The 57671-nt window shown below is 63.4% G+C and carries 52 protein-coding genes (1 of these 52 running past the window's edge); 33 read left to right on the forward strand and 19 right to left on the reverse strand.

Annotation, left to right across the window (positions count from 1 at the left end):
- The coding region (locus QZ564_RS09470) for a TetR/AcrR family transcriptional regulator (protein WP_297108391.1) at positions 1-391 on the reverse strand (391 nt) is incomplete at its 3' end.
- Between the two features lie 161 nt (positions 392-552).
- On the opposite strand from QZ564_RS09470, the gene ilvA reads away from it, so the two are divergent.
- The 10 genes from ilvA to QZ564_RS09520 all read left to right on the forward strand — a co-directional run bounded on the left by ilvA (position 553) and on the right by QZ564_RS09520 (position 9680).
- The gene (ilvA, locus tag QZ564_RS09475; protein ID WP_297108394.1) at positions 553-2073 is read left to right on the forward strand and encodes a threonine ammonia-lyase, biosynthetic; all 1521 of its coding nucleotides are present in this window, start codon (positions 553-555) and stop codon (positions 2071-2073) included.
- A gap of 178 nt (positions 2074-2251) precedes the next feature.
- The gene (locus QZ564_RS09480; protein WP_297108396.1) at positions 2252-3469 is read left to right on the forward strand and encodes a hypothetical protein; all 1218 of its coding nucleotides are present in this window, start codon (positions 2252-2254) and stop codon (positions 3467-3469) included.
- A 75-nt stretch (positions 3470-3544) separates the two neighbouring features.
- The gene (locus QZ564_RS09485) at positions 3545-4246 is read left to right on the forward strand and encodes a pyrimidine 5'-nucleotidase (protein ID WP_297108399.1); all 702 of its coding nucleotides are present in this window, start codon (positions 3545-3547) and stop codon (positions 4244-4246) included.
- 82 nt (positions 4247-4328) lie between these two features.
- A complete protein-coding gene (locus tag QZ564_RS09490) occupies positions 4329-6206 on the forward strand; it encodes an ABC transporter ATP-binding protein (protein WP_297108402.1) in 1878 nt (625 codons plus the stop codon).
- Between the two features lie 58 nt (positions 6207-6264).
- On the forward strand, positions 6265-6618 hold the full coding sequence (locus QZ564_RS09495) for a metalloregulator ArsR/SmtB family transcription factor (protein ID WP_297108406.1): 354 nt from the start codon (positions 6265-6267) through the stop codon (positions 6616-6618).
- Positions 6615-7151 (forward strand): arsenate reductase ArsC, encoded by a 537-nt coding sequence (locus QZ564_RS09500; RefSeq protein WP_297108409.1) that lies wholly within the window; start codon positions 6615-6617, stop codon positions 7149-7151. The genes QZ564_RS09495 and QZ564_RS09500 overlap by 4 nt, the downstream gene beginning before the upstream one ends.
- Positions 7144-7815: an MIP/aquaporin family protein gene (locus tag QZ564_RS09505; protein ID WP_297108413.1), complete on the forward strand. Its 672-nt coding sequence runs from the start codon at positions 7144-7146 to the stop codon at positions 7813-7815. Before QZ564_RS09500 ends, QZ564_RS09505 begins: the two co-directional genes overlap by 8 nt.
- Complete coding sequence (gene arsC / locus QZ564_RS09510) at positions 7812-8231, forward strand: arsenate reductase (glutaredoxin) (protein WP_297108417.1); 420 nt, start codon at positions 7812-7814, stop codon at positions 8229-8231. The genes QZ564_RS09505 and arsC overlap by 4 nt, the downstream gene beginning before the upstream one ends.
- A 57-nt stretch (positions 8232-8288) precedes the next feature.
- On the forward strand, positions 8289-8612 hold the full coding sequence (locus QZ564_RS09515; RefSeq protein ID WP_297108420.1) for a metalloregulator ArsR/SmtB family transcription factor: 324 nt from the start codon (positions 8289-8291) through the stop codon (positions 8610-8612).
- Between the two features lie 117 nt (positions 8613-8729).
- Positions 8730-9680, forward strand: coding sequence for a cation diffusion facilitator family transporter (locus tag QZ564_RS09520; RefSeq protein WP_297108423.1), 951 nt, complete (start codon positions 8730-8732; stop codon positions 9678-9680).
- Here QZ564_RS09520 and QZ564_RS09525 read toward each other — a convergent pair.
- Positions 9677-10423: an SDR family NAD(P)-dependent oxidoreductase gene (locus QZ564_RS09525; protein ID WP_297108427.1), complete on the reverse strand. Its 747-nt coding sequence runs from the start codon at positions 10421-10423 to the stop codon at positions 9677-9679. The genes QZ564_RS09520 and QZ564_RS09525 overlap by 4 nt on opposite strands.
- Positions 10410-11636, reverse strand: a complete 1227-nt coding sequence (locus tag QZ564_RS09530) for a TIGR03862 family flavoprotein (RefSeq protein WP_297108549.1) — start codon at positions 11634-11636, stop codon at positions 10410-10412. The genes QZ564_RS09525 and QZ564_RS09530 overlap by 14 nt, the downstream gene beginning before the upstream one ends.
- Before the next feature lie 136 nt (positions 11637-11772).
- Between QZ564_RS09530 and QZ564_RS09535 the strand changes: the two genes are divergently transcribed.
- From QZ564_RS09535 to QZ564_RS09585, 11 genes are all read left to right on the forward strand, one after another.
- The gene (locus QZ564_RS09535) at positions 11773-12822 is read left to right on the forward strand and encodes an HD domain-containing phosphohydrolase (RefSeq protein WP_297108430.1); all 1050 of its coding nucleotides are present in this window, start codon (positions 11773-11775) and stop codon (positions 12820-12822) included.
- Positions 12823-13298: 476 nt separating this feature from the next.
- Positions 13299-13628, forward strand: a complete 330-nt coding sequence (locus QZ564_RS09540) for an STAS domain-containing protein (protein ID WP_297108433.1) — start codon at positions 13299-13301, stop codon at positions 13626-13628.
- Positions 13629-13630: 2 nt separating this feature from the next.
- A complete protein-coding gene (locus tag QZ564_RS09545; RefSeq protein WP_297108435.1) occupies positions 13631-13999 on the forward strand; it encodes a response regulator in 369 nt (122 codons plus the stop codon).
- Entirely contained in the window at positions 13996-16077 is a 2082-nt protein-coding gene (locus QZ564_RS09550; protein ID WP_297108438.1) for a chemotaxis protein CheA, read from the forward strand. The genes QZ564_RS09545 and QZ564_RS09550 overlap by 4 nt, the downstream gene beginning before the upstream one ends.
- A complete protein-coding gene (locus QZ564_RS09555) occupies positions 16074-16583 on the forward strand; it encodes a chemotaxis protein CheW (RefSeq protein ID WP_297108441.1) in 510 nt (169 codons plus the stop codon). Before QZ564_RS09550 ends, QZ564_RS09555 begins: the two co-directional genes overlap by 4 nt.
- The gene (locus QZ564_RS09560) at positions 16580-18679 is read left to right on the forward strand and encodes a methyl-accepting chemotaxis protein (protein WP_297108445.1); all 2100 of its coding nucleotides are present in this window, start codon (positions 16580-16582) and stop codon (positions 18677-18679) included. The genes QZ564_RS09555 and QZ564_RS09560 overlap by 4 nt, the downstream gene beginning before the upstream one ends.
- Before the next feature lie 70 nt (positions 18680-18749).
- Positions 18750-20594, forward strand: coding sequence for a methyl-accepting chemotaxis protein (locus QZ564_RS09565; RefSeq protein WP_297108448.1), 1845 nt, complete (start codon positions 18750-18752; stop codon positions 20592-20594).
- 9 nt (positions 20595-20603) lie between these two features.
- Positions 20604-21065 carry a chemotaxis protein CheW gene (locus QZ564_RS09570; RefSeq protein ID WP_297108451.1) on the forward strand — a complete coding sequence of 154 codons (462 nt, stop codon included), beginning with the start codon at positions 20604-20606 and terminating at the stop codon, positions 21063-21065.
- Positions 21066-21173: 108 nt separating this feature from the next.
- Positions 21174-21992 (forward strand): CheR family methyltransferase, encoded by an 819-nt coding sequence (locus QZ564_RS09575; protein ID WP_297108553.1) that lies wholly within the window; start codon positions 21174-21176, stop codon positions 21990-21992.
- 9 nt (positions 21993-22001) lie between these two features.
- Positions 22002-23132, forward strand: a complete 1131-nt coding sequence (locus tag QZ564_RS09580) for a chemotaxis response regulator protein-glutamate methylesterase (protein WP_297108454.1) — start codon at positions 22002-22004, stop codon at positions 23130-23132.
- On the forward strand, positions 23129-24859 hold the full coding sequence (locus QZ564_RS09585) for a hypothetical protein (RefSeq protein ID WP_297108457.1): 1731 nt from the start codon (positions 23129-23131) through the stop codon (positions 24857-24859). The genes QZ564_RS09580 and QZ564_RS09585 overlap by 4 nt, the downstream gene beginning before the upstream one ends.
- Before the next feature lie 21 nt (positions 24860-24880).
- On the opposite strand, the gene QZ564_RS09590 is transcribed toward QZ564_RS09585, so the two are convergent.
- The 7 genes from QZ564_RS09590 to QZ564_RS09620 form a co-directional block, all read right to left on the reverse strand.
- Positions 24881-25891, reverse strand: a complete 1011-nt coding sequence (locus QZ564_RS09590; protein ID WP_297108460.1) for a zinc-binding alcohol dehydrogenase family protein — start codon at positions 25889-25891, stop codon at positions 24881-24883.
- Positions 25892-25919: 28 nt separating this feature from the next.
- Positions 25920-28166 carry a glycoside hydrolase family 95 protein gene (locus QZ564_RS09595; protein ID WP_297108463.1) on the reverse strand — a complete coding sequence of 749 codons (2247 nt, stop codon included), beginning with the start codon at positions 28164-28166 and terminating at the stop codon, positions 25920-25922.
- Between the two features lie 40 nt (positions 28167-28206).
- Positions 28207-29229 (reverse strand): LacI family DNA-binding transcriptional regulator, encoded by a 1023-nt coding sequence (locus tag QZ564_RS09600; protein WP_297108467.1) that lies wholly within the window; start codon positions 29227-29229, stop codon positions 28207-28209.
- A 30-nt stretch (positions 29230-29259) separates the two neighbouring features.
- Complete coding sequence (locus QZ564_RS09605; RefSeq protein ID WP_297108470.1) at positions 29260-31278, reverse strand: alpha-amylase family protein; 2019 nt, start codon at positions 31276-31278, stop codon at positions 29260-29262.
- A 251-nt stretch (positions 31279-31529) separates the two neighbouring features.
- Positions 31530-32618, reverse strand: a complete 1089-nt coding sequence (gene ugpC, locus QZ564_RS09610) for a sn-glycerol-3-phosphate ABC transporter ATP-binding protein UgpC (RefSeq protein WP_297108474.1) — start codon at positions 32616-32618, stop codon at positions 31530-31532.
- Positions 32619-32649: 31 nt separating this feature from the next.
- The gene (locus tag QZ564_RS09615) at positions 32650-33294 is read right to left on the reverse strand and encodes a ThuA domain-containing protein (protein WP_297108477.1); all 645 of its coding nucleotides are present in this window, start codon (positions 33292-33294) and stop codon (positions 32650-32652) included.
- Positions 33291-34523: an ROK family transcriptional regulator gene (locus QZ564_RS09620; protein WP_297108480.1), complete on the reverse strand. Its 1233-nt coding sequence runs from the start codon at positions 34521-34523 to the stop codon at positions 33291-33293. The genes QZ564_RS09615 and QZ564_RS09620 overlap by 4 nt, the downstream gene beginning before the upstream one ends.
- A gap of 315 nt (positions 34524-34838) precedes the next feature.
- Here QZ564_RS09620 and QZ564_RS09625 point away from each other — a divergent pair, with 315 nt between their 5' ends.
- The 3 genes from QZ564_RS09625 (at position 34839) to QZ564_RS09635 (ending at position 37972) form a co-directional block, all read left to right on the forward strand.
- Positions 34839-36095, forward strand: coding sequence for an extracellular solute-binding protein (locus tag QZ564_RS09625; protein WP_297108483.1), 1257 nt, complete (start codon positions 34839-34841; stop codon positions 36093-36095).
- Between the two features lie 102 nt (positions 36096-36197).
- Complete coding sequence (locus QZ564_RS09630; RefSeq protein ID WP_297108486.1) at positions 36198-37130, forward strand: sugar ABC transporter permease; 933 nt, start codon at positions 36198-36200, stop codon at positions 37128-37130.
- Positions 37130-37972 (forward strand): carbohydrate ABC transporter permease, encoded by an 843-nt coding sequence (locus QZ564_RS09635; RefSeq protein WP_297108489.1) that lies wholly within the window; start codon positions 37130-37132, stop codon positions 37970-37972. Before QZ564_RS09630 ends, QZ564_RS09635 begins: the two co-directional genes overlap by 1 nt.
- 26 nt (positions 37973-37998) lie before the next feature.
- Here QZ564_RS09635 and ugpC (QZ564_RS09640) read toward each other — a convergent pair whose 3' ends face one another.
- The 6 genes from ugpC (QZ564_RS09640) to QZ564_RS09665 all read right to left on the reverse strand — a co-directional run bounded on the left by ugpC (QZ564_RS09640) (position 37999) and on the right by QZ564_RS09665 (position 44408).
- Positions 37999-39063 (reverse strand): sn-glycerol-3-phosphate ABC transporter ATP-binding protein UgpC, encoded by a 1065-nt coding sequence (gene ugpC / locus QZ564_RS09640; RefSeq protein ID WP_297108490.1) that lies wholly within the window; start codon positions 39061-39063, stop codon positions 37999-38001.
- A 14-nt stretch (positions 39064-39077) separates the two neighbouring features.
- On the reverse strand, positions 39078-39911 hold the full coding sequence (locus QZ564_RS09645) for a carbohydrate ABC transporter permease (protein ID WP_297108493.1): 834 nt from the start codon (positions 39909-39911) through the stop codon (positions 39078-39080).
- Positions 39908-40843, reverse strand: a complete 936-nt coding sequence (locus QZ564_RS09650; RefSeq protein ID WP_297108496.1) for a sugar ABC transporter permease — start codon at positions 40841-40843, stop codon at positions 39908-39910. Before QZ564_RS09650 ends, QZ564_RS09645 begins: the two co-directional genes overlap by 4 nt.
- Positions 40844-40883: 40 nt before the next feature.
- Positions 40884-42188, reverse strand: a complete 1305-nt coding sequence (locus QZ564_RS09655; protein ID WP_297108498.1) for an extracellular solute-binding protein — start codon at positions 42186-42188, stop codon at positions 40884-40886.
- 109 nt (positions 42189-42297) lie between these two features.
- Positions 42298-43455, reverse strand: coding sequence for a serine hydrolase domain-containing protein (locus QZ564_RS09660; protein WP_297108501.1), 1158 nt, complete (start codon positions 43453-43455; stop codon positions 42298-42300).
- Positions 43452-44408 carry a hypothetical protein gene (locus QZ564_RS09665; protein ID WP_297108504.1) on the reverse strand — a complete coding sequence of 319 codons (957 nt, stop codon included), beginning with the start codon at positions 44406-44408 and terminating at the stop codon, positions 43452-43454. Before QZ564_RS09665 ends, QZ564_RS09660 begins: the two co-directional genes overlap by 4 nt.
- A gap of 157 nt (positions 44409-44565) precedes the next feature.
- Here QZ564_RS09665 and QZ564_RS09670 point away from each other — a divergent pair, with 157 nt between their 5' ends.
- Positions 44566-45591 carry a LacI family DNA-binding transcriptional regulator gene (locus tag QZ564_RS09670; protein ID WP_297108507.1) on the forward strand — a complete coding sequence of 342 codons (1026 nt, stop codon included), beginning with the start codon at positions 44566-44568 and terminating at the stop codon, positions 45589-45591.
- A gap of 6 nt (positions 45592-45597) precedes the next feature.
- Here QZ564_RS09670 and QZ564_RS09675 read toward each other — a convergent pair whose 3' ends face one another.
- Entirely contained in the window at positions 45598-47352 is a 1755-nt protein-coding gene (locus QZ564_RS09675; protein ID WP_297108509.1) for a sigma-54-dependent Fis family transcriptional regulator, read from the reverse strand.
- A 420-nt stretch (positions 47353-47772) separates the two neighbouring features.
- Between QZ564_RS09675 and QZ564_RS09680 the strand changes: the two genes are divergently transcribed.
- The 8 genes from QZ564_RS09680 (at position 47773) to QZ564_RS09715 (ending at position 55750) form a co-directional block, all read left to right on the forward strand.
- Complete coding sequence (locus QZ564_RS09680; RefSeq protein ID WP_297108512.1) at positions 47773-49245, forward strand: benzaldehyde dehydrogenase; 1473 nt, start codon at positions 47773-47775, stop codon at positions 49243-49245.
- 23 nt (positions 49246-49268) lie between these two features.
- The gene (locus QZ564_RS09685) at positions 49269-50036 is read left to right on the forward strand and encodes a coniferyl-alcohol dehydrogenase (RefSeq protein WP_297108517.1); all 768 of its coding nucleotides are present in this window, start codon (positions 49269-49271) and stop codon (positions 50034-50036) included.
- Between the two features lie 9 nt (positions 50037-50045).
- Positions 50046-50933: an alpha/beta hydrolase gene (locus QZ564_RS09690; protein ID WP_297108519.1), complete on the forward strand. Its 888-nt coding sequence runs from the start codon at positions 50046-50048 to the stop codon at positions 50931-50933.
- Between the two features lie 67 nt (positions 50934-51000).
- Positions 51001-52332: an ABC transporter substrate-binding protein gene (locus QZ564_RS09695; RefSeq protein WP_297108524.1), complete on the forward strand. Its 1332-nt coding sequence runs from the start codon at positions 51001-51003 to the stop codon at positions 52330-52332.
- A gap of 2 nt (positions 52333-52334) precedes the next feature.
- Positions 52335-53081, forward strand: coding sequence for an ATP-binding cassette domain-containing protein (locus tag QZ564_RS09700; RefSeq protein ID WP_297108527.1), 747 nt, complete (start codon positions 52335-52337; stop codon positions 53079-53081).
- Complete coding sequence (locus tag QZ564_RS09705; protein WP_297108530.1) at positions 53078-53803, forward strand: ABC transporter ATP-binding protein; 726 nt, start codon at positions 53078-53080, stop codon at positions 53801-53803. Before QZ564_RS09700 ends, QZ564_RS09705 begins: the two co-directional genes overlap by 4 nt.
- Positions 53796-54746 carry a branched-chain amino acid ABC transporter permease gene (locus tag QZ564_RS09710; protein ID WP_297108533.1) on the forward strand — a complete coding sequence of 317 codons (951 nt, stop codon included), beginning with the start codon at positions 53796-53798 and terminating at the stop codon, positions 54744-54746. Before QZ564_RS09705 ends, QZ564_RS09710 begins: the two co-directional genes overlap by 8 nt.
- Positions 54743-55750: a branched-chain amino acid ABC transporter permease gene (locus QZ564_RS09715; RefSeq protein ID WP_297108536.1), complete on the forward strand. Its 1008-nt coding sequence runs from the start codon at positions 54743-54745 to the stop codon at positions 55748-55750. Before QZ564_RS09710 ends, QZ564_RS09715 begins: the two co-directional genes overlap by 4 nt.
- A gap of 30 nt (positions 55751-55780) precedes the next feature.
- Here the strand turns inward: QZ564_RS09715 and QZ564_RS09720 are convergent, their stop codons facing one another.
- Both QZ564_RS09720 and QZ564_RS09725 read right to left on the reverse strand, forming a co-directional pair.
- Positions 55781-56464: a flagellar hook assembly protein FlgD gene (locus tag QZ564_RS09720; RefSeq protein WP_297108539.1), complete on the reverse strand. Its 684-nt coding sequence runs from the start codon at positions 56462-56464 to the stop codon at positions 55781-55783.
- Positions 56465-56476: 12 nt separating this feature from the next.
- Positions 56477-57671, reverse strand: partial view of a flagellar hook-length control protein FliK gene (locus QZ564_RS09725; RefSeq protein ID WP_297108542.1) — the 3' portion only. 461 nt of this gene lie beyond the right edge of the window; only the last 1195 of its 1656 coding nucleotides appear in the window; the start codon falls outside the window, past its right edge; it ends in the stop codon at positions 56477-56479.

The raw sequence follows: 57671 nt of genomic DNA on the forward strand, positions 1-57671 counted from the left end.
TGGCGGCAATCGCAGGGTCGCGGCGCGAGCGTTCGATGAGTTCGGCCATGATGCTGAGCCGTTCCGGCGCCTCGAACAGGGATTCGATGACGTCCTCGATCTCCATGCGCAGCAATTCCAGCCCGGTGCATCCCTCACGCGATCGCCGCATGCCCTGGTCGCGGAACTCCTCCTTCAGACTATGAGCAACCAGCGCCACCAGCGCTTCCTTGCTGGGAACGTGATAATGGAGCGTGGCGATGTTGATCCCGACCCGGGCGGCGATGTCGCGCGTCCGCAGGCCTTCGAGACCCCGTTCGACAATAAGCGCCCGCGCCGCTCGCGCGATGGCAAGCCGGCGTTCATCACCACTTTCCCGTTTCGGACAATCCGCACGCATGGGAGCCTGCATATACCTACTCCAGAAGCTAATCAATCACTTGATTGATATATTGCTGATCTGCGCCTCGGGCAGCTTCCGGCACACCCCACCCATGCTTTCCCACGCCGCCAGATTGACAATTCCGGCCAGGAGGCGTCCTTCACGTCTCACAACGCCGATCGGGACCTGCCATGACCGACTATGTCCGCAAAATCCTGACCTCTTCGGTCTACGAGGTCGCCGAACAGACCCCTCTCGAGAGAATGGAACTGCTCTCGGCCCGGCTTGGCCGCATCATTCTGGCCAAGCGCGAAGATCTGCAGCCAGTCTTTTCCTTCAAGATCCGCGGGGCACATAACCGTATCGTGCACCTCACGGCTGAAGAGCGCGCCCGCGGGGTGATTTGTGCCTCGGCCGGCAACCACGCCCAAGGCGTGGCATTGTCGGCAACGCGACTCGGCATCCGTGCGGTCATTGTCATGCCCACCACCACACCTGCCATCAAGGTCAATGCCGTCAAGCGACTGGGCGGGGAAGTGGTGCTGTTCGGCGAAGGCTTCGATGCGGCCCGCGCCCACGCCGTGGCGTTGGCGGACAAGGATGGCCTGGTGTTCGTGCACCCCTTCGACGACCCGGACGTCATTGCCGGGCAGGGCACGGTGGGGCTCGAAATCATGCGGCAGCATCCCGAGCCGATCGGGGCGATCTACATTCCTGTCGGGGGTGGTGGCCTTGCCGCAGGCATCGCCAGCTTCGTCAAGTTCCTGCGTCCCGAAATTCGCGTCATTGGCGTCGAACCGGACGACGCGGCCAGCATGAAGGCCGCCATCGCGGCGGGAAGGCCGGTGCCACTCGATCAGGTCGGCCTGTTCGCCGATGGCGTTGCCGTGCGCCAGGTGGGTGATGAAACCTTCCGGATCTGCCGGGACCTTCTTGATGATATCGTCACCGTCTCGGCAGACGAAATCTGCGCCGCCATCAAGGACATTTTCGACGACCACCGCGCCATCACCGAGCCGGCAGGCGCCCTGGCGCTGGCCGGATTGCGACGCGACATCGAGGCAGGCAACGCGCCCCCCGAGGGGGCACTGATTGCCATCAACTCCGGCGCCAATGTCAATTTTGATCGCCTGCGCCATGTCGCCGAGCGGGCTGAGATCGGCGAGCGGGCCGAGGCTCTTCTGGCTGTCACCATTCCGGAGCGGCCGGGGAGCTATCGGGCGTTCATCCGACTTGTTGGCAATCGCGCCATCACCGAGTTCAACTACCGCTATCGCGCCGGCGACAAGGCGCGCATCTTCGTTGGCGTGAAGCTATCGCGCGGCGATGCGGAAAAGCGCGAAATCATCGACCTGCTGCAGGCCAATGATCTGTCTGTCACCGACCTGACCGACAATGAGGTCGCCAAGCTTCATGTCCGCCACATGGTGGGTGGCCGGGCCGCGGGCCTTACGGACGAAAAGGTCTTCCGCTTCGAATTTCCCGAGCGGCCGGGCGCATTGCTGCAATTCCTCGAGGGGCTGAACGATGCGTGGAACATTTCGCTGTTCCACTATCGCAATCACGGCTCCGACTATGGGCGGGTGCTGGTGGGCGTACAGGTGCCGCCCGAGACCAGTGACGACTTCTTCGCCCATATCGATGCCGTCGGCTTTCCCTATTGGGATGAAACCGAGAACCCTGCCTATCGGCAATTTCTGCATTCGGACTGAAACCGGGCGTGGCCCGACATTAGTTTGAAATAAACCGCATCTATAGCGGACCGACCTATTTCCGCCATCACACCATTGCATTTGCGTGTGCAAGGGGCACATTGTCGAGCAAGCGCGCGGGGCCAGCTGTGCCACCTGCGCGCAAGTCATTTCGAGGGACACAAACACGATGATCAGAATGATCAAGACCACCGGCCTGATGACCGCCACCGGACTTGCCGCCTTTGCGTTCGCGCAGCCGGCCATGGCGCTGGACGCCCAGACTTTCGTTGACCGCGTCGCGACCGTCTACAAGGCCATGGGCTACGACATGAGCTTTGGTGAAGCAACCGCTTCTGGCGATACCATCACCGTCGATGGCGTGACGGTGACCATGACCGGCATGGACCCGATGGCCCTTGATACTGAGCTGACATTCTCCGGCGTGGTGGAGAATGAGGACGGCAGCTATTTCGCCGACAGCCTGACCGTTCCTGACGTCGATGTGGATTTCGGCGACGAACATGCCGGTCACCTGACCCTTGTCGACATCGTCGCCGAAGATCTCTGGCTCCCGCCGGAGGGCCAGACCAGCGCCGAGGTGCTGGTGCAGGTGGTTGGCCGCATGGCGACCGGGCCGCTGACCGTCACCCGCGATGGCGTCGAGGTCATCAAGATCGACAGCATGGAAGCGACGTCCGAATTCGCCTATGACGCCGACGATGCGCTCGAATCCATCCATTCGACCGTTTCTATTGCCAATATCTGGGCCGATCTCAGCACCGTTGGCGAAGAGGAACCGGAAGCCGGCGCGGTGATCGCCGCCCTTGGTCTGACCAATATCAGCGGCAACGTCACCCAGACCGTGGATTGGACCATGGCCGACGGCCGCATGGCCTTTGAGCAATTCCTGATCGATTTTGCCGATATCGGCGCGCTCCAGTTCACCGCCGACATTTCCGGCTTCACCCTGGAGACGCTCGACAAGCTCTATGCAATGCAGGCGAGCGACCTCGACCCGACCAGCGAAGAGGCCCAGGCCCAGCAGATGATGGCCGGCATGGAGATTGCCCAGAACCTGACGATCTCCGGCATGTCGCTGCGTTATGACGATGCCGGTCTGGCACCCAAGCTGCTCGACATGTTCGCCGCCCAGTCCGGCGCCGATCGCGCCAGCTTCGTGGAAGGCCTCAAGGCCATGGTCCCGGCCATGGTCGCCGAAAGCGGCGTGCCCGCCCTCAATGATGTCGTCGTGCCGCCGGTGACCGACTTCCTCGACAATCCGCAGAGCCTGGAAGTGGCCGTCAAGCCGCCCTCCCCGACCTCTGTGCTGGTGATCGCCGCCGCTGCCGCCAACCCGGCCGGCCTGATCCAGGCCCTGGGACTGACGGTGACGGCCAATACCAAGACCAAGTGATCGTGATGCGGGGCCTTCGGGCCCCGCAGTTTTCCCGCTGATGAAGCCTTCACCCTTTTGTGCCATTATAGGCCAATGACCGCATTAGCCCGCCCCCGCCAGAGCCTCGACCACGTTACCGACTGGGTCTTCGACCTCGACAACACGCTCTATCCACGGGAATGCAATCTGTTCGCGCAGATCGATACGCTCATCACCCATTATGTGATGGAGGTGACCCGGCTCGATTTCGACGCGGCAAGGGCTCTGCAGAAGGACTACTATCGGGACTTCGGCACCACGCTGAACGGTCTGATGCATCGGCATGAGATCGACCCGGACCACTTTCTCTCGACCGTGCACGCCATCGACTATTCGCCCGTCGATCCGCATCCCGATCTGGTCGAGGCCATTGCCGCCCTGCCCGGCCGGAAGTTCATCCTCACCAATGGCGACACCGGCCATGCGCGCGCCGTTCTGAAACGGTTGGGCGGGGACCATTTGTTCGAACATGTACACGACATCCGCGCCATGACCTTCGTGCCCAAGCCGCACCGGCAGGCCTATGATGGGTTTTTCGCCCTGCATGGGATCGACCCGACCCGCGCCATCATGTTCGACGATCTGGAAAAGAACCTGGTCGTGCCGCACGAGCAGGGCATGGCGACCGTTCAGGTGGTAGCGGCCGAAGGCTTTGTCCACGAACAGGTGGAAGCCTGGGAATTGGGCCGCACCACGGAACCGCATGTGCATCACGTCACCGGCGACCTGGCGGGCTTCCTGCGCAACCTGCCCTGAGACAGACACACTGTCCAAAAGGCAATGCAGGCAATCATTTGTCCCTATTCCCGCTGACGCGGGAACTGGCTAGATTGCCCTCATGACCGACCTGCCCGGGCGCCGACCGCCGCCCATTCCCGACAGCAGCCCGACAATCCGCGACCAGCTCGACAATCTCGCGCATCTGGGGCGGCTGATCGCGCAAATCTGGCGCACCAGCAAGGGACTGACCACGGCCAGCCTCGTGCTGCGCCTCTTGGCGGCCCTGCAACCGGTCGCCGTGCTCTATGCCGCCAAGCTGATCGTCGACGAGGTGGTTCGGCTCTCGGCCATCACGCCGCCCGGCCCCGGTATTCTCGACTGGTGGAACGCGGGGCTCCTCAACGCGATTCTCGGTTATCTGCTGCTCGAACTGGCGCTGGTGCTGGCCAATGACATCATCGCCCGCGCGACGGGCCTCGTCGATTCGGTACTGTCCGAACTCCATTCCAACCAGGTCAGCGTCGAGTTGATGCAGCATGCCGCCCGGCTGGATCTGGCCCATTTCGAAAGCGCCGAGTATCAGGATCGGCTGGAGCGCGCGCGCCGCCAGGCCGCCGGACGCAATGCGCTCTTGAGCCAGATCTTCGGGCAGGCACAGGATATCCTGACTGTCATTACCCTGGCGGCGGGCCTCTTCCTCTACGCCCCCTGGCTGATCCTGCTGCTGCCGCTGAGCTTCATCCCCTCGGTCTGGGGCGAGGCGCGATTCAATTCCCTGGCCTATATGCTCAGCCGCTGGCGCACCCCGGAGCGGCGCGAACTCGAATATCTGCGCCATATCGGGGCCAGCGCCGAGACCGCCAAGGAGGTCAAGCTCTTCGGGCTGGGCGACTATCTCGTCACCCGTTTCAAGAAGCTTGCCCAGCAGATTTTCATCGAGAACCGCCGCGTCGCCACGCTGCGCGCCGGCTGGGGCGCGGTCTTTGCCGCCATTGCGAGCCTGGCCTATTACGCCGCCTATGGCTACATCGTCTGGCGCACCATCACCGGCGCCTTCACCCTGGGCGACCTGGCCTTTCTCTCCGGCTCGTTCTTGCGGCTCAATGGTCTGTTCCAGCGCATCCTGCTCGGCTTCACGGCCATTGCCGGGCAATCCATGTATCTGGACGATCTGTTTTCCTTCTTCGAGATTGAGCCGACCGTTCTGCCCCCGGCCAATCCCAAGGTCTTTCCGGCGCCGATCCGAAACGGCATCGTCTTTGACAATGTCGGGTTCAAATATCCCGAGACCGACAATTGGGTGGTGCGCAATCTCTCCTTCACCCTGCCGGCCGGGGAGACCCTGGCGCTGGTGGGCGAGAACGGCGCTGGCAAGACCACCATCGCCAAGCTTTTGACCCGCCTCTACGACCCCAGCGAAGGACGCATCACCATTGATGGCGTCGACCTCAGGGATATGGCGCCCAATGACATTCATGCCCATGTCGGCGTGATCTTCCAGGATTTCATCCGCTACAGCTTCACCGCCCGCGACAATATCGGGGTGGGCCGCATCGAGGCACGCGAGGACCAGATGCGCATCGACACCGCCGCCGAGCAGAGCCTGGCCGACGGGGTCATAGCCAAACTGCCCAAGGGCTATGACCAGCAATTGGGGCGGTTGTTCCGCCAGGGCCGCGACCTCTCGGGCGGTGAATGGCAGAAAGTGGCCATTGCCCGCGCCTATATGCGTGACGCGGAACTCATCATTCTGGACGAGCCCACCGCCGCGCTCGACGCCAAGGCCGAGGCCGACGTTTTTGCCCGCTTCAAGGGGCTGGCGGCCGGCAAGACCGCCGTCATTATCTCCCACCGCTTCTCCACCGTGCGCATGGCCGACCGCATCCTGGTGCTCGACAATGGCGCCATTCTCGAAGCCGGCACGCATGAGCAATTGGTAGCGCTCAAGGGCCGCTATGCGGAACTCTTCGAGCTGCAGGCGGCAGGGTATCGGTAGGGCGGTACGCCCCCTCACCGTCTTGCAACTGTCACAATATATCGATAAATCTCGATATATGGATGATACAGCAATCATAGAGGCTCTCGCCGCCCTCGCCCAGCCGACGCGCCTGGCGGCCTTCCGGCTGGTGGTCGAGCACGAGCCCGACGGCCTGGCGGCCGGCGAAATCGCGCGCCGGCTCGACGTGCCACAAAACACCATGTCGACCCATTTGTCGCAGCTGGCCCGCGCCGGCCTGCTGGTGGCCGACAAGCACGGGCGCACCATCATCTATCGCGCCCAGATCGACCACATGCGTGAGGTGATGGGCTATCTCGTCAATGATTGCTGCGGCGGCCGCCCTGAACTCTGCACGCCGCTGATTGAAGACATCACCCCCTGCTGCGTTCCCGAGGAGGTTCGCCAATGACCGACGACCAGACTGACCGCGTCTACAATGTGCTCTTCCTGTGCACCGGCAATTCTGCCCGCTCCGTTCTGGGCGAGGCGATCATGAACGCTGTTCCCGGCGGCAAGTTCCGCGCCTTTTCGGCCGGCAGCCAGCCAAAGGGTGAGGTCAATCCGCTGACCCTGCATACGCTCAAGGAAATGGGCCTGCCCACCGAGGGCTATCGCTCCAAATCCTGGGATGAATTTGCCACCCCCGACGCGCCCAAGCTCGATTTCGTCTTTACCGTCTGCGACGACGCGGCCGGCGAAACCTGTCCCTTTTGGCCCGGCCAGCCCATGACCGCGCATTGGGGCGTTGCCGATCCGGCCGCCGTCGAGGGCAGCGAATTGGACAAGGTCAATGCCTTCCGCGACGCTGCCAATTATCTGCGCCGCCGCATCGAGGTCTTCACCGCCTTGCCGCTGGCCACCATCGACAAGATGTCGCTCGAGACCAAGCTCAAGGACATCGGCAAGCTCGAAGGCGCCACTGACAAGGCCACCAATGACTGATCGCCTGCGCAAGCTCACCGCCGAGGCTCTCGGCACCGGCATCCTTGTCGCCACCGTGGTCGGATCTGGCATCATGGCGCAGCGCCTGACCGGCGATATCGCCTTGGCGCTCTGGGCCAACACGGCGGCGACTGGCGCCATTCTCGTGGTGCTGATCGGCCTGTTCGGGCCGATCTCCGGAGCCCATTTCAACCCGGCCGTGACCCTGGTCATGGCCCTCAAGCGCCAATTGAGTGCTGCCGATGCCGGGCTCTATGTCGTCGCGCAGATCTGCGGCGCCATGCTGGGCACTCTTCTGGCACACCTGATGTTCGACCTGCCGCTGGTCTCGGCCTATGCCGACCCGCGCAATGGCGCCAGCCAATGGCTGAGCGAGGCCGTCGCCACATTCGGTTTGCTGCTGACCATCCTGGTGTCGCTCAAACACTCTGCCGGGCAGATTGCCCTGCGCGTCGGCCTCTACATCACCGCCGGTTACTGGTTTACCGCTTCGACCTCCTACGCCAATCCCGCCGTCACCATCGGCCGGGCGCTGACCGCAAGCTTTTCTGGTATCGGTCCCGCCGACGTGCCAGGCTTCATCATCGCCCAGATCATCGGTGCGCTTGCGGCCATGGGTCTTGCGGCCTGGCTGTTGCGCTATCCTTCGGAGCATTCAGCATGAGCGTCACCATCTACCACAACCCCGATTGCGGCACATCGCGCAATACCCTGGCCATGATCCGCGGGGTCGGCATTGAACCGAACGTCATCCTCTATCTCGAAAACCCGCCCGATCGCACCCGACTGGTCGACCTGATTAGCCGCGCCGGTCTTTCGGTCCGCGACGCCATCCGCGTCAAGGATACCCCCTATTTCGAGCTGGGCCTCGATAATCAGGACCTTTCCGACGCCGAGTTGATCGAGGCCATGCTGGCCGACCCCATCCTGATCAACCGGCCATTTGTCGAAACCGCCCATGGCGTGCGCCTCTGCCGCCCCTCCGAAGTGGTGCTCGACATCCTGCCTGAGGCACTGGGCATTCCCTTCACCAAGGAAGACGGCGAAGTGGTAATCGACGCCGATGGCAATCGCGTCTGACTGGTCAGCCACGCCGAAGCGCCCTAACTATTGGCGACCAAGCCAATGGGAAACGCCGTGCCCCTGCCAGAAGACCACCATTTGACCGTCATCGCCGAGACCTACCGCCTGCTCGGCGACCCGACGCGGCTCAAGGTGGTTCTCACCTGTCTTGAAGGCCCCATCGCGGTTGGCGACATCGCCAGGGCAACCGGCGCCAGCCAATCCCTGGTCAGCCACCATCTTCGCCTGCTCCGCGCAGCGCGTCTGGTGCGCGGCACGCGTCGCAACAAACAGGTCTTCTACGAGGTCGAAGACCACCACATCGCAAGCATGCTCACCGACATGCTCGCCCACGCCGCAGAAGAGCATGAGCCGGACGAGGACGATATCCGCGGCTGACCGCTAACCCTGCGCCGCCGGAACCTTCAAACCAGAGCGCCGTTGGCGGATAGAAAGCATATTGACATCAACATATATGAATGTATGTTCATATGTACATTAAATTGAGGAATGCGCGTGCCAGAGCATCAGCACAGTCATGACCACGGCGACCACGGACATGACCATGCCGGGCACAACCACGCGCCCAAGGTCAGTTCAGGCAATGAGCGGGCCGTGCTGATCGGCCTGTGCCTCACCGGGGGCTTCATGGTGGCCGAAGTCATCGGCGGCTATCTCTCCGGCTCGCTGGCGCTGATTGCCGATGCGGGGCACATGTTGACCGATACCGTGGCGCTATTTCTGGCCTGGCTGGGGTTTCGTCTCGGACGGCGACCACCCGATGCCCGCCGCAGCTTCGGCTATTCACGCCTGGAGGTGCTGGCCGGGATGATCAATGCACTGGCGCTCTTCGCCCTGGTCGGCTGGATTGGCTATGAGGCCGTCAATCGCTTCCTTGCCCCCGAAGAGGTGCTGGCCGGCCCCATGCTGGTGGTGGCTGTGCTCGGCCTGGTCGTAAACCTGATCGTCTTCCGCATTCTCTCCGGCGCCGATGCCGATCACGTCAATATCAAGGGCGCCCTCCTGCATGTGCTGGGCGATCTGCTCGGCTCGGTCGGCGCCATCGCCGCGGCCATTGTCATCTGGCTGACCGGCTGGATGCCCATCGACCCCATTCTGTCCGTGGTGGTGAGCCTGCTGATCCTCAAAAGCGCCTGGGCCCTGCTGACCCGCACCTTCAACATCCTGATGGAAGGCGCGCCCGATGGCGTGGACATTGACGACCTGCAGGCCGATTTGCGCTCCGCCGTCCCCGGCCTCGGCAAGGTCGGGCATCTCCATGTCTGGTCGCTCTCATCCGGGCAGGCCATGGCAACGCTCGAGATCGCCTTGGCGCCGGGGGCTGATCCCGCTGCCGTCTCCACGGCCGTCAAGCAACGGCTTCAGGAGGAACACGATATTGGCCATGCCACTGTCGAGATCGACTGGAGCGGCAGAGGTGCCCAATGTCCGGCGGCGCAGCCCTAATAGGTTGCCCTTCCGCCCGAGAGGTCGAACACGCTGGCAGTGGTGAAGCTGTTTTCGCGGCTGACCAGCCAGGCCACCATGGACGCCGCTTCCTCGACCTCCAGGAACCGCCCGCGCGGAATGCGGGAAAGCATATAGGTGATGAACTCGTCGCTCAGCGTATCAAGGATACGCGTCTTGGCGGTCGCCGGCGTTATGGCATTGACGGCAATGTCGTAGCTCGCCAGCTCCTTGCCCAGCGACTTGGTCATGCCGATGACCCCGGCCTTGGCCGCCGCATAGGCGGAGGCGGTCGGATTGCCCTCCTTGCCGGCAATCGAGGCGATATTGACGATGCGCCCGTAATTGCGCGCCTTCATGCCCGGCACCACTACGCGGTTCACATAGAAGGTGCCATTGAGGTTGACGTCGATCACGCGCCGCCAGTCTTCCGGATCATAGACGTCCAGCGTCGCATTGGTGCCGGCAATGCCCGCCGAATGCACCAGGATCGACACCGGGCCAAGCTCGGCTTCCGTCGCGGCATGGGCCTGTTCCAGCCCCGCCAGATCGGTGACATCCACGCTTTGCTCGGTTACGCCCTCGCCCAAGATTGTGACCGCCTTGTCGAGCATCTCGGCGTCGCGATCCCACAGGCAGATCCGGGCGCCTGAGGCCAGGAGCCGGCTGGCAATGGCAAGCCCCAATCCCTGGGCCCCGCCGGTGATCACGGCCACCTGTCCCACCAGGTCAATTCTGTTCATCTCTCCCTCCGGGCACGAATTTTGCCGCCGCCAACCCCGCTGCCCGGCCGGTCGCAAAGCAGGCCGTCAGCAAATAGCCGCCGGTCGGCGCCTCCCAATCCAACATTTCGCCTGCAACAAAGACGCCCGGCAAGGCCTTGAGCATGAAATGCTCGTCGACACCGTCCCACGCCACGCCGCCGGCCACCGAAATCGCCTCGGCGATCGGCCGGGGCCGTTGCACCGCCAGCGGCACCGATTTGATCGCCGCTGCCAGCGCCTCCGGCTCCAGGCTCACGACATTTGGCAGGCACTCCCGCAACAGCGCCAGCTTAACGCCATCCAACCCCGCGCCCTTGCGCAGCCGATTGGCGAAGCTGGCCTTTGCCGGTTGCCGGGCCAGGTCCCGTGCCAGTCGTTCCGCAGTGCGGCCCGGCACCAGATCGAGTTCAATCACGGCCTGGCCCGTGGTTTCGAGACTGTCGCGCAGCGCGGCGGCATGGGCATAGACAAGGCTGCCCTCGACACCCCATCGCGTCACGACAAACTCGCCGCTATGGGCGCCCGCGGCGCTGCGCGCCACGACGGATTTGACCGGTTGTCCGGCAAAGCGCTCCACCATCACATCCGACCAGTCCACCTCGAAACCGCAATTGGCGGGTCGGAACGGCGAAACTGGCACGCCGGCATCGACCAGCCATGGCACCCAGGCGGCATCCGAACCCAGTCTCGGCCAGCTGGCGCCACCCAGGGCCAGCACCACGGCGTCGAACCGCTCCACGACGCGTCCTTCGGGCGTATCGAAGACGAGGGACCTGCCTTCAAATCCTTGCCAGCGATGACGCGTCAGAATCGTCACGCCCAGGCCGTCCAGCCGGCCCAGCCAGGCCCGCAGCAAGGGTGAGGCCTTCATCACACTGGGAAACACCCGCCCCGACGAGCCCACAAAGGTTTCAACAGCCAGGCCGGCGCACCACTCCCGCACCGCCGCTGCCGGAAAGACGTCGAGCGCCTGCTGGAGCCGGCCCCGCGACAGACCATAGCGGGCATCAAAAGCAGCCTTGTCCTCGGCATGGGTGATGTTGAGGCCCGACTTACCGGCCATCAGGAGCTTGCGCCCGACGCTGGGCAGGGCCTCATAGACGCTGACGCGAGCGCCCTGCATCGCGGCCATCTCGGCTGCCATCAATCCTGCGGGTCCGCCCCCAATCACTGCAATCCGGTTCACGGATATCCCCACACGGTGCCGCTCGTCGTCAGCACACTGCTAACCAATCGCGCAAGCCATTGCCACGACCCAATTGTTGTTAAGCTTCATCTAATGGCGCCGCACCTATCCTTCCTGCAATTCAGGCGGGGGCCAGAAGCAAATGCGATTGCTGATCGTCGATGACAGCCGGTCCAGTCTTGCGCTGATCGGCAGCATCGTCAAAGAAGCGGTGATGGGCGAGGTTGAGCTATGCCTTAACCCGTTGCAGGCGCTCGAATGGTGCCAGACCCAGCAATATGACCTGATCATCGTCGACCACATCATGCCCGAAATGGATGGGGTGGCCTTCACCGCCGCCCTGCGCTCGCGCCCATCCTACCGCATTGTCCCGGTGGTCATGGTGACCTCCGACCATGACAAATCCGTGCGCATCGAGGCCATCAAGGCGGGGGCCACCGACTTCCTGCACAAACCCTTCGACCCCATCGAGCTGCAGGCCCGCGTCGCCAATCTCCTGGCGCTGCGCCAGGCCCAGGTGGAACTGGCCGATCGTGCCCAATGGCTGACCCGCGAGGTAGAGCGAGCCACCGCCCACCTGCTGGCGCGCGAAGAGGAGATTATCTACCGCCTCGCCCGGGCCATCGAATATCGCGACGGTGATACCGGCGAGCATGTCTCGCGCGTCGCCATGATCAGCCAGTTGATCGGTGAAGGTATCGGCCTGCCGCCCGAGCGCTGCCGCATGATCTATCTGGCGGCTCCCCTGCACGATATCGGCAAGATCGGCATTGCCGATGCCATTTTGTCCAAACCCGGCCGCCTCACCGACGAAGAAATGGCCATCATGCGCGAGCATGTCACCATTGGCGCACGCATTCTGGAACGCGGCGGCTCCGACCTCATCCGGGTCGCCGAACTGATCGCCCAGAGCCACCATGAAAAGTGGGACGGTACTGGCTATCCAGACCGGCTGTCTGGCAACGACATCCCCGTAGAAGCGCGGATCGTCGCCATCGCAGACGTCTTCGACGCCCTGTGCTCGGAACGTCCCTACAAGCCGGCCTGGCCCATCGAAAAGGCCTATGCCGAGATCATCCGCTGCAGCGGCACGCATTTTGATCCGCAATGCGTCGCGGCCTTCCGCACCAAATGGCCCGAGATCAGCGCCATCATGCAGCCGGATGAACCCGTGCAAGCCGTCGGCTTCTAATACTTCGACTCTGCGGTCGACCGCGCGCATAGCCATTGCGGCCCCGCGCCCCCGGCGCAACCAGAGTTCAACCGCCCGCCAACGCCACCGGACAAGTGAATCAATCTCCGCATGTGGCGATTGTCTTGTGAATCGACTCTGAGTCAAACGGCTTCGATTCAAATCGACTCAGCGACGCATTCAGTCGATTCTCAGCGAAAGAGTACATCTGGCTTTGTTAATACGGTTACTTCAGAAAGTAATACTTTGTATCGGTGTTCAAATTTTTCAGAACAGTGAAAACAGTAACCATCGGTTAAGCCAAGCCTGTAAGTATACCTATAAGCCGGATGGGAATACGGCGAGCAGATTGGCAATAGTAATAGCATAGCGGAACCAGCGACGTCCCAATCCACTTCGCCTACCGACTTCCCCCTTAGTCCTTTGCGGTAGAGAGACAGAATGTCATCAACTTCAAGCTTCGTCCGGTCATGGCCATGACCGAAGAACCTATCCACACGCTCGTATTGTCGGGCGACGCAGGCATCAAGTCCGCCCAGGACGTAGCGACGACCCTGCGCGAGGCCATCGAAAACCACGCCCGGATTGCCGTCGACACGCAGACCATGTCGGCAGCCGATGTCACGACCGTACAGACCTTGCTGTCGGCAGCCACGGCGGCCGCCGCTCGGGGTGGACAATTGGCCATGCTTGCCCCTCTGGGCCCGCCGCTGACGGCGGTGCTGGAGCAGGCCGGTTTCCTCGCCCCGGACCAGACGCATGCGAGCTTCTGGGCGCCCATTTCAGAACAGCCAGCAGGACACTGAGCATGACCAAGACCATTCTGACGATCGACGACAGCGCCTCCATCCGCCAGATGGTCGCCATGACCCTGACCGGCGCCGGTCTGGATGTGCTCGAGGCCGGCAACGGCCAGGAAGGCTATGAGGTCGCGACCGCCAATACGGTCCATGCCGTGCTGACCGACCTCAATATGCCCGTGCTCAACGGCATCGAGTTCATCAAGAAATATCGCCAGCACCCCTCTTCCAAGGGCATCCCGATCATTCTTTTGACCACCGAGTCCGACGAGGACCTGAAGCGCCAGGCCAAGGAAGCTGGCGCCACCGGCTGGATCGTCAAGCCCTTCAAGCAGGACCAATTGCTGGCCATCATCAAGAAGGTGACGGGCGCATGAACATATCCGATCCGACCGAAACCTTTCGCCAGGAGGCGCGCGAGCTGCTCGAACAGCTCGAGGCCGGACTGCTCGACCTCGAGCAGGACCCCGCCAATGCCGACCTGATCAACTCCACTTTTCGCGCCCTGCATACCATCAAGGGCTCGGGCGCCATGTTCGGCTTCACCGCGGTGGCCGAATTCGTGCACGAGTTCGAAACCACCTTCGACCAGGTGCGCAAGGGACAGACCGCCGCCAATGCTGCCCTGATCGGCGTGGCCCTGGATGCCAAGGACCATATCCACCGGCTGATCGAGTCTCCTGAGGACGACATCGGCGGCGGCGAAGACATCCTGGCCAATCTGCGCGCCGCCATCGCCGGCGAAGGCAATGCAAGCAAGGCGCCGGCAAAGGGCAAGGCCAAGACCGAAAAGCCCAAGGAGAAACCGGCAGAGGTCAAAACGACAACTGTCTGGCGGCTTGAGTTCTACTTGCCCTCCGACGCGCTCATCTACGGCACCAATCCGGTGCTGCTGCTGGAGGAGCTGGCTGAAATCGGGCCGGTCAAGATAACCGCGCTTACGGGTCGCATTCCCGATCTTGCAACGCTCGACCCCGAGACACCCCATATCGGTTGGCGCGTCGATATCGAAGCCGCCGACCCCACAGCGGCAATTGATGACGTGTTCCTGTTCCTGCGCGACAATATGGAACTGACGCTCACGCGGCTGGATGAGAGCACCGCAGCCCCGGCCGAGCCCGCCACAGATGCGGACGCCGATCCTCAACCCAACGCGGCGGAAGCATCAGCGCCCGCGCCAGTCGAACCCGAGCCCAGCGCCGGCATTCTCGCGGCTCAGTCCCCGACCCCCAAGCCCAAGCCGGCTGCCGGGGCCGACACCGCCGACCGGGCCGCAGCCTCCTCCCTGCGTGTCCCGGCCGAGCGGCTGGACGAGCTGATGGACCGCGTCGGCGAATTGGTGATCGCCCAGGCGCGACTGAGCCAGATTGCCGGTTTGAGTTCGGACACCGCGCTCAAGACTGTCGCCGAGGAACTTGAACGGCTGTCCTCGGGGCTGCGCGATACCACAATGGGCATCCGCATGGTGCCCATCGGCACCCTGTTCAGCCGCTTCCGGCGCCTCGTGCATGATCTGTCCGGCGAACTGGGCAAGCCCATCGAGTTCATTACCTCGGGCGAAGACACCGAGCTGGACAAGACCATGATCGAGCGCCTGGCCGATCCGCTCGTGCATCTCATCCGCAACTCGGTCGACCATGGCCTGGAAAGCGCCGAGAAACGCGTCGCGGCCGGCAAGCCAGCCAAGGGCATCGTGCGCCTCTCCGCCGTCTATTCCGGCGCGGAAGTGGCCATCTCGGTCAGTGACGATGGAGCTGGCCTCAACATCGCTCGCATTCGCGCCAAGGCCGAAGAAAATGGGCTCATAACGCCCGACGCCAAGCTGACAGACCAGGAACTGCATCACCTGATCTTCGCGCCTGGCTTCTCCACCGCCAAGGAAGTGACCTCCCTTTCCGGCCGTGGGGTAGGCATGGACGTGGTCAAGCGAACCATCGACGGGTTGCGTGGCACCATCGATGTAACCAGCAAGCCCGGCGAGGGCTCGACCATGACCCTCCGCCTGCCCCTGACCCTGGCCATCATCGACGGCATGCTCGTGCGGGTTGGCAATGGGCGCTACACCATTCCGCTGGCCGCAGTGGAAGAATGCGTGGAGCTTCCAGAGGGCATTGAGGCCCACGCCAAGGGCCGCAACTTCCTCGATATTCGCGGGGCCCTGGTGCCCTACCTCAGGCTGCGCGAAGTCTTTGGCACCACTGCCGAACCCGAACCGCACCAGAAGGTGGTGATCGTCTCCTCCGGCGAAGGCCGGGTGGGCCTGGTGGTCGACCAGATCATCGGCAACAACCAGACGGTCATCAAGCAGCTATCCAAACTGCATTCGGGCATCAAGTCCTTCTCGGGCGCCACAATCCTGGGTGACGGCTCCGTCGCGCTGATCCTGGACACCGCCCATCTGGTGGCTGCCGGCCAATCCTATGTCGATCGCAACATCACCGGGAGGGCCGCATGAGCGACGCCCAGGATCACCAGCCAGCGTCGATGACGGCGCTGACCATTCGACTCGACGATGAACTCTTCGCCGTAGAGGCGGGACGGGTGCGCGAAATTCTCGACCTCGTTCCCATCACCGAAGTGCCCAATGCGCCCGATTTCGTGGGAGGGCTGATCAATGTGCGCGGCCGCGTCGTGCCCCTGGCCGATCTGCGCGTCATGTTCGGCATGAACCGGCCCGAGCCGGACGAGGACACGCGCATCGTCGTGATGGAAGTCGATATGGATGGCGAGCCCACCATTGCCGGCATCCTCGCCGACAAGGTGCATGATGTCACCGACATCGAAGCAGCCTCCATCGAGGAGGCCCCCAAGGTCGGCATGCGCTGGCGCCCCGAATTCATCAGGGGCATCGGCAAGCGCAATGGCGGCTTCATCATCATTCCCAATATGGAACGCATTTTCGAAACACCGGGCGCAAGAACCGCGCCCGCAGCATCTTCAGAAGAAAGGTCTGCATTGTGAGACTGACTATTAAAACCAAGCTGGCGGCCGTCTTCGGCGTTGTCGTCGCGCTGTCTGCGGGGAGCATGTTCATCGCCCTGCAGAACCTGGGCACGATCAACCACGAGCTCGAGGCCATTGTTGAGGTGCGCTCGGCCAATTTGATCCGCTCGGCCCAGATGCAGACCAGCCTGGAAAGCCTGGGATCGCGCGTGCGTGCCCAGATCATCTCCAAGGACGCGGCGGAAAAGGAAAGCTACGTCGCAAAGCTCCGCGAAGACTATGACGAGATGGTCGAAGGGCATGCCTTCCTTGATGCCAACGCCCAGGATCCTGCGGTCCGCGAGCAACTGCCGGACTTCATCGTCAAGGTGAACGAGCTTTACGCCGCCGTGCTGCGAGGCCAGGAACATACCCTCAAGAACTCCGACGCCACTGCCCTTGCCATCAGCCGCAGCGAAGGCAGCGGTTCGCTCGGCGTGTTCGAGGAAACCATGGCCAATCTGCGCGCTTCCTTGCAGCGCAAGGTCGATGCCGGCGATCTCTCGGCCTTCCCCGCCTACCAGGCGGCAACCGAGATGTTCCTGACCGGTACCGACATGTTCCGCCAGCAGCGCAACGTCCTGCTCGCGGCCTCGCAGGATCGGGAACTGCAGGAAAAGTGGTATGCAGACTATCTGACCGGCGTTGCCGCCAATGCCGAGCGCCTGCCGGAACTGCAGCGCACCATGCCGGTCTCGGACACCTCGCTCTACAACGCGGCCCGCGCCGCTTATGACGACATGGTTGCGGCCATGGACAAGGCCGTCGCCGTGTCGATGGAGAACGGCGACTATTTCGCGCTTCAGGAAATGGGCACGGTCAATACCCTGCGTCGTGAGGCCAATGACATCCTCCAGATGATCATCGACCGCAACGAAGCGATCATGGACGAAGCCAAGGTTCAGGCCGAGGCGCTGTACCAGAATTCGATGATGCTGCTGATCGGCCTGCTCATCGGATCCGCGCTCATTGCGCTGGTTGCTGCCACCTGGATCGTCATGACCATCTCCCGCGCCCTCTCCAGCGCCGTCCGGCTGGCCGACGAAGTGGCCGGTGGCAATCTCTCGGCCACGGCCCAGGTCAAGGGCGACGATGAAGTCACCGACCTCATCAAGACCCTCAACGCCATGACCGCCAAGCTGCGTGAAGTGGTGACCGAAGTGACCGCCGCCACCCGCAATGTCGCCGCTGGCAGCCAGGAAATGTCGGCCACTGCCGAACAGCTGAGCCAAGGCGCCACCGAACAGGCCTCCTCGACCGAAGAAGCCTCCGCCTCGATGGAAGAGATGGCCGCCACCATCAAGCAGTCTGCTGACAATGCCAGCCAGACCGAGAAGATCGCCCGCCAGTCTGCTGCCGACGCGATTGCCTCGGGCGAGGCCGTCAACAACGCCGTCTCGGCCATGCAGACCATCGCCGAAAAGATCATGGTGGTGCAGGAAATCGCCCGCCAGACCGATCTGCTCGCCCTCAACGCTGCAGTGGAAGCCGCCCGGGCTGGCGAACATGGCCGCGGCTTTGCCGTTGTGGCTTCCGAAGTGCGCAAGCTGGCCGAACGCAGCCAGGCTGCCGCCGCCGAGATTTCGACCCTTTCGGGCACCACGGTCAAGGCCGCCCAGTCGGCCGGGGAAATGCTCGGCAAGCTGGTACCCGACATCCAGCGCACCGCCGAACTGGTGGAGGAAATCTCCGCCGGCTCGCGGGAGCAGAATGCCGGTGCCGCCCAGATCAACACCGCCATTCAGCAGCTCGACAAGGTGACCCAGCAGAACACCTCGGCTGCCGAGGAGATGTCGGCCACCTCCGAGGAGCTGGCCAGCCAGGCCGAACAGCTCCAGGCCGCCATCAGCTACTTCCGCATCGATGCCTCGAGCCTCTCCATGCCCGCCAATGAAACGGCCGGCCAGCCGGACCTCAAGTCCCAAATTCTGGCTCGGGCGCCGCATATGGCACCCAAGCCGGGCAAACCCGGCAAGTCCAAGAGCCGGGTCGGCTCAAATGGCGGCTTTGACCTCGATATGGGCGATGCCGGCGACGATCTCGACGAAGACTTCACCCGCCGCGGAGCTGCCTGAGCCCTGCACCGCACCCCACAGCCGGTCGCCATGAAGGCGGCCGGCTTCCCCAAACCAGAAGGTTGATACAATGAGCACTCGCGTACGCCGTCCGCTATTCCGCTCTATTGCGGCCAAGATCCTCGCCATTCAATTGGCGTCCAGCATCGCCATCGCCGGCATTGTCGGCGGCGTCGGCTATTTTGGCATGAGCAGCATGGCTGACTCCATGACCTCCATCTACGACGACCGCGTCGTTCCCCTGGAGCAGCTCAAGCAGATCTCGGACGCCTATGCCATCAAGGTGGTCGATACGGCGTACAAGCTCAAAGATGGCTCGATCGACTGGAGCCAGGCAGCGCTGAACGTCCAGAGTGCCACAGAATCAATCGACGAACACTGGAACGAGTTTCTGGGCACGCACCTCACCGCGCGCGAAACCGAAATCGTGGAATCGGTGAAAGCCACCATGGTCGGCGCCGACGCGGCGGTCGAGGACCTCAATGCCATCCTCCGGACACGCAACGCCACCGCCCTGGACCAGTTCATCGCCACCGCCATGTTCCCGGCGATCGACCCCACAACCGAGGCGCTGTCCGAACTTACGCACTACCAGCTCGAAGCGGCTCAGCAATTGCGCAGCGAGGGTGCCGCGCTGTTCAACACCCTCAACTGGCTGATCATCGGCACCAGCATTCTGGTCACCGCCATCGCCATCGGCGTGGTGGTGCTGGTGACCAATGGCATCAAGCGCAACCTGGCCTCGGCCATCAACCTCGCCAATTCCGTGGCGCTGGGAGACGTCAACGCCACCGCAACCGTGACATCGGCCGATGAGGTCAAGGACCTCGTTGATGCACTCAACGCCATGACCGCCAATCTGCGCGCCACCGCCACCATTGCCGACCAGATCGCCGATGGCGATCTGACCGTGCATGTCGAGCCGCTATCGGACAAGGACATGCTGGGCATCGCGCTTCAGCGCATGGTGGTCAAGCTCAGCGAAGTGGTTGGCGATGCCATTGCCGCAGCCCGCAACGTCGCCGGCGGCTCCCAGGAAATGTCGGCCACCGCCGAACAGCTGAGCCAGGGCGCCACCGAACAAGCCTCCTCTACCGAAGAAGCCTCCGCCTCGATGGAAGAGATGGCCGCCACCATCAAGCAGTCGGCCGACAATGCTTCGCAGACCGAAAAGATCGCCCGCCAGTCTGCTGCCGACGCGATTGCCTCCGGCGAGGCCGTCAACAACGCCGTCGAAGCCATGCAGACCATCGCCGAAAAGATCATGGTGGTGCAGGAAATCGCCCGCCAGACCGACCTGCTCGCCCTCAACGCTGCGGTGGAAGCCGCCCGGGCCGGCGAACATGGCCGCGGCTTTGCCGTTGTGGCTTCCGAAGTGCGCAAGCTGGCCGAACGCAGCCAGGCTGCCGCCGCCGAGATTTCGACCCTTTCGGGCACCACGGTCAAGGCCGCCCAGTCGGCCGGGGAAATGCTCGGCAAGCTGGTACCCGACATCCAGCGCACCGCCGAACTGGTGGAAGAAATCTCCGCCGGCTCCCGGGAACAGAATGCCGGTGCCGCCCAGATCAACACGGCCATTCAGCAGCTCGACAAGGTGACCCAGCAGAATACCTCGGCGGCAGAACAGATGTCGGCTACCTCCGAGGAACTCGCCAGCCAGGCCGAACAGCTCCAGGCCGCCATCAGCTACTTCCGCATCAACGGCGACAAGGCCCGCCAGCCCACAGCCCCGGCAGCCCCTGCCCCAGACCTCCGGGAGGCCGTTTTGGCCAAGGCACCACACATGAAGAAAAGCAAGCCCGCCCGCGCTCGTACCGCCAAGGAAAATAGTGGTGGTGGCGGCGGTTTCGACATCGCCCTGGACGAGGGGCCGGATGAACTGGACGCCGACTTCACGCGCCGCGGAGCGGCATAGGAACACGCTATGGCTGAGCTGAACCAATATGTCACTTTGGGTGTCGCCGACGAACTGTTCGCGGCGCCCGTCACCAAGGTGCAGGAAATCCTGGACATGCGGCCCATCGCCCGCCTGCCCAGGGCACCCGGCAATCTTCTGGGCATGATCGATGTGCGGGGCGAAGGGGTGCCGGTGCTCGACCTGCGCCAGACCCTCGGGATCGAGCCGGCGCCTGACACCGAGAACACGCGCATCGTGGTGCTTTCGGTCTCCGGGCCGGATGGCCTCCTGACCGTGGGCCTGAGGGCCGATCGGGTCTTTGAGGTCACGGTGCTCGATAGCGAGACCCTTGATCCGCCGCCCAGCGTCAGCGCGAGCTGGAGCGGTCACTGCATCCAGGGCATCGGGCGCCGCAATGGCCGCTTCGTTACCGTACTCGATCTCGACCGGCTGCTGGCCGACGCAGCCCATCTGGGCCACGCCGCCTGATACCGCACCCGGCCGGAATTGCCCGGCCAGTGTCCATGCCTGGGAGTTTCCCCTTTGTCTGCCTTTGCGACCACCGCCTCGACCGACGATCATGACGACCACCTGGATATGCGCGATTTCCAGCGCATCGCCACGCTGATCGGCAAGGAAGTCGGCATCCGTCTGCCGCCCGCCAAACGGCTGATGGTGGAAGGCCGGCTCCGCCGGCGGCTAAGGCACCTGCAGCTGGAAACCTTTGCCGACTACGGCGACTACCTGTTCCGCAAGGACGGACTCGAACGGGAACTGCCCTTCCTGATCAACGCCGTGACCACCAACAAGACCGACTTTTTCCGCGAGCCCGAGCATTTCGAATGCATGGAGAAGGTGCTGGTGCCGCAATTGTTGTCCCAGCGCGGCGAGCGCGCGCCAATTCTCAAGGTTTGGAGCGCGGCCAGCTCCACCGGCGCCGAGGCCTACACCATTGCCATGGTGCTGGCCGACATGATTGCGGCGAAGCGCAATTTCCGCTTCGCCGTATTGGGCACAGACATTTCCACCGATGTGTTGGAAACCGGCCGCCGGGCGGTCTACCCCGCAGAGCTCGTCGCCCCGGTGCCGCCGGGCATGCAGTCGCGCTATCTCATGCATGCGCGCCGGCCCTCTGCCCGTCCCGAAGTGCGCATCGTGCCCGAATTGCGCCGTACGGTCCGCTTCGAGCGGCTGAACCTGATGGACCCCGCCTATCCCTTTGATCGGGATGTCGACATCATCTTCCTGCGCAATGTGCTCATCTATTTCGACAAACAGGACCAGGCCGCCGTCATCACCCGGCTGGTCGGCCACTTGCGTCCCGGCGGTTATCTTCTTCTTGGGCATTCTGAGTCCATGATCGGCACGTCGATCACCATGCGTCAGATCGCACCTGCCGTATTTCAGAAGGTCTGAGGCCTGACCATGCGTTCGAAAATCCGCGTCCTGATCGTCGATGACAGCGCGTCGGTCCGCACCACCCTGTCCGATATCATTTCGGCCGACCCCGAGCTGGAGGTCATGGCGACTGCCGCCGATCCCTATGTCGCCGTGGAGCGCATTCGCCAGGAAGTGCCCGATGTCATCTTTCTCGACATCGAGCTGCCGCGCATGGATGGCATCACCTTTCTCAAGAAGATCATGGCGCAGCGCCCCATCCCGGTGGTGATCTGTTCAAGTCTGGCCCAGGACGGGTCCGACGCCTTCATGCAGGCGCTTGAGGCTGGCGCCGTCGATGTGGTCGCCAAGCCCAGGGTCGACACGGCCCAGTTCCTGCAGGAATCGCGCATGCGCATCTGCGACGCTGCCAAGGCCGCCGCCCATGCCAAGATGGGGGGCATTGCCAAGGCTTCGCCGGCCCTGCGGGTTCCCGCGCCGGACGTCAAGGTCGAGGCCAAGCTGACCGCCGACGCGGTTATTCCACCAATCTCCGAAGCGCGCCGTCAAACCCTCATCGCTCGCCTGCCCGCTACAGATCCGATCGTGGCGATCGGCGCCTCCACGGGGGGGACTGAGGCCCTGCGTGAAGTGCTCGAGGCGCTGCCGGCGGGCTGCCCGCCCATTCTGATCGTCCAGCACATGCCGGAGAAATTCACCACCGCCTTCGCCCGCAGGTTGGACATGAGCTGCGCTGTTGAAGTCAAGGAGGCCCAGGATGGCGACTTGGTGCAGCGCGGCAAGGTGCTGATCGCCCCCGGCAATCTGCACATGCTGCTGGTCCGCAATGGGCCACGCTACACTGTCAGGATTGAAGAAGGGCCGCATGTCTCGCGCCACCGGCCCTCGGTCGATGTGCTGTTCCGTTCCACCGCCCAGGCCGCAGGCCGAAACGCCATGGGCATCCTGTTGACCGGCATGGGTGACGATGGCGCGCGTGGTCTGCTCGAAATGCGCCAGATGGGCAGCCCGACCATCGCCCAGGACGAAGCCAGCTGCGTCGTGTTCGGCATGCCGAAAGAGGCGATCCAGCGCGGTGCGGCCGGCAAGATACTGCCTCTGTCCAAAGTCGCCGCTGAAATCCTCGCACATGGCGCTGCAACCGGAGCAAGCAAGTGACCCGTTCCGCCGATACCAAGGCCATCCGCCGGCTCGCCGATGACCTGGCGGGTCCCCGTCAGAATATCGAGACGGCCTTCGTCTCCGTCGGCGCGCGCCTGACCGAAGGGGCCGCCCTGCTCAATACGCTGGGCAAGCTGTTTGAGGCCTTGCCCGAGGCGCTAGGCGGCCCGCAGGCCGCAGAGGCCAGCGCGCATTTGAACGCTGTGGCCAAGCGGGCCCAGGCGCTGGCGGACACCTTCGCGCAGGAAAAGGCCGATCTGGCCAGGCTGGTGGACGTGGTGGGCGCCGCCAATGCGCCAATCGCCGACCTTAAGCGGGCCGTCAAAATGATGGGGATCGTTTCGGTCAATGCGCGGGTTACCGCCGCGGGCATTGTCGGGGACAGCGACGATTTCGACGTCTTCACCACCGATATTGCGACCCTCTCCGACTCGGCCAGCCGGACCATCCAGGACTTTGCCCAGGTCTACCGCCAGCTCACCACGGAAGTGGATCGCGCGGCCAGCCAGCGGGCCCGCTTCGAAGGCGCCCATGCCAACACCTTGACCCATCTGGGGCACAGTCTCGCCGATACCCTGTCCGCCCTGGACCAGCAGCGCGCCGCCGCCCTGGAGAGCAGTGCCGAAACCGGCCGAGTGTCCCGCCAGATCGTCGGCCGCATCGGCAGCGCTGTGATGTCGCTTCAGGTCGGGGATGCGACCCGCCAGCGCATCGAACATGTCGAACAGGCCCTGGCGACGCTTGCCGATCTGCTCGATGGTCAGGAAGCCTTTGGGCAGACGTTGCCCGCTGACCTGTACGGCTCGGCCACCGCAGCCCTTGCCGACCTGCAGCAGCGGCAGATCGCCAACACGGCAGAAAGCTTCTCTCATGATGTGGAGCAGGCCGAAGCGGACCTTTCCGCCCTGGCCTCGGATGCCGGCAGCATCATGGCGCGCGCCCGCGATTTCCAGGGCGGGGAGGCCGGCAAGAGCTCTGCCATCACCAGCCTCAGCACCCAATTGCGGGCCGCCGTCACCATTCTGGCCGATTTCGAGACCGAGCGCGCCAAGCTTGAGGCGGTGGCGGGGGCCGTGAAGGAAACGGTCGGCAGGCTGCTCCAGCATGTCGAAGCCGTACAGGAGATCGAGGCCAATATGCGCCTGGTCAGCCTCAATGCCGCCGTGCGCTGCGCCCAGCTTGGACCACGCGGGGCCTCATTGACAGTGATTGCCACGCAATTGCGCGAGCTGACCACAGAGACCGTTATCGCCGCCGAAGCCGCCATGGCGCGGCTCGATGAATCCTCGGCCCTTGCCGGATCATTCGGCAGGGCCTCGGATCAGGGCGCCGGGCAGATCGGGGAATTGGAGGTCCAGGCCAATCTGGCCCTCGATATTCTGGCCAAGCTGGACGACAGCCTGGGCGCCGCGCTCAAGCGTCTCAACACCGACGGCCCCAAGGTTATCGGCTTGCTCAAGGACGCCGCCCGGGGTCTTGCCGGCCAGTCGGCCATGGCCGAAACGCTGGCCGACATCGCTATCGTCGTGGCCGCCCTCAGCGCCGATCCGCAGCCGGAACCCTTGCCCCAGGAACTGAGCCTGATCCTCGCCAGTCTGCGCAAGGCCTACACCATGGAGGCCGAGCGGCAGATCCACGATAGACTGTTTCCCGCTGCCGCAAGCGTCCCCAGCGCTGTCGAACAGGAAGAGGCAGAGGACGACCTTGCCGCCTTCATGCTCTGAGCGGATCGTTGCCAATGGGTCCTAGATTTCGATCATCGCCTTGACGACCCGGCTCCTGTCCTTGGCCCATAGCGGCAGGTCGGTGACGGCCGCTGCCATGGTGGTGCGGTGGGTGATCCAGTCTTCGGCTCTCACATGCCCCGCCTTGATGGCGGCAATGACCTGTTCGAAATCGGCATCGATGGCATTGCGGCTGCCCAGCAAGGTCATCTCCTTGCGATGGAAATCGGCATCGACAAAGGTGATGTCACCCTTGACCACGCTCACCAGGCAATAGCGCCCACCATGGGCCACGAAGCGGAATCCCGCCTCGATGGACGCCCGGCTTCCCGTAGCGTCGAACACCGCGTCGAAGCCCTCACTCGTCTCCGCATCGAGAGCACCAATCTCGGAGGCGAGCATCATGCGGCATTCCGGAATGAGCTTCTGTGCCATGTCGAGCCGTGCCTGATCCCGATCGGTCAGCGTCACCGCCGCCCCGGTCAGGGCTGCAAATCGGGCAACACCCAGGCCGATGGGTCCGGCCCCGACCACCAGCACAGTGTCCTCCTGGCCGACCCCGGAACGACGAACGGCATGGGCCCCGATGGCGAGGAATTCCACCATGGCGCATTCGTCGGCCGACAGACCTTGCGAGGGCACGAGATTGCGCGCAGGCATCACCAGTTCCTTGGCCATGCCGCCATCCCGGTGTACGCCCAGCACCCCGATGCGCGTGCAGCAATTGGGCTTGCCCTTGCGGCAGGCAACACAACTGCCGCAGGCCACATAGGGATTGACCACATAGGTCTCGCCAATCGCGATGCCGCTGTCTGCAGGCGCCTTCAGAACCTTGACAGCCAGTTCGTGCCCCATCACCCGGGGATAGCTGAGGAAGGGCTGATTGCCTTCGAAGATGTGGTAGTCGGTCCCGCAAATACCTGAGCGGAGCGGCGCAACCAGTACGTCATCGGGCCCGGGCGTGAGCCGGGCACGTTCCTCAATGGCGATATGGCCAGGCTCTGTGACGACCAGGGCTGAAACGGTATTCATGGGGTTCACTTTCATCGCGGCGGGCGAACTAACATGTTACCGATACTTCTTCATGGGCCTCGACTGCAAGTGTTTGACTCCCCTGCCCCCAATGAACAGTGACGGTCTGGGCGCGCGAAGAGCGCAATTTGACCTGCACGGGCCGGCCATTGCGCCAGGTGAAATCGAGTTCCAACCCGCCCCGAACCCGCACGCCCGCAAGCGCGCCTTGCGGCCAGGCGGAAGGCAGAGCCGGCAGCAAAGTGACCTCGCTGGGCCGCGACTGCACCAACATTTCCAGAATGCCTGCCGCGCCGCCGAAATTGCCATCGATCTGGAATGGCGGATGCGCGTCGAACAGGTTGGGATAGCTGCGCTTGGGGTGCAGAAGCAGGGCCAGCACATCATGGGCATGATCGCCGTCCCTGAGCCGTGCCCACAGATTGATGCGCCAGCCGATGCCCCATCCGGTCGCATCATCGCCACGGATTTCCAGCGATTTGCGTGCCGCTGCCATCAGGTCCGGGGTATCGGTACCGATCTGCAGGCTGGGATAGAGCCCGTAGAGGTGGGAGACATGCCGGTGATGGATCTCCGGGACATCCATGTCCCAGTCTTCCATCCACTCTTGTAGCTGCCCTGCCCTGCCGATCCGGTCCGGCAACAATCGTGCCCGCGCCGCCTTCGCCTCGGATGTCAGCATTCCCTCCACCCCCAACCGGGTGCAAACCCCGGCATAGGCGTCGAACAGATCACGCAGGATCTGGTTGTCCATGGTCGGCCCGGCACAGAGTGCTGCGCCATGCGGATGAATATTCTCCGGGGAAATGGACGGTACCGTGACCAGATGGTCGCTATCGGGCAGTGGCTGGAGGATGTCGAGAATGAACTGCACCGATCCTTCGATCAGCGGCAGGAGGCGGCGCAGCAGCGGCTCGGGATAGCCGGCATAGGCCGCGTGATCGAACAATTGCGCGCATAGCCAGGCACCGCCGGTCGGCCACAGGCCCCATTCGGCGCCATCGACCGGCCCGGAGGCGCGCCAGAGATCGGTATTGTGGTGCAGCACCCAACCACGTGCGCCATAATGCGCCTTGGCCATCTCGGCACCGGTGACACTTAGATCTTCCACAAGCGAGATCAGGGGCTCGAAGCATTCGGCCAGATTGGCTGGGTCGGGCAGCCAATAGTTCATCTCGAGATTGATGTTGGAGGTATATTTGCTGCCCCAGGGCGGCCGTGTTTCCCGGTTCCAGATGCCCTGCAGGTTCGCCGGCTGCCCGCCCGGTCGGCTGGACGACAGCATCAAATAGCGGCCATATTGCAAGTATAGCGCCGCCAGCGCCGGGTCCCCGCCATCTGCGAAACGGGCAATACGCTCATTGGTCGGCAAGTCGTCCCGCCCCTCGCCCAGATCGATCCCAAGGCGGCCGAACTGGCGCTGGTGCCGGGCGACGTGATCCGCCCTGAGCTGAGCGTAGTCCTTGCCAGCGATGGCGTCCCGCCGCGCCGCCAATAGCGCCTCGGGGTCCCCCGACACATCATCGAAGCGGCGGAAGGATGTGGCGGCATCAACGATCAGCGTTGCAGCCGCCGCACCCTCAACAACAAGCCGCCGCCCGCGCCGCTTTGCGACACCACCTTCGACACGCAGTTCCACACCGATTCCGAGTGTCAGCCGTCCCTCAATGCCGTTGAGACCGGAATTGGTGCCGAAATAATGCAGTCTGGCGGCATCGCCCTCCCGCCAATTGCCCGGCTGCGGACTATCGAGCCAGACCTCAAAGGTCAGCGCCTCGTGTCGATTGGCGCTGAGCCGGGTAACCAGCACATCGTCCGCGGCGGACGCAAAGCTTTCCCGTTGTACAATGGCAGCGTTCTCGCCCAGACCCCAGCCGAGCAGGCTATAGCTCGTGGTTGCCACGGCCTCGGCCAGGTTCAGGCTGCGCCTGTATGTGCCGGGCGTTGCCTCGTGCCGGAACTCGATGAACAGATTACCTGCCGGCTGATAGGTCATCTGCGTCAAGGGGACGGCCATCGCCGTCTGGTCGGCCAGCGCCTGCGCCTCGGCATAGCGGCCGGCCAGGATCAGTTCCCGCACCTTGGGCAGGTTGGGCAGTGCCTGGCGATTGATGGGCTGATAGGGCCCGCCGCTCCATAGCGTGGCCTCGTTGAACTGTATTTCCTCCCGGCCGACGCCTCCAAAGACCATTGCCCCCAACCGGCCATTACCCACCGGCAAGGCCTCGGTCCATTCCGTCGCAGCACTGCGGTACCACAATTCAAGATTCTTCATTCAATTGGACTTTCAGGATGGTCAGCTTGTTGCAAAATGCTCAGGTCCTGGGATTTCCAGCAGAACCCCTCAACGTGATATTGGCGTCGATGCGCAAGGTTCGCCTTCCGGCCGGCAATCCCATTTCCAGGCGATCGAGCAGGGTCGAGGCGATGGTATCGGCAAGCTGCTCAAGGGGCTGGCCTGCGGCGGTGATGCCGGCGGGGTGGATTGTCCAGGCCGGCACATCGTCGAAACTGACCAGCGACAGATCGCCCGGCACGTCGAGCTTCTGCTCGCGCAACCAGCGCAAGGCCCCCATGGTCATGTTGTAATTGGCGCTGAACACCGCCGTTGGCGGCTCGGGCAGGGCCAAAAGGTCGCGCATGGCGGCATAGCCTCCCGCTTCCGTCCAGTAGCCGGCACGGACATACTCTTCCCGCCGCGGCAGGCGCTGCACCTCAAGCGCATCCTGATAGCCCATGAGGCGTTCCCTGCCGGCGGAATCCTCGTCACGACCGGCAATGGTGGCAACGCGGCTATGCCCCAGTTCCGCCAGATAGGAGACCAGCCGCTCACTGGACCCACGATTATTGGTGAAGACACGGTCTGCCGAGAGGCCGGGAATGTCATTGTCGTAGAGCACCACAGACAGGCCATCGGCGACGTGGCGCTCCAGTATCGGAGCGGCGACGGCAAGCCCATCCATGACCACGGCTTCCACCCTGTGGCCAGCGAAGAACTCGAGGCCCTCCGCAATGGTGCGCTCTTCCTGGTCATGGCAGAAACACATCACGGCCAATCCCCGCGGACGCAGCCGCCGGCCGAGTTGGTCGAGCAGTCCGGCATGGAACTCGGTCAGAGCCGGCACCATCATGCCCACCACCTGCGCGCTCTGGCGCTTCATCGACACCGCCACCAGGTTGCGCCGATAGCCGAGCTCGCTGATAGCCTGTTCGATAGCCAGCCGGTTCGCAGTGCGGATGGACAGGCCATTGAGATAGCGCGACACGGTCCCGATGGCGACGCCCGCTGCCTCGGCAACATCGGTGATCGTGGGCTGTCGCTTGTTCGTCTCGCTCATGTCCCCAACCTCGCCTGCACCATCAGCCGGCTAGTCCGTCTCGAAAACGATCGCTGCATGGATATGCAGTCTGTCGAGGGTGACGCCATAGAGACCCTCTCCCCGCTCGTTCACCTCCAGCGCCGCGCCGGACAGGGCATCGTAGGCGCGCGACGGCCGAGAGGGGAGAACCACTTCTGTCGTGACCGGTCCGATCGCCGGGATGTCCTCGATCATCTCCATGACCCGGCTCCCCTCGCCATGCGGCACATGTTTGCCGCGGACCTGGGGTGGACCATAAAGCAGGTGCAGGATGTAGCGCCCCTTTTCGGCCTGATGGGTCAGGCTGGCGCGCCCGGACGAAGGCAGGTCCGTGGTCAGCACCGGCCTTGGGAGCAACCGGTTGAGCAGCCCCCGCACAAGGTGCCGATAGAGCGGCTGACCCATGCGGTGGTAGGTCGAGAAAATGGGAAAGGCGATATAGCCCACCTTTCCCTTGAGCGTTACCGCGGGTCCCAGGGTCTCTGCATCGGGGTTGTCGGGCGCGTGCTGATGCGAGCAGAAATGCGCATAGCTCCGGTTGAAATAGGGCGGCACAATCTCGGCCAGCACCTCCGCCCCGTCGACCCGGAGCTTCAGGCCGCGCCCATAGACGACGAACGGCGTCCTGGTCAGGCCTGCATCAAAATTCGGCCCGGCAAGGACATAGGTGGGCTCGTATTCGACTTCATTCTCGATGCGGATACCGGCAGGCACGGACATTTCCCCGTCCTCTCCCCTGCCGGAATTACCTGAGAGCAACAGGCCGCCGCCGCTGTTGAGGAACGCCTGCAGGCGCGCCGCCAGCGCAGCATCGACTGGTATGTCATCCGGCAGGATGATCACCTGATAGCGCGAGAAATCCGCGCCGCCGTCGATGACATCAAACGGCAGGTGCATTTCCAGCAGCATCTGTGCTGCCCCGTCATCGGCGGCCACATTGTGATCACCCTGGGCATTGAAATATTCAGACGACAGGATGGCGATCTGCGAGACCTGTTTTGCGCCCACCAGATAGGGCTCCAGCCTGGCAATGCGGGCATAGGCGGGGGCAATTGACGCATAGGTATCGGGATTGATCGCGCCATTGGGGTGCAACTGGTCGCCCACCAGGCATTTGGAGCCCAGCGCCGCCATCTGCGCCGCCTCGTACGCCAGCGCATGCGGATGCTTGAATCCGCCAAATTCTCCCCAGGAGGTGTGGAACTTGCCGGTGTGGGCAACATAGTCGAGCCCGAGCGTCGCCGCATAACGTGCAGACACGGGGAAGTGGTCATATCCCCAGCCGCCGGTCGGCAGGCTTTCCAGTTCGAGGTGGCTATAGGGCGCAAAACGCTCGCGGCCCTGTTTGTGGATATGCCCGCAATTATAGAATATCCGCAGCCCCGGAAACTCGGCATGGAGCGCGGCGCTCATCTCGTTGCGGAACGTCGCATTCACCCGCTCGTCATTGCGCAGCCGGTCCGCGGGCCGCTCCGGATCGAGGCCCGCTCCGGCCATGGACTCAAGACAGGCCTGGCAGACGCAATCGGTGGCCAGAACGATATCGAAGAACAGACCCGGCGGATCATAAGCCCGCACCACTTCGCGCGCCTGCTCGAGCAATTGTGCCCGATAATCCGCATGGTTGAGGCAGAGGGTATGCCAGCCAGCCTTGAGCTGGGACGGATCGAGACGGCTCGGGGTCGCCGCCCGGACGCGCCATTCCGGATGCAGACGCGCATTGCGCTCATCCCACTGCACGGAGATGTAGATGGGACATTCGATATCGGCAGCCGTGAGGGCCTTGACCATGTCGCCAAGCAGATCGGGCCTGACAAGGTTCGGATGCGGCGCGCCCACATTGGTCGGGTAGTAGGACCAGCCATGGTGGCACTTGGCAAAGAGCGTCACGCTGTCCACATGGGCCGCCTTGAAGGTCGACACGAACACATCCGGATCGAAGGCGGAGCCGATGCCCGGAATGTGTTCTGACGTATGAAAGTCCAGGTGTATCTGCCGAAAGCGAAGCGGCCTGTAGCTGGTGGTCATGCATTTCCTCCCTGGCAGACTAGGCACCCAAATCCGCTTTAGCGTCGATACCCTGTCGCCGCTCCCCTGCGGTCTTGTGCGGGCACTCGCAGCACCCATCAACTAAGTTGAAACGTTATCAACTTTGTTGCATTTGGCAAGCGATCGTGACGCCAGCCGAGGAGGCGGCGGTCAGAAAAAGCAGCGCCCGCGGCTGGCGCGGGCGCTTTGGCAAGGCAATCGCCGATCGGGCGCGACGAGGTGCGTCGCCGCTAGAGCCGTAGCCCGGACTGGTCGAAGGCGAGCAGGGCACCCGGCTCGATACCGACCGTGATCGGCGCGCCATCGGCGATACGCGAATGCCCCTTTTGCTGGATGGTCACCTTAGTCTCACCATCCTTGCCCACGGCATAGACGAAGGACACCCCGCCCAATTGCTCGACCACTTGTGCGGTGGCCGTCAGGGTCGGACCGCCAAGGGCAGCATCGGCGAAATGCTCGGGGCGAACACCGACGCTGATTTCATCGCCCACCGCTCCGGTCTGGCTACGCCGCCGCACGACCAGGCCCGGGGCATCGAACGCCTTGAGTGTCACACTCATCTCCGCCCCGTTGATGGCGGTGATTGTGCCATCGAGGAAGTTCATTCGGGGCGAACCGATGAAGCCGGCAACGAAGACATTGTCGGGGTCGTCATAGAGCTCGATGGGGCTCCCCTGCTGCTCGATCCGACCAGCGCGCAGCACCACGATGCGGTCGGCCAGCGTCATCGCCTCGACCTGATCATGGGTCACATAGACCATGGTCGCGCCGAGCTGCTGGTGCAGCTTGGCAATCTCGATCCGCATCTGCACGCGCAATTCGGCATCCAGATTGCTCAGCGGTTCGTCGAAAAGGAAAGCCTTGGGCTGGCGCACAATGGCCCGGCCAATGGCCACGCGCTGCCTTTGCCCACCCGAGAGTTGCCGCGGCTTGCGTTCCAGCAAGTCGGTCAGTTCCAGGATGCGGGCGGCCTCGGCCACGCGTTCGGCGACCAATTGCCTGTCCATGCCGCCCATGCGCAGGCCGAAACCCAGATTCTGCTCCACGCTCATATGCGGATAGAGCGCATAGGACTGGAACACCATCGCCACGCCCCGCTCGGAGGGGTCATAGTCGGTCACATCCTCGCCGCCGATCAGCACCTGCCCCGAACTGGGTTCTTCCAGGCCGGAAATGGTGCGCAGCAAGGTGGACTTGCCGCAGCCCGAGGGGCCCACGAACACCACGAATTCGCCATTGCCGATGTCCAGGTCGATATCGTGGATCACCTTGACGGTGCCGAAGCTCTTGTTGATGCCCCGAAGTTGCAATTCTGCCATCGTCTCCTCCTTGCCGATGGTTGATGTCAGGTCAGCGGGCAGCCCAGAGGGCGCCGCGTTCGAAAATCGTGCGCATCTGCGGCACCTGGAACTCGTCCACCACATGGCCGAGCGTGGAGTGGAATACCCGCCCCTTGCCGAAGCGACGCTTCCACACCACCGGCATCACCACGCCGTCGATCTCGTCGAAATACTCCCCCGAGAACGTGGTGGTCGCCAGCACTTCGATGGTGGGATCGAAATGCATGTAATATTGCTCGGAATGATAGGGAAAATCCCCAATCCCCTGGACGATTAGATCGTCCGGCTTTGAGATATTGACGGTGAAGTCGAGGATATTGCCCGGATGGGCAACCCACTGCCCGCCAATCATGAACTGGTAGTCCGGTTCATTGCGGAAACTGTCGCTCATCAATCCATGAAAGCCCGCCAGTCCCGTGCCGGCGCGCACCGTGGCCAATAGGTTGGTCAGCTCCTCCCGCTCGATGCGCGACATGGTGATGGCCGGCACAATCAGGTCGTAGCGGCCCAGATTATCGTCCGCGAAAGCCTCGGTGGTCGGCTCGATGTCCACCGCGAAATCGTGCTCCTCCAGCATGGAGCCAACCAGGCGCGCGCTTTGCTCGGGCGTATGGCCGTCCCAGCCACCCCACACGATCAGGGCTCGTTTGTTCATGTCTGTTCCTCCTGGTATGCCGATGTCCATGGGGCGCTATAGATGTCGCGCAGCATCAAGGCGGCGGCGCCGCGCGCCCAGAGCTGATCGTCCAGTGTGTGGAAGACCAGTTCGGTCGATGCAAAATGAGCCCTGAAGCTGTTGGCAGCAGCAGCCTCCCGCACTGCTGGCTCCACCAGCTCGCGATAGCGGTGCGAATCCAGCGCAATGATGATTTTCGCGGGGTTGATCAGATTGATGACATGGGAAATGCCGATGCCCAGCTTCTCGCCATGCGCTGCAATGATATCGCGGACACCCGGCATGCCCGCATCGCTGGCTTCGGCCAGCGCTGAAAGCATATGGGTGCGGGCCAGGGGCGTCTCGACGAAATCCTTGCCCAGCACGGCACAGGCACGCTGCCTCAGGGCCGCCTCGCCGGCATGCGCGTTCAGGCAATCGCGTTGCCCGCATTCGCAGGGCACCCCCTCGCTCCCGACCTTGAGATGCCCGAAGGTCGGCCCCAGAGTACTCGCGCCCCGGTGGAGATCGGACCCCAGCCAGAGACCGAGGCTGGCCGTGCGATCGAGAACAATCAGCGCAAAATTGGTCTCGCGCTGGGCATCGCCAAACCAGGCTTCCGCCAGCGCCAGCAGATTGGCGGGCTTTTCCAGCTTCACTGGCAGGCCAGTCCGCTCGCCCAGCAGCGCGCCCAGGGGGACCTCGCGCTCTCCAAAGACCGAGCTGGCATAGCTGCGCCCGGAGCGCGGATCGACCAGGCCCGGCACGCCGATCCCCACGCCGCGTATCCGCTTGCGGTCGACTCCCGCCTTGTTGACGCAGTCGTCCATGGCGTCTTCGATCAGGTCGGCGATCACCTCTGCCGGCTGCCGGGCCAGCCTTATGGGCAACTGCACCGAGGCCACCAGTTCGCCGCGGAAGTCGACCAGCGCGACCGTCGTCATGATTTCCGATATCTTGATGCCCAGCACATAGGCAGCATCCGGCACCAGTCCCAGCAGCACACGCGGACGGCCCCGATGCCCCTCGCCATTGACCTGCGAATGGGTGGCCTGGATCAACCCCTCTTCGATCAGCGCCCCGGTAATGGCCGACACGGTCGTTCCGCTCAGCATAGTCCGCTCAGAGATCTCGACGCGCGAAATCTGCCCATGACACCGGATGGTTTCCAGCACATGAAACTTGTTGATTTCGCGCATGAGCAGCGGATCGGCGATCTTGACGACCAATGGGGTACTCCCAATGAGAATTTCAGCTTGCCTGATTTAGTTCGGCATCTGTATCCAAATCAACCGCCCAAAATTCGAGCGCATGACGCCACCGAGCCAATTTTTGGCACTTTTCTTGGTAATGCCAGTCATTTACACCGCCTCGCACAATCTTCTCACCGGCCAATCACCATTTTGAGGTACGTCACTCTTGCGTCTTTAATAAGGGATGCGTAGAAAGTAGCAAGTGGCGAGTTCAGTGGGGACTGGATTGCCGCAGCGGTCTGGGAGGAATTCCGGAATTGGTCCGGAGGCCGCATTTCACAGGAGGAATTCATGAAGCATCTTGCGCTTGCCGCAATGCTGGGACTGGCGGCAATTGCGCCCGCACAGGCCCAGACGGTCGTCCGGCACCTGCACATCACATCGATCCCCGCGGAAGTGGAATTGATGAACAGCATCGCCGCCGATTTCATGGCGCAGAACCCTGATATCGTTGTTGAACTGCCCTTCCTCGAAAACGAGGCTTTCAAGGCCAAGCTGACGACCCTGCTGCAGTCGGCAGACGCCCCGGACGTGTTCCATTCATGGGGTGGTGGCGTATTCTATGAACAGGCCGCGGCCGGCGTGCTCCGTCCGATCGAGGACGTGCTGTCCGACGAAGCCAAGGCCAATGTCGGCACCGCCGGTATTTCTGCCTTCACCGCGCCCGACGGCCACCTCTATGGCGTGGCCCGCGACGTCAGCGAAGTCGTGCTCTGGTACAACAAGACCCTGTTCGAACAGGCCGGCGTCGATCCGGCCAGCATGGAAACCTGGGATGGCTTCCTGGCTGGTGTCCAGACCTTCAAGGATGCCGGCATTACCCCCATTGCCATTGGCGCCAAGGACAAGTGGCCGGCCCATTTCTGGTGGTCCAAGCTGGTCGTTCGGTTGGCCGGACAGGACGGTTTCGCTGCCGCAGCTCGCGGTGAAGGCGACGGTTTTGCCGGCGAAGATTTCGTCAAGGCTGGCGAATACTTCCTCGAACTGGCCGCGCTTGATCCCTGGCAGGAAGGCTTCCTAGCTGCCGGCTATGGCGACGCGTCGGGCTATTTCGGTGACGGCAACGCGGCCATGCACCTGATGGGTGACTGGGACTACGGCGCCATGAAGGACAATTCGGCTGACAAGAATGGCATTCCCGATGAGGAACTGGGCATCCTGCCCTTCCCGACTATCGAAGGCGGCAAGGGCGACCCGACCGATACTCTCGGCGGCCTGGGCGGTGTGCTCTTCTCCCGCAATGCCTCGGACGCGGCTGTCAAGTGGATTGAGTTCTTCAACAATCAGGAGAACCAGGCCAAATACGCCGCCGATGCCTACTACATCCCGATTGCCAAGGGCGCCGCTGACGTCATGACCAACCCCTTCAAGGTGCAGATCGGTCAGAACATCAGCAATGCTCACTGGCACGCCCTGTTCTTCGATCAGGCTCTGGGCCCCAATGTCGGTGGCGTCGTCAACGACATCTCCGCCGAGCTGGCCGCCAACGCCATGAGCGCTGAGGAAGCCGCTGAGCTGATCAAGGAAGCGGTCGACGACTCCCTATAAGTCCACCGACCCGTCCGGCGGGCATCGTGCCCGCCGGATACCCTTTTGAATTGTCTTGCCGGCCGCAGCGCATCGAGCTGCAGCCATGAGGGGGAAGTATCCATGAGCAGTGTTGCAAGCGGAACCGGCATGGAGGTGGTCGCGGCCACCCGTCCACGCCGCTATGTGGATCGCAAGAGCCTGATACCGCTCCTGTTGTTCCTGCCACCCTCGCTTATTCTGTTCACGCTGTTCGTCGTCCTGCCGATGATCGATGCGGCGACCTTCTCCTTCTTCGACTGGAACGGCTACGGCCCCATCACCGACTTTGTCGGCTTCGAAAACTATGCCGACGTCATCACCCACCGCAATTTCGGCACTGCCGTCCGCAACAGCCTGATCGTGGTGGCCGTTTCGCTGCTGATCCAGCTGCCCCTGGCCATGTGGTGCGCCATCGCACTGGCCGAGCGGGGTGCGCATATCAATCTGATCCGCGTCCTGTTCTTCCTGCCCTATATGCTGGCGGAAGTGGCTGCCGGGCTGATCTGGAAATTCGTCTATGACGGCAATTACGGCCTGCTGCCGGCGATCGGCGGCGCCATTGGCGTCGACATGCCCTTTGTGCTGGGCGACAAGCTCTGGGTAATCCCCGCCATCATGCTGGTCATCACCTGGAAATATTTCGGCTTCCACATGATGATCTTCATTGCTGGCCTGCAGTCGATCCCCAATGAGGTGATCGAGGCCGCCCGGCTCGATGGCGTCAAGAAATGGCAGATCGTCCGCCACATCAAGATCCCGATGATCCGCTCGGCCATCGTCATCTCGGTGTTCTTCGCCATCACCGGGGCACTGCAGCTGTTCGACCTGATCATTCCGCTGAGCAATGGCGGCCCATCCCACTCCAGCCATACCATCGTGACCTTCCTTTACCAGTTCGGCATTCTGCGCATGAAACTGGGCTTTGGCGGCGCGGTCAGTGTGCTGCTGTTCATCGCCTGCGTGATCGTGGCGCTGGCCTATCGTCGCATCCTGTTCAGGGTGGAGCAGAACTGATGACTACCGCATCCAAGAAACGCCGCCCCATCATTTCGTCGGCCCAGTGGATCAGCCTTCTGGTGGTGGCCGCCTTCGTCATCGTGCCGTTCTACACCACCGCCCTTGGCGGCTTTAAGGAAATCGGCGAGCTGCGGGTTAATCCCTTCGGCCTGCCGGCCAGCTGGGACCCGGTGCGGTTCACCGAAATCCTGGGCGGCCCACGTTACTTCTCGTCGCTGTGGAACTCATTCCTCATCGCCGGAGGAACGGTGATCCTCTCGACACTTGTGGCGTCCATGACCGCCTTCGCGCTGGCCCACATCAAGTTTTTCGGTAGCCGTTTCATTCTCGGCTATCTCATGCTCGGCCTGCTCTTCCCGGCCGCCACCGGCATCCTGCCGCTCTTTATCAAGATGCGGGACCTTGGCATGCTCGACAGCCACTGGGGCATCATCACCGTGCAGGTGGCGTTCAGCGTGTCCTTCTCGGTCCTCTTGTTCCATAATTTCTTCAAGGAACTTCCCAAGGAACTGATCGACGCCGCGCGCATGGACAATTGCGGCTATATCCGCATCTATTGGTACATCACCCTCCCACTGTGCCTCCCGATCATCGCGACCGTGGGCGTGTTCAATTTCGTGGGCAGCTGGAACAGCTTCCTCTTGCCGCTGATCGTGCTCAACTCGGAGGCCAAATATACCTGGCCGCTCGGCATCATGCAGTTCCAGGGCCAGTACGGTTCGGATTGGCCGCGTATCCTGGCCTTTCTGACCCTGTCGATCATGCCGGCCATCGCCTTCTTTCTCCTGGCCCAGCGCTACGTGATCTCGGGCCTCACCGGCGGCGCGGTAAAGGGTTGAGGCGTACCGGGCGATGACCACGCCGATCAGAAGCGCGCGCCATCCTCGCAGAACAGGTGCGCGCTCTCTGCCTTGAAGCCGAGCGTGATGGTCTCCCCGGTCTCAATCCGGTCCTGCCCGGGCAGGGCGGCGGTGATTTCGGTGTTGCCGGGGAGCATTACCCGCACAATCGTCTCATTTCCCAGCCGCTCGATCAGGCGCACCTGCCCCTTGAGCGGGCCATCCGGCGCCAAGGCCAGGTCGTGCGGACGGATTCCCAGCGTTAGCTTGGCCTCGGCAGACAAATCATGCTGCAACGCCGGCAAGGGCAACGGCGCCGCCAGGGCCGGTGACACAACGGTTCCGCCCGCTTGCGAGGTCACAGAAATGAGGTTCATCTTGGGCGACCCGATGAACCCGGCCACGAACAGGTTTGCCGGCTTGTTGTAGAGCTCCAGCGGCGAGCCGACCTGCTGCACCACGCCACCATCGAGCACGACGATCTTGTCCGCCAGGGTCATGGCTTCCACCTGATCGTGGGTGACATAGATCATGGTGGCATCCAGGTCGCTGTGCAGCCGCGCCAGCTCCATGCGCATGTCACCCCGCAGGGCGGCATCGAGATTGCTGAGCGGCTCGTCGAACAGGAAGACATCCGGCTCCCGCACGATGGCCCGGCCGATGGCCACGCGCTGGCGCTGGCCGCCGGAAAGCTGGCCCGGCTTGCGATCCAGCAGATGCTCCATCTGCAGCACCTTGGCCGCCGCCCTGATTTTGGCGTCGCGAATTTCCTTCCGCGTCCCGGCCAGTTTGAGGCCGAAGCCGACATTGTCGTAGACGCTCATATGCGGATAAAGCGCATAGGACTGGAACACCATGGCGACGCCCCGGTCGCGCGGCTCGACTTCGTTGACGACGCGGTCGCCGATGCGGATTTCGCCGTCTGTGATGTCCTCGAGCCCGGCGATCATGCGCAGCAATGTTGATTTGCCGCAGCCCGAAGGGCCGACAAAGACCACGAACTGGCCATGCTCGATATCGAGGTCGACGCCCTTGATGACGGGCACGTCGCCATAGGCCTTGTGAACGGAACGAAGCGTGAGGCCAGCCATGAGATGGACTCCTGTTAGCCCTTCACCGCGCCCTGCATCAGGGCGGCGACGAACTGGCGCTGGAAGAGGAGGAACAGCGCCACGGTCGGCGCCAGGATGAGAAGTGAGCCGGCGCAGAGCAGCGGAATATCAGTGCCCCATTGGCCCTGGAAGGCGCCGAGCGCGCCGGCCATGGTGCGCTGCATCGGGTCCTGAACCAGGACCACGGGCAACAGGAACTGGTTCCAGGTCCAGAGGAACAAGAGGATGGTGAGCGACATGATCGCCGGGCGCGCCAAAGGCACCTGGACCAGCCAGAATTCCTTCCAGCGGGTTGCACCGTCCAGTTGCGCCGCCTCGGTCAAATCATGCGGTACATTGAGGAAATGGGCGCGCATCCAATAGACGGAGAAGGGCATATAGAGCCCGATCAGCGGCAGGATGATCGCAAAGCGCGTGTTGAGAAGGCCCAGCGCCCGCACTTCATAGTAAAGCGGGGTGATCACCGCCTCGAAGGGTAGCGTCAGCCCGAAGACAAAGACGAGGTACAGCCACTTGTATTTGTTGGTCGTGAGCTTCGCCAGGCCATAGCCGGCCATGGTGGCGATCAGCACCGAAATCGGCACCACGCCGAGCACGATCAACGTGCTCGAGAGCAGCAATTGATCCATCTTGGCCACTTCGAAGGCCCGGACGAAATTGCCCCATTGCGGGTCGGCCGGCCATTGCAGGCCATTGGGATAGGTGCCCTGCGGCGCCAATGCAGCCGAAAGCATGGAGAGGAACGGCAAGAGCGTCACGATCATCAGCAGGATGATGAGCGAGCGAGCGATCAGCGTGTTGGGAGTGGTGGTAGCGGTAGCTGTCATTTCTTGTCCCGCGTGAACCACTGGACGGGCGCAATAGAAATCAACACCAGAACCATCAGCACGATGGCCAGCGCCGAGGCGAGGCCGACCTGCCGGTGGGCAAAGGCCAGGCGATAGATTTCAAGCCCCGGCACGGTGGTGGTGATCCCCGGCCCGCCTTGGGTGGAGATATAAACAATGTCGAAACTGGCCAGCGCCGCGATCACGGTTACGGTGATGCAGACGCCGATTTCCTGGCGCAGGCCCGGCAGGGTGATGTAGCGGAACTCGTGCCAGGGGCGCGCGCCGTCGAGCCGCGCGGCCTCATAAAGGCTGGGATCGATTTTGGTGATGCCGGTGACCAGCAGCATGGTGCACAGCCCCAGCAAAACCCAGGCACCGATAATGCCCACGGCCGGCAGCGCCCAGACGAAGTCGCCCAGCCAGCCGCGCGCCCAGCTCGATAGCCCAATGGCCTTGAGGGTCTGGTTGACCAGGCCCGTGGAGGCAAACATCCAGCTCCAGGCGATGCCGGCTGCGACCAGCGGGATGACCTGGGGCAGGAACAGCACCGTGCGGGTGATGGTGCCGAAACGCCCGGCCATATGGCTGCGAATGGCCGAGGCCACCGCCAGGCCGAGAACGACCGGGATCAGGGTGAAATAGAGAACCAGCTGGAAGGCATTGCCGATGATCTGCAGCAGGTCCCGGTCGGTGAGCACGGTGATGTAGTTGGTAAGGCCATGGAAACTGGCCTCGCCAATCCCGTCCCAGCGGAGGAAGGAATAATAGAAGCTCATCACCAGCGGCGCGAGCACGAAGGCGGCGTAGGCGATGAAGGCGGGCGCCACGAAAAGCCAAGCCGCGGTTCTGGTCTTGCGGCTCCCGCGCGATGGCGGGAGCCGCTTTGATGTGGGCAGGGCGTCCGGAATGGACGTCGTCTTGTCAGTCATGGTTCATTCCGGCCGCTCTAGGGCAGTTTCGGGCGATAGATTAGCGCGAAAGCTGGGTTTCGTACTCTTCCTGCACGGTTTCGAGCAGGCCCTCGGGGGTCTGCTGTCCACCCACCATCTTTTGCAATTCGGGCGTCCAGCCTGCCGCAAAGATGGCGCCGGTGGCATTGGCGATAAAGTCCATGGCGCCATTGTCCTCCGCCAGGGTCTGGCCGGCGGCCAGCGAGGCTTCGGTCACCGAACCGGGTTCGACCGCCGGCATGGGCAGATCGGTCGGGCCACCGGGGTTGGAACCACCGACAGCGACATTGATCTTGCGGGCCTCTTCATTGGTGGCCACCCAATCGAGGAAGAAGGCAGCGCAATCCGGATTGGCCGCGTTGGCGGCAATGCCAAAAGTCAACGGTGCCGACATGGTGGCGTGACGGCCACCCTCCTCTTCGGTCGGCATGATGAAGAAGCCGAACTTACCCGGTGCATTGGCGTCGAGATTGCCCGACTCCCAGTCGCCATTGAACATGAACAGGCCCTCGCCCCCCATGTACCGGCTCATCATCTGGAAATATTCGATGGCATTGGCATCGGAGGGGAAGTAGCCCGCCTTGATCCATTCATCCAGATGCCGGGCCGCTTCCAGGTTCTCGGGCGTGTCGATGGTCGCGCCTTCCTTCTGGAAGATCCAGTCATTGATCGGCTCGGGCGCGCCATAGGCCCCCATCAGGTTCTGCAGCGGGAAGGCCAGGCCTGCGGTGCCCTTGTTCCACTGCATGATGGGCTGGATACCGGCTTCCTTGGCGGCGGCCATCAGGGCATCAAGCTCGGCCAGCGTTTTGGGAGGCTCTGTCATGCCGAGCTGGGCCGCCAGTTCCTTGTTGTAGAACACGCCGGTCATCGAATAATTGAGGCCCATGGCGTAGAGCGAACCGGTACCGCGCGGACGACCACCCTCTTCGACACGCAACTGCACGAGTTGGCCGGCAGGGAACGCGTCCCAGCCGAATTCGTCGAAATAGCCGTCCAGATTGAGCAGCAGGTCGTTGGCGACCAGGTCGGTCAGCGAGGGCAGACGGATCAGGTCGGGCGCATTGTCCTCGGCCAGGATGCGCGGCGAATTCTCCATCATATTGGCGAACTGGTCTTCCTTGATGTCGAACGTGACATTGGGGAACTGCTTGGTGAACTCCTCTGCCAGACGTGTCGGCAATGGAAAGCCGGTTTCAAAATAGGAATTGAGCACGACCGGATCGGTGCCGCAGCTCGGTGCGGCCAGGGCAGCACCCATCAGGGCGCTGGTGGACAGGCTCAGGGCGGCAATGCGAAGTGCGTGGCGGGATGAATTTCTCACGACTACCTCCTCCAGGGTAAAGTCTGCAGTGGATATTTCCGTCTGCTAAATGGATTTAGCGCATGAGCGCGAGGCGGTGTCAATATGCCGCCCGCGCCTGGCGCGGCGACTAGACGACCTTGCGCAGAGCTGAGATGATCCCAGTTGCGCGCTGGTCTTCCGGCCCCATCATCCAATTGGTGACAAAGCCGAAACCGATCTGGCGCGCGGGATCGGCAAAGCCAACCTGCCCCCCTGCGCCATCATGTCCGAAACAGCCTTCGCCGAGGTAGCGGCGGGCTTCGGAATCAAGCTGGAACCCGTAGCCCCAGCGGGAATAAGGCGGATCGCCGCCGAATACCGAGACACCCTCGCTCTGGGTGCGGGTGGCCGTGGCGATGACCGCGTCATCGATCAGGCGGATGCCCCGGGTCGGTACAACGGTGGCCGACCATATGGTCGCCAGCGCCTTGGCCGTGGCCACGCCCCCGGCGCCGGGAATCTCGGCGGCACGAATGCGCTGGCGGTTGAAGCCGCCATCATCGGTGACCAGATCGGCCGGCAGGGCGTCGCCCAGGGTCATGGCCTTGTAGGGCCAGTTCGGCGCCGGCTTTTTCGCCTCCTCGGCCCAAAGAGCCGACAAGGGGGCACTGACCTGCAAATGTGCGGGGCGGTCTGCCAGGGCATCCGGCAACCCGATCCACGCGTCGGCCTCCAGAGGATCTGCGATCAACTTACGAAAATATGTGCCAGCAGACTTGCCGGTGACCCGGCGGACCAGCTCTCCGGTCAACCAACCATGGGTCAGCGCGTGATAGGCATAGCCTGTGCCGATGGGCCAGAGCGGCTCCTGCGCGACCATGACAGCCGCCATGCGGTTCCAGTCGACAATGTCATCCTCGGTCAGGTTCTCGCGCGGGGCGGAGAGACCGGCTTGATGCGCCAGCGTCTGACCAACAGTGATATTGGCCTTACCGGCCCTGGCGAACTCGGGCCAGTAGCGGGCAACGGGGGCGTCGTAGTCAAGCCGCCCATCCTGCACGAGACGGGCAATCAGGATCGACATCAACCCCTTGGTACAGGAGAAGACGACCGACGGCGTCTCCTGGACCCAAGGCCGCCCGGTGCGCTCATCGGCGATGCCACCCCAGAGATCGATGACGCTCTGCCCGCCGACCCTGACATGCAGCGCCGCCCCCATGGTGGGCCGCTCGGCGAAGGACGCCGCAAAGGCGTCTGCGACAGTCTCGAAACCGGGTTCGACCGAACCATGCACTTCAATGGTCATTGCGCGCAGACCTCAAGATAGCCGTCGGAATTGATGGAGATCGGCAGCGGATCGCAGATGCCGCCTTCGAATATGCCGTTGGCGCTGACATTGTTGAACGCCAGCAGTTGCGGTGCCCCTCGCCTGTCGACGGCGATCCGGCCGGCATAGAGCCGTTCATCCACAAGCAGTCGCGCGGCGCTGAAATCCACCTGGCCGGGAAAATCGCCGACGGGCAGGCTCCAGATGCCGCCGATGCCGCCCGCCCGCGGGCCACACAGCTTGGCGCTGTCGCAGCAGAAAACCAGCTGATTGCCGCCGCTGATCCTGATCAGCTGAAACACTTCCAGATGTGCAAAGCCTGATCCCGTGACGCTCAAGGGCGGCTGCACCTCCCAATTCGAGAGATCGGTGGAAACCGCGTGCCCCATCACCCCCCGATCGGGCTCGGCGCCATCCTTGCCCCGCGCGGTAATGAGCATGTGCCAGTGCTGATCAGCCTGCTGCCAGAAGACCCACGGGTCGCGCCAGGCCTCTTCTGGCCAGCTCGAGGTCCCCAGCGCCTCATAGAACCGGTCATCGGCCACGCAAACGGGGCCCGGCTGCTTGTTCCAACTATGGAGATCGGCAGAGGTCGCCAGCCCCACCGTTTCGACATTGGCATGGCTGTCAGGCGAGAGGAACCGCGAGCCGGTATAGAACATGCGCCAGAGCCCATCGGGTCCGCGCACCACGCTGCCCGTCCAGGTCGCACTGCCGTCAAAACTGCCCGGCGCCCCGGCATCAAAAATCCGGCCATGGTCGGTCCAGTGGACGAGATCGGCAGAAGTTGCGTGACCGATTCGGGCATTGCGGTGCCGCAAATGGGGATCGCCAAGCGCTTTGGGAGCATGGAGATAGTAGAGATGAAAGACCGCACCGTCGTCGGCGAGCCAGAAATCCCACACCCAATGATCCGGCAGATGGAATGCCACTCCTCAAGCCCCTTTCCGAGGTCTGTGCGATGCCGCTCTCAGGAACGGCTTTGCTAAATCCATTTAGCACATGCTATGCTCCGTTCAACTTGTCAAGCGGGGGACGCATGGCTATCCAATCCAAAAGCGGCAACGCGGCCGGGGGGACTGCAGGTCATTGGGAAAAAAGCGTGTAACACTGGCCGATGTGGCGCGTCTGGCCGGGCTGTCGACCACCGCCGCCTCTATGATTCTGACCGGCAGGCCCGATACGCGCCTGTCACCGGAGGCCCACAAGAAGGTGCACGACGCCGCCGCCAGCCTTGGCTACCGGCCCAATGTCGCCGCGCGCGCCCTGCGCACGGACAAATCACGGTCCATTGCCTTCATCTCCGACTATGTCGCCACCACCCGTTTTGCCAGTGGCCTGATCCGGGGCGCCCTGGCCGCCGCCGAAGAAGCCAAGCATGTGATGCTGCTGCTGGAGACTGGGGGCGAGCCGGCCCGCGAAATACAGGCCGTCGAGGCAGCGCTCGACCGGCAGGTGGACGGCCTCATCTTCGCCGCCATGCGTGCCCGCGAAGTCTTCGTGCCCGATATGGCAATCAACGTCCCTGTCGTCATGCTCAATGGCACCAGCGCCCGCTTTTCCTCCTCCGTGCTGCCCGATGAGTATCAAGGGGGTCGAACCGCGGTGGAGTTCCTGGTCCGCGCCGGTATACGGGACGACATCGTCCTGCTCGGCCACAATGCACAGCAGGAAGAGGGTCTGTTCCGCTCCGAAGCGATTTCCAACCGCCTCAGGGGCATTCGCGATGCCATGTCCGACGCCGGAATGGCGTTCCTGGCCGAGGTCAGCTGCTGGAACTGGGAACCCAATTTCGGCTACGAACTGACGCGGAAGGTCCTCAAGACCCATCGCCCCCGCGCCCTGCTCTGCCTCAATGACCGCCTCGCATTTGGCGCTTACCAGGCGCTGGGCGAAGCAGGCCTCCGCATCCCCGAAGATATTGGCCTGGTCTCCTTCGACAATGACGAGATCGCCGGCTATCTGCGGCCCGGCCTCACCACCATAGGCCTGCCCCATGAGGATATGGGACACAGGGCCGTGCAGCGCCTCCTTGAGGGGCCGCTCACGCCCGGGGCCGACCTGCTCGCCATGCCCGCCATCTGGCGCGGTTCGCTGCCCGAAAAGCAGGCCTAGCGCCGCCTACCGCAACCCCAGCTTGCCCAGGCGATAGTCGAGGCTGGCGCGCGTCAGCTTGAGCTCCCGCGCCGCGCGCGAGACATTGCCGCCATTGCGCTCCAGCGCCTCGCGATAGATGGCGCGCTCCATATCCGCAAAGGATTCCGGCTTGGCCCGTGCCCCGCCGGTACTGTCGTCGGTGAAGGGCAACTGGTCGATCCGACCGTCCTGCGACAGGCGCACCGAAAAGGGTGGCAACAGCTCCGAGCCGCTGAACAGGTGCACCACATCGATATGACCGTCATTGTCGGCATAGACGGTGCCGCGCTCGATCAGGTTCTGCAATTCGCGGATATTGCCCGGATAGTCGTATTTGAGCAGTGCCTCCGTGGCCCTGCGGGTAAAACCGAGGATCTTGCGGCCATGGCGCGCCGAATAGAGGCGGAGGAAATGCGCCATCAAGAGGGGGATGTCGTCGCGCCGCTCCCGCAACGGCGGGATCACGATCGGGAAGACGCAGAGGCGGAAATAGAGGTCCTGCCGGAACCGGCCGGCGGCCACTTCCTGCGCCAGATCGACATTGGAGGCGGCCACCACGCGCACATTGACCGAAATGGTACGGCTGCCGCCGACGCGTTCAATCTCCCGCTCCTGCAGGGCGCGGAGCAGCTTGCCCTGGGCTGAATAGGCGAGTGAGGCGACTTCGTCGAGAAACAGCGTGCCGCCGCCGGCCCGCTCGAAATATCCGGCGCGGGAACTGGTGGCGCCCGTAAAGGCCCCCTTGTCGACGCCAAACAGTTCCGATTCCACCAGATTGTCGGGAATGGCCGCGCAATTGATGGCGATGAACGGCCCATCCGCGCGGCTGCTCATTTCGTGCAATTGGCGCGAGAACAGCTCCTTGCCCACACCGGATTCGCCCACGAACAACACCGTGGCGTCGGTGGCGGCCACCTTTTGCAGCAGGTGCCGCGTGCGCACGAAGCTGGCTGAAACCCCCACCGCCACATCGCCGTCATCCGGAGCGGTCGGCGTTGCCTCTGTGGTCTCCGGAGCCTGCCGGGAAACGGCATAGCTCCTGCGGTTCTTCCAGGTCAGGCCGAAATATTCCCGCTCTGGCGCGTCCTTCTCCCAGGCTTCCGCATTCTGCCCGATGACCGTGCAGCTTTTGGCCCCCATGCCAACGCATTCCACCTCGCGGAAGATCACAGGCTTGCCAAAAAGCGTGCTCGTATAGCCAGAAGGATACCCGGTCTGCAGCCAGCACACCGGCTGGGTCGAAATCCCATAGCTCGCCAGATGCTCGGCCGCCTCGGAGGAATCGTCCCAAAGAAACTCGCCGAAATAGGTGCCCTTGTCGCCATCAAACTCGAAATGTTTGGTGGTGACCTTGACGAAGCCTTCAAGCGTATGGACGCGTGGACCGGCCGCCAGCGCATGGGTCAGGTCTTCATTGGGCCAGCGCTTCTGGATCAGCTCGGCATCACGCACGCCCTGCATATAGCCGATGCGCATGAACATGGCGCGGGCCGTGTCGGTCCCGAAGGCGTCGATGATCTCCTCCCGCATGCGGCCCAGCACCGAGGACTGCATCAGCACCACCCGCTGGTCATTGAGCCAGATGCGCCCATCGCCCAGGGCGAAATGCAAAACCTCGGTCAGGTCCTCGAAAGTGGGGGCCGCCCCGGTCTCGAGCTCACTGCTCGCCCCACGTGTCAGGATGCCCTTGGCCTGCCGCGACGCCTCCGCGAGCGATATCAACCGGTCTGCCGTTTTCATTGTCCACCCCTCCACCAGACCAAGAATTCATCATTTCATGAACGCACGCCAGCAATTTTCATGAAATTCGTGAGTTCATCAGCACCAGCTTGATGATTTGGAGTGATCCTCCCATCGCCCACCACTATGCCAAACCCCTGAGATCACCCGAATTTGGCGAGCCGCCACGGCCTTCCCGCGAAGTTTGGCACGGGCTTTGCAATTCTGCCGCCAAGCCCGTTTGAGGAATCGGGTGTGGGAGGACATCGACCGATCCGGTCTGTGTGATGCTGAAACGGCAGGCGAAAAACCGCTTGCGCGTCAACGTTATCGGCTTGCCTGAAAGGCGAGATCGCCACCTTCACCCACCCTCCTTCGCGGCATCCGGCTTTCGCCCGGAACCACAAACACGCCGCTGGCCGGCAACAGGAGGAGCACGACATGAACATTCAGAGCCCCAATTTCATCGCGGTCGAGAAATGGACCGGCAAGGCGCTGTTCAGCGACTGGCAGACCACTGGCGCTGGCGCCATCGAGGTGCGGGACCCGGCCACCGATGCGCTGCTGGCCAGTGTCGGCCTGGGTGGACCCGCCGATATCGCTCGCGCCGCAGCGGAGGCGAAGCAGGCCCAGCGCGCCTGGGCCAAGACGCTGCCCACCGAGCGCGCCGCCATCCTCAACAAGGCGGCTGACCTGCTGGTCGCCAATGGCGAGGAACTGATCGGCTGGATCATGCGCGAAAGCGGCTCCATCCAGCCCAAGGCCAGCATCGAAATCGAGCACGGCGCGCTCTTCATCCGCCATGCCGCCAATCTGGCGACCCTGCCGACCGGCCTCGTGCTGTCCGGCTTCGACAATCGCACCAATTATGCCAAGCGCGTGCCGCATGGCGTGGTCGGGGTCATCTCGCCCTTCAATTTCCCGCTCGTGCTTTCGGTGCGCGCCATTGCGGCTGCATTGGCGCTCGGCAATGCCGTCGTGCACAAGCCCGATCCGCGCACGGCCATCAGCGGCGGCATCATCATTGCTCGCATTTTCGAGGAAGCGGGCCTCCCCAAGGGCGTGTTGCAAATCGTCCCGGGCGGCGCCGATGCCGGCGAGGCCATCTGCACCGATCCCAATATCGCCATGGTGTCCTTCACCGGCTCGGCCCGTGGTGGCTCCAAGGTCGGCGAACTCTGCGGCAAGCATTTGAAGAAAGTGCAGCTCGAACTGGGTGGCAAGAATGCCCTGATCGTGCTCGATGACGCCGATCTCGACGTAGCTGCGTCAAACGCTGCCTGGGGCGCCTTCCTGCACCAGGGCCAGATCTGCATGGCCACCGGCCTGATCCTTGCCCACAATTCAATCGCCGAGGCGCTGACCGAAAAACTGGTTGCCAAGGCAAGCCACCTGCCGGCCGGCGATCCGTCTTCGGGACGCGTTGCCCTCGGCCCCATCATCTCGGACGGGCAGGTCGCCACCATCCAGGCCATTGTCGATGACGCTGTGGCCAAGGGGGCGAAGCTCCTGGCGGGCGGCACACATGACGGCCGCTTCTATGCCGCCACAGTGCTCGATGGGGTCAAGCCCGGCATGCGCGCCTTCGAAGAGGAAATATTCGGGCCGGTCGCCTGCATTGTCCGCTTCGCCTCGGACGAGGAAGCCATCGAGATCGCCAATATGTCCGACTATGGCCTTGCCGCGGGCGTGATCTCGGCCGCCTCCGGCCGCGCGCTGGCGCTGGGCGAACAGCTCAATGTCGGCCAGCTCCACATCAACGACCAGACAGTCAATGGCGGTCCCTTCGCCCCCTTTGGCGGGCGCGGCAAGTCCGGCAATGGCAGCCGCATCGGCGGTCCGGCCGACATCGAGGAATTCACCCAGTGGATGTGGATCTCGGTCAAGGACCAGGCCACAGCCTACCCGTTCTGAGCGCCACACAGGAGAGAATGACCATGAACCTACAAGGCAAGACCATTGTCATCACCGGCGCCTCCTCGGGCATTGGCGGGGAGGTGGCGCGCCTCGCCCGCTTCTCGGGCGCCCGCGTTATCGGCATGGACCGCAACGACCCGCTCATCACGCTCGATGGCTTCGTCAAGGCTGACCTCGGCGATCCCGCCAGCATTGACGCCGCGATTGCGGCCCTGCCGGACAGCTTCGACGGGCTGGTGAACGCTGCCGGCGTGCCGGGCACAGCCGACAAGGACCTGGTCGCGCGGGTCAACTATCTCGGACTGCGCCACTTCACCGAAGGCGTCGTTGCTCGCCTGACCCCCGGCGCTTCAATCGTCAACTTTGCCTCTGTTCTCGGCGGCGAATGGCAGCAGCGGCTGGCCCTGCACAAGGCGCTGGCGAGCACGAACAGCTTCGCCGAAGGCGCGGCATGGCTGGCGGATAACCTGGTGCCGCAGGAGACCTGCTACCAGTACTTCAAGGAAGCGCTGATCGTCTGGACCTTCGCCCGGGCGCAGGAGCTGTTCCTCAAGTCGGACCTGCGCATGAACTGCGTCGCGCCGGGCCCTGTGTTCACGCCCATCCTCGGCGACTTCGTCACCATGCTGGGCGAAGAGCGTGTGGCCAATGACGCCCCACGCATGAAGCGCCCCGGTTTCGGCGACGAGATCGCGCCGCCGGTCACCTTCCTGCTCTCCGACGCTGCCCGCTGGATCAACGGGATCAACCTGCCGATCGACGGCGGGCTGGCCTCCACCTACGTTTGAGGTGGCGCCATGTCCAAGGAACAGCTCGACTTCATCCTCAGGCTCAGCGCAGAAAACCCGCCCCCGGCCAATGCCACACCGCCACAGATGCGGGAATGGTTCGAGGCTATTAATGCCCAGACCCCGATAGCCGAAGGGGCGATGATTGAGACGATCTCGGTGGGCCCCTGTCCAGCCGAACTCGTCCGTCTGCCAGGCAGCGACGAAAACCAGCTGGTGATCTACTACCATGGCGGCGGCTTTCTCTTCGGCTCACCCCGGTCGCACCGCACCATCGCCACCCACCTGGCCAAGGTCAGTGGCGCGACGGTGCTCAGCGTCGACTACCGGCTGGCGCCCGAGCATCCAGCGCCGACAGCCCATGACGACGCCTATGCGGCCTATTTCTGGGCGCTTGAGCATGGCTATGCCCCGGCCTCGATCGTCCTCAGCGGTGACTCGGCCGGCGGCAATCTGGCACTAAGCACGGCCGTGCGGGCGAGGGACAATGGTGTTCCTCTTCCATCCTGCCTGGTGCTGATGTCCCCGGCTTTGGACTTCGCCAGCGAAGGCGAGTCGCACCGCACCTTGGCTGACGCGCCACTGGTCAATCGTGAACTGATGGGGCTTTTCAACGCCGTCTATATCGGCGCCGGCGACCTCCGCTCACCCCAGGTGACACCATTTTACGGCGACGTCTCCGGCCTGCCGCCGGTGCTGGTCCATGTCGGCTCCTGGGAACTGCTCCGCGACGACAGCATCACCATCGCCGATCGCATCAATGCTTCGGGTGGCAGCGCCGAACTCAAGGTCTGGGAGGGCATGTGCCACTCCTGGCAGCTGTTCGCGCCCATGCTGGAAGAGGGCATGGCCTCCATCGAGGAGGCGGGGGGCTTTATGCGCCGCCATACGGCCTGACATCTCGACTGCTGCGGGCCGGTTGGGAGGCCGGGCCGCATGCCGCTCACATCCAAGGGAGGAAACCATGAGCACCTATAGGACCATTAGCAGCCGCAATGTCACGCGGCGCCAGTTCATCAAGTCGGCGACGGCCGCGGCCGGCGGCGCCGCCGCCATGCTGGCCGTTCCCGCCAGTGTCCGCTCTGCCTTTGCGCAGGGTGACGAGGTCATCCGTGTCGGCTTTGTCGGCCCACGCTCGGGTCCCTTGGGCGTGTTCGGCGAAGGCGACGCCTTCCTCGTTGAACAGTTCAACGCTCATATGGCCGATGGCGTACAGGTCGGCGACAAGCGCTATGGCATCCAGCTGGTGCTGGCCGACACCCAGTCCGATCCGGTGCGTGCCAGCCAGGTCGCCAAGGACCTGATCAATGGCGAGGCCATCGACCTGATGCTGGCTTCCTCGACACCCGAAACGGTCAATCCGGTGGCCGATGCCTGCGAGGCGGCCGGCGTACCCTGCCTCAGCACCACCGCGCCCTGGGAGTCGTTCTATTTCGGCCGTGGCGCCAAGCCGGGCGAGCCCTCCCCGTTCAAGTGGACCTACCATTTCTGCTTTGGCGTGGGCAATTTCGCCACCCTTTATGCCGACCAGTGGAGCAAGGTGGAGACCAACAAGACGGTCGGCGTGCTGTTGCCCAATGATGCCGACGGCAATGCCATTCGCGGCCTGCTCCTTCCCGAGCTGGAAAAGGCCGGCTTCACCATCGTCGATCCGGGTCCGTACGAAAACGGCACCGCGGACTTCTCCACTCAGATCAATCTGTTCCGCGATGAAGGCTGCGAGATCTTCAACACCTTCCCCTTCCCGCCCGATTTCCCCGTGTTCTGGCGCCAGGCGGCACAAAAGGGCCTGGCCCAGCAGATCAAGATCTGCCAGCTCGCCAAGGCCGGCCTGTTCCCGGCCGAACTCGAAGCCATGGGATCGCTCGGCTATGGCCTGCACGCTGGCGCCTATTGGCACAAGCTCTTTCCCTTCTCCTCGCCCTCGACCGGCATGAGCAGCCGGGTGATCGCCGAGGGCTACGAGGTGAGCGTGGGCAAGCAGTGGAACCAGCAGGTGGGCGCCAATGCCTCGTTGCTCGACGCTGCCGTGGCTGCCCTGGCCAGTTCCGGCAACCCCAAGGACAAGGCCGCCCTCGCCCAGGCGCTCTCCGTGCTCAAGGCGGAAACCGCCGTCGGTCTGGTCGACTTTACGGCCGGACCGGTGCCCAATTGCGCCACGACCGGCGTCGTGGGCGTGCAATGGGTCAAGGCCAGTGAAGGGGCCTGGGAATACGATCTCAACATCGTCTCCAATGCCGATCATCCCTTCGTCCCGACCACGGCGGACATGACCGCCTACACATTGCAGGGCTGACCATGAGCTCGGGTCCGACGACTGACCAGCCCATGCTCGAGGGCAGCGGCATCGAAAAATACTTTGGTGCCTTCAGGGTGCTGAAGGCCGTCGACTTCGCGGTCGCGCCTGGTGAGGCGGTTGGCATCGTCGGCCCCAATGGCGCCGGCAAAACCACACTGTTTGGAGTTCTGGCGGGGGCGCTCCCCCCCTCCGCCGGGACGGTGCGGTTTGCCGGCACCGATCTGACCGGCACCGGAGCGGCGTCCCGGTGCCGGTCGGGCATTGCCCGCACCCACCAGGTGCCGCGCCCCTTCCTGGGCATGTCCGTATTCGAGAACACCCTGGCCGCCGCCCGCTTCGGCGCCGGGCTGGGCGAGCGCGCCGCCGCCGACTGCGCCGCCGAAGCACTGGAGCGGACCGGCCTGATGCATCACGCCAACCGGCCCGCGGCGGCCCTCGGGCTGCTCGATCGCAAGCGGCTCGAATTGGCACGCGCCCTGGCGACCCGCCCGCGCGTGCTGCTGCTTGATGAAATCGGCGGTGGCTTGACCGAGGCCGAATTGAACCTGCTGGTTGCCCTGATCGGCCAGCTCAAATCCGACGGCCTGACCATCGTCTGGATCGAGCACATCCTGCATGCCCTGGTCCGCGTCATCGACCGGCTGGTGTGCATGAGCGCCGGCGCGGTCATCGCCCAGGGGCGCCCCGAGGTGGTGATGGCCGATGCCGAAGTTCGCCGGGCCTATCTCGGAGGCGGCGTGGCATGACCCTGCTATCTGTCACCAATCTTGTGGCCGGGCATGGCCTTCTGACCGCCGTGCGCGAGGTGAGTTTTTCTCTCGATACCGGCGAGGTGCTGGGGCTGATCGGGGCCAATGGCGCCGGCAAGACCACCCTGTTCCGCACCCTGGCCGGTGTGCACCCCGCCATTTCCGGGACCATTCTGCTCGACGACGTCGAGGTCACGGACAGCTCCGCTTTTCGCCGCGTTGCACGTGGCATTGCCATGGTGCCCGAGGGGCGACGGCTCTTTGCGGAAATGAGCGTGCGCGAAAACCTTCTGGTCGCCGGCGAGAACGGGCGGCGCGGCCCCTGGTCGCTGGACGGTGTCCTGGCCGCCCTGCCGGCCCTCGCGCCTCTGCTCAACGTCCCCGCGGGCGGTCTCTCGGGCGGACAGCGGCAAGCCGTCGCCATCGGCCGGGCCCTGATGAGCAATCCCAAGGTGCTGCTGCTCGATGAAGTGTCTTTGGGGCTCTCCCCCGTGGCCATTGAGGGACTTTACGAACAGCTTGAAGGACTGAAGCGCCAGGCCGACACCGCCATGATCGTAGTGGAGCAGGATCTGGACCGCGCCATGGGCTTTTCCGACCGCGTGCTCTGCATGCTCGAAGGCCGCATCGTTCTCGAGGGCGATCCGCAGGCGCTGGGCAAACAGGCCATCACCGACGCCTATTTCGGCCTTGCACATCTGGAGGTCACCCATGCTTGACGCATTGATCCAGGGCATTCTGCTGGGCGGCTATTACGCCATCCTCGCAGCCGGCCTGTCCCTGATGTTCGGCGTGGTCCGCTTCATTAACTTGGCCCATGGCGATCTTGCCATTCTGGGCGCCTATCTGGTGCTCTTCGCCGTGGAAGTGCTCGGCCTCTCTCCCTGGGTCGCTGTTGCGGCAACCTTGCCCATCATGGCCCTGATCGGCTGGCTGCTGCAGGCGACCTGGTTCGCCCGCACCGTCAAAGGCGGCTTCCTGCTTCCGCTCCTGACCACGTTTGGCCTCGGTGCCGTGCTGCAGAACGGCATGTTTGGCCTGTTTGGTTCGGACACGAAATCCCTGGGTAATCATATCGGCAACCTCTCCTGGGCCAGTTGGCAATTGCCCTTCGGCATCAGCGTCGGCCAATTGCCCGTGATCACCTTCGTGGTGGCCGTCACCGTCCTGGGCACCTTGCAGCTCGTCCTCAGCTTCACCCGGCTTGGTCGCGCAATTCGCGCCACCGCCAGCGACCCCGAGGCCGCCGAACTCAGCGGCATCGATGCGCGCGCCGTCCATCGCGCAGCAGCCGCCATTGCCGTTGCTCTGGCAGGCCTTGCCGGTGCCTTCCTGGCCATGCGGGCGCTGATCAATCCTTATGCTGGGCCGGCCCAGTTGATCTTCGCCTTCGAAGCCGTGGTCATCGGCGGCATCGGCTCGCTCTGGGGCACGCTCATCGGCGGCATCGTCCTGGGCGTCGCCCAGAGTCTTGGCGCCACCGTTTCGGCGCAGGGATTCCAGCTGGCCGGTCATCTGGTGTTTCTGGCCGTGCTGGGTGTCCGCCTCTATCTGGCCCATAGCCGCAACCTGGGTGGCTGGCGCAGCCTGCTGCCCGCGCTCAAGCCAGGAAGAAAGCCCGCGGCCCGGCTTCAACACGCCACCAGCGAGGGTCGGTCATGACACATTACAATGTCGAGCGTTGGACCCGTTCCGGGCGCCTCACCGTCGGGGCTGCTCTTGCCGGCCTTGTCGTCCTGGTCCTGCTGCCTGCCTTCGCCAGCGGCCTTGTCATCGACAAGCTGACCACCCTGTTTATCTATATTCTACTGGCCGTCATGTGGAACCTGCTCGCCGGCTATGCCGGGCTGGTCTCGGTCGGCCAGCAGGCCTTTTTCGGCGTCGGCGGCTATCTGGCGCTGCGGCTGGTCGACGCCGGCCTGCCGCCCTATCTGGCCCTTATTGCAGGGGCTGCGGGTGCCGGCATTGCCGCCATTCCCATCTCCACCTTCGCCTTGCGCCTCAAGGGTGGAGAGTTTGCCATCGCCATGTGGGTCATTGCCGAGGTGCTGCGCATCCTGGTGATGTTTGATCCCCTGGTCCAGGGCGAGACCGGCACATCGCTTCTGGCCCTCAACGCCTATGATCCGGAGCTGCGGCGCAACCTCACCTATTGGCTGGGTCTGGGCGGGCTGGCGCTCATGCTCGCAGGCACCTTCTGGTTGCTGCGCAGCCATATCGGCGCTGCGGCACAAGCCATTCGCGACGATGAGGACGCGGCCGCGTCCATCGGTATCGATGTGATGCGCATCAAGCAGATCATCTTCGTCCTCGCCGCCTTCGGCTGCGCCCTGGCCGGCACCATCTGGCTGGCCAGCGCCATCACCTTCCTGCCGCGCACCAATTTCGGGGTGCAATGGACCGTGTTCATGCTGTTCATGGTTCTTGTGGGCGGCCTCAGAACCTTCGAGGGGCCGATCATCGGCGCCCTCATCTTCTTCCTGCTCCAGGAAGTCTTTGGAAATCTGGGGGTGTGGTACCTGGCTGGCCTCGGCGTGGTCGCCGTCGGGTTCGCCCTTTATCTCCCGGCCGGCCTGTGGGGCAGCTGGCAGCAGCGGAGCGGCCTGCAGCTTCTCTCAGTCAATGTCGTGCTCAGAAAGTCCGGGCAGTCGACCGAAACACCCTGACCACCGCGCGGCAGGGCGGCGATCGACTGGTTAGCTGTCGTCGCCGTCCGCTGCCGGCTCGACCAGCCGCACATCGGTAACATCGGACAGGGCAACCTTGTTCTTGCCCACGGTCAGCATGGGCTCGGAACCTGAGAAGTCCACGCCGGTGACAATGCCCACCGAAGAGGTCGAAACCTTGACCTCATTGCCCGCCAGGTTCGTACCCTTGATTTCGATGGTATAGATGCCGTCAGGCTTGGTATTGCCATCCGAGCCAACGCCATCCCAAAGGAAGCTGCCGGGTCCGGCATTGAGCGAGCCGGTTTCGGTATAGACCACGCTGCCGGCCGAATTCTTGATGGTCACTGTGGCATTGGCCACATTGGCCTCAGCGCTGTAGGCCCAGAAGGCACCGCCGTCCTTGAGTTCGGCCGTTTCGCCCGAAGCAGACACCTGCTTGCCGATATAAGAGACGGCGTCGGCGCGATAGCTCGTCTGGGTGTTGAGCAGCAGGGCCTCAAGGAATTCATTGGTCTTGAGTTGCTGCTCGACCCCGGTGAACTGCACCAATTGCTGCGTGAACTGGTTTGTGTCGAGCGGGTCGAGCGGGTTCTGGTTCTTGAGCTGCGTGGTCAGAATCGACAGGAAAGTGTCGAAATTTTCCGCAATCGTCGACCGTGAGCCCGAAAGGGCACTGGTATTGGACGAACCTGAAACGCCATCGACGGCCATGGCTGCAACTCCTTACGCGATAATGTTGACGCCGCTGGCCTGCAAGGCGCCGCGATAGAGATTGACCATGGGCGCGACGTCCTCAGCCTCGCTTCCGGTCAATCCGTTGTCAGTGGTGGCCGGACCGCCATTGGCCCCGTCCTGCCCCTTGCCCTCACCCATCTGTCCCTGCTGTCCGGCAAAGGGATTTTGCTTGAGGGAGAATTCGAGATTGGTCTTGGCGCCATCCAGCCCGGCCTGCTGCAGGGCACGCTCCAGACCGCGCTGGTCGCGTTGCATCAAGTCCAGGGTTTCCGACTTTTCCACGACCAGCCGGGCATTGACCTGCCCCGCCTCATTGATATCGAGCCGGACATCGATGCGGCCCAACTCGGGCGGATCGAGCCGGATCTGGAACCGCGTATTGCCGTCCTGCACCTGACGGGCCAGTTCGAAGGCAATCTGCGGCAGGTTGAGCTGCTGCTGGCTGGTCTGATAGCCCGCCTGGATGATGCGCGGATTGGCTGAAGCGTCCACCCGCATGCCCGCGGGCTGCTGTGCGGAGGCATCCGCCGATGGCGCCGCGGTATTGGAGGCATCCGTCGGTGCCGAGGCCGCAAAGGCCGGCGCGGCGCGGGTCTCCCGGGTCGTCGGCTCATTGCGGTCGCGACCACGCTCGGCAGTGGATTGCCCGCTGGCATCGCTTCGTTCGTCCTGTGCCTCCGCCCGCGCGGCCGCCGCATTGGTCTGCGTGACCTCTGTCGTCTCAGCCGTTTCGGCAGCCTTGCCGGCCAGCACCGGCTCGGTAAGCTTGAGCGCGGGCATTGCCAGCGCCGGCTCTTCGGGCACTGCAGCGGCCTGCAGGCTGAGGCCGGCAGCAAAGCGGCTGAGGGCCGCCTCGATTTCAGCGTCGAGCGGCTGGCCCGGTGTCATGCCCAGCGAGGCGAGCTTGTCGGAAGGTACCTCGCCCTCGGCCAAAGCGGCGAGCAGCGCACCCAGCCTGTCCCCCAGGGCCTTTAACAATCCCTCGGCCGTGCGCGCCTGTTCGTCGGCCACGCCATCCGCCGCAGACTGCGCCGTGGCCAGGGAGTCCGCCAGCGGGGCCAGCAATTGTGTCAACGCGCCAGCCAGGCCAGTTTCGTCGGCCCCTGTAGTTTCCAGCAGGGCGGCAAAGTCGTCGGGTATGGCGAGGTCATCGAGAGTGAGACCGAGGGCATCCGCCAGCCCG

This window comes from uncultured Devosia sp. (assembly GCF_913055165.1).
Taxonomy (GTDB): domain Bacteria; phylum Pseudomonadota; class Alphaproteobacteria; order Rhizobiales; family Devosiaceae; genus Devosia.

What these genes read in the sequence shown, in the direction of transcription:
- ilvA (WP_297108394.1), top strand. Translation starts at nt 553, where the DNA reads ATGACCGACTATGTCCGCAAAATCCTGACCTCTTCGGTCTACGAGGTC.
- QZ564_RS09480 (WP_297108396.1), top strand. Translation starts at nt 2,252, where the DNA reads ATGATCAAGACCACCGGCCTGATGACCGCCACCGGACTTGCCGCCTTT.
- QZ564_RS09485 (WP_297108399.1), top strand. Translation starts at nt 3,545, where the DNA reads ATGACCGCATTAGCCCGCCCCCGCCAGAGCCTCGACCACGTTACCGAC.
- QZ564_RS09490 (WP_297108402.1), top strand. Translation starts at nt 4,329, where the DNA reads ATGACCGACCTGCCCGGGCGCCGACCGCCGCCCATTCCCGACAGCAGC.
- QZ564_RS09495 (WP_297108406.1), top strand. Translation starts at nt 6,265, where the DNA reads ATGGATGATACAGCAATCATAGAGGCTCTCGCCGCCCTCGCCCAGCCG.
- QZ564_RS09500 (WP_297108409.1), top strand. Translation starts at nt 6,615, where the DNA reads ATGACCGACGACCAGACTGACCGCGTCTACAATGTGCTCTTCCTGTGC.
- QZ564_RS09505 (WP_297108413.1), top strand. Translation starts at nt 7,144, where the DNA reads ATGACTGATCGCCTGCGCAAGCTCACCGCCGAGGCTCTCGGCACCGGC.
- arsC (WP_297108417.1), top strand. Translation starts at nt 7,812, where the DNA reads ATGAGCGTCACCATCTACCACAACCCCGATTGCGGCACATCGCGCAAT.
- QZ564_RS09525 (WP_297108427.1), bottom strand. Translation starts at nt 10,423, where the DNA reads ATGAACAGAATTGACCTGGTGGGACAGGTGGCCGTGATCACCGGCGGG.
- QZ564_RS09535 (WP_297108430.1), top strand. Translation starts at nt 11,773, where the DNA reads ATGCGATTGCTGATCGTCGATGACAGCCGGTCCAGTCTTGCGCTGATC.
- QZ564_RS09540 (WP_297108433.1), top strand. Translation starts at nt 13,299, where the DNA reads ATGACCGAAGAACCTATCCACACGCTCGTATTGTCGGGCGACGCAGGC.
- QZ564_RS09545 (WP_297108435.1), top strand. Translation starts at nt 13,631, where the DNA reads ATGACCAAGACCATTCTGACGATCGACGACAGCGCCTCCATCCGCCAG.
- QZ564_RS09550 (WP_297108438.1), top strand. Translation starts at nt 13,996, where the DNA reads ATGAACATATCCGATCCGACCGAAACCTTTCGCCAGGAGGCGCGCGAG.
- QZ564_RS09555 (WP_297108441.1), top strand. Translation starts at nt 16,074, where the DNA reads ATGAGCGACGCCCAGGATCACCAGCCAGCGTCGATGACGGCGCTGACC.
- QZ564_RS09565 (WP_297108448.1), top strand. Translation starts at nt 18,750, where the DNA reads ATGAGCACTCGCGTACGCCGTCCGCTATTCCGCTCTATTGCGGCCAAG.
- QZ564_RS09570 (WP_297108451.1), top strand. Translation starts at nt 20,604, where the DNA reads ATGGCTGAGCTGAACCAATATGTCACTTTGGGTGTCGCCGACGAACTG.
- QZ564_RS09575 (WP_297108553.1), top strand. Translation starts at nt 21,174, where the DNA reads ATGCGCGATTTCCAGCGCATCGCCACGCTGATCGGCAAGGAAGTCGGC.
- QZ564_RS09580 (WP_297108454.1), top strand. Translation starts at nt 22,002, where the DNA reads ATGCGTTCGAAAATCCGCGTCCTGATCGTCGATGACAGCGCGTCGGTC.
- QZ564_RS09590 (WP_297108460.1), bottom strand. Translation starts at nt 25,891, where the DNA reads ATGAATACCGTTTCAGCCCTGGTCGTCACAGAGCCTGGCCATATCGCC.
- QZ564_RS09595 (WP_297108463.1), bottom strand. Translation starts at nt 28,166, where the DNA reads ATGAAGAATCTTGAATTGTGGTACCGCAGTGCTGCGACGGAATGGACC.
- QZ564_RS09600 (WP_297108467.1), bottom strand. Translation starts at nt 29,229, where the DNA reads ATGAGCGAGACGAACAAGCGACAGCCCACGATCACCGATGTTGCCGAG.
- QZ564_RS09605 (WP_297108470.1), bottom strand. Translation starts at nt 31,278, where the DNA reads ATGACCACCAGCTACAGGCCGCTTCGCTTTCGGCAGATACACCTGGAC.
- ugpC (WP_297108474.1), bottom strand. Translation starts at nt 32,618, where the DNA reads ATGGCAGAATTGCAACTTCGGGGCATCAACAAGAGCTTCGGCACCGTC.
- QZ564_RS09615 (WP_297108477.1), bottom strand. Translation starts at nt 33,294, where the DNA reads ATGAACAAACGAGCCCTGATCGTGTGGGGTGGCTGGGACGGCCATACG.
- QZ564_RS09625 (WP_297108483.1), top strand. Translation starts at nt 34,839, where the DNA reads ATGAAGCATCTTGCGCTTGCCGCAATGCTGGGACTGGCGGCAATTGCG.
- QZ564_RS09630 (WP_297108486.1), top strand. Translation starts at nt 36,198, where the DNA reads ATGAGCAGTGTTGCAAGCGGAACCGGCATGGAGGTGGTCGCGGCCACC.
- QZ564_RS09635 (WP_297108489.1), top strand. Translation starts at nt 37,130, where the DNA reads ATGACTACCGCATCCAAGAAACGCCGCCCCATCATTTCGTCGGCCCAG.
- ugpC (WP_297108490.1), bottom strand. Translation starts at nt 39,063, where the DNA reads ATGGCTGGCCTCACGCTTCGTTCCGTTCACAAGGCCTATGGCGACGTG.
- QZ564_RS09645 (WP_297108493.1), bottom strand. Translation starts at nt 39,911, where the DNA reads ATGACAGCTACCGCTACCACCACTCCCAACACGCTGATCGCTCGCTCG.
- QZ564_RS09650 (WP_297108496.1), bottom strand. Translation starts at nt 40,843, where the DNA reads ATGACTGACAAGACGACGTCCATTCCGGACGCCCTGCCCACATCAAAG.
- QZ564_RS09660 (WP_297108501.1), bottom strand. Translation starts at nt 43,455, where the DNA reads ATGACCATTGAAGTGCATGGTTCGGTCGAACCCGGTTTCGAGACTGTC.
- QZ564_RS09675 (WP_297108509.1), bottom strand. Translation starts at nt 47,352, where the DNA reads ATGAAAACGGCAGACCGGTTGATATCGCTCGCGGAGGCGTCGCGGCAG.
- QZ564_RS09680 (WP_297108512.1), top strand. Translation starts at nt 47,773, where the DNA reads ATGAACATTCAGAGCCCCAATTTCATCGCGGTCGAGAAATGGACCGGC.
- QZ564_RS09685 (WP_297108517.1), top strand. Translation starts at nt 49,269, where the DNA reads ATGAACCTACAAGGCAAGACCATTGTCATCACCGGCGCCTCCTCGGGC.
- QZ564_RS09690 (WP_297108519.1), top strand. Translation starts at nt 50,046, where the DNA reads ATGTCCAAGGAACAGCTCGACTTCATCCTCAGGCTCAGCGCAGAAAAC.
- QZ564_RS09695 (WP_297108524.1), top strand. Translation starts at nt 51,001, where the DNA reads ATGAGCACCTATAGGACCATTAGCAGCCGCAATGTCACGCGGCGCCAG.
- QZ564_RS09700 (WP_297108527.1), top strand. Translation starts at nt 52,335, where the DNA reads ATGAGCTCGGGTCCGACGACTGACCAGCCCATGCTCGAGGGCAGCGGC.
- QZ564_RS09705 (WP_297108530.1), top strand. Translation starts at nt 53,078, where the DNA reads ATGACCCTGCTATCTGTCACCAATCTTGTGGCCGGGCATGGCCTTCTG.
- QZ564_RS09710 (WP_297108533.1), top strand. Translation starts at nt 53,796, where the DNA reads ATGCTTGACGCATTGATCCAGGGCATTCTGCTGGGCGGCTATTACGCC.
- QZ564_RS09715 (WP_297108536.1), top strand. Translation starts at nt 54,743, where the DNA reads ATGACACATTACAATGTCGAGCGTTGGACCCGTTCCGGGCGCCTCACC.
- QZ564_RS09720 (WP_297108539.1), bottom strand. Translation starts at nt 56,464, where the DNA reads ATGGCCGTCGATGGCGTTTCAGGTTCGTCCAATACCAGTGCCCTTTCG.